This is a genomic window from Pseudomonas sp. C8002 (assembly GCF_013385765.1).
GTDB lineage: Bacteria > Pseudomonadota > Gammaproteobacteria > Pseudomonadales > Pseudomonadaceae > Aquipseudomonas.
Window position 1 is genome coordinate 1 of sequence record NZ_JACAPJ010000015.1, and the last position, 57,671, is coordinate 57,671.

The 57,671-nt window shown below is 61.6% G+C and carries 51 protein-coding genes (1 of these 51 running past the window's edge); 24 read left to right on the forward strand and 27 right to left on the reverse strand.

Annotation, left to right across the window (positions count from 1 at the left end; translation table 11 throughout):
* Nucleotides 1–212: 212 nt before the first annotated feature.
* On the reverse strand, nt 213–926 hold the full coding sequence (locus HX814_RS21200; RefSeq protein ID WP_177008139.1) for a tellurite resistance TerB family protein: 714 nt from the start codon (nt 924–926) through the stop codon (nt 213–215).
* A 168-nt stretch (nt 927–1,094) separates the two neighbouring features.
* Between HX814_RS21200 and HX814_RS21205 the strand changes: the two genes are divergently transcribed.
* The 9 genes from HX814_RS21205 (at nt 1,095) to HX814_RS21245 (ending at nt 13,389) form a co-directional block, all read left to right on the forward strand.
* Nucleotides 1,095–2,006 carry a LysR family transcriptional regulator gene (locus HX814_RS21205; RefSeq protein WP_003209548.1) on the forward strand — a complete coding sequence of 304 codons (912 nt, stop codon included), beginning with the start codon at nt 1,095–1,097 and terminating at the stop codon, nt 2,004–2,006.
* 133 nt (nt 2,007–2,139) lie between these two features.
* Nucleotides 2,140–3,597, forward strand: a complete 1,458-nt coding sequence (locus HX814_RS21210; RefSeq protein ID WP_003209549.1) for a gamma-aminobutyraldehyde dehydrogenase — start codon at nt 2,140–2,142, stop codon at nt 3,595–3,597.
* A 72-nt stretch (nt 3,598–3,669) separates the two neighbouring features.
* A complete protein-coding gene (ydcS, locus tag HX814_RS21215; RefSeq protein WP_177008140.1) occupies nt 3,670–4,821 on the forward strand; it encodes a putative ABC transporter substrate-binding protein YdcS in 1,152 nt (383 codons plus the stop codon).
* Nucleotides 4,822–5,001: 180 nt separating this feature from the next.
* The gene (locus HX814_RS21220) at nt 5,002–6,036 is read left to right on the forward strand and encodes an ABC transporter ATP-binding protein (RefSeq protein WP_003209551.1); all 1,035 of its coding nucleotides are present in this window, start codon (nt 5,002–5,004) and stop codon (nt 6,034–6,036) included.
* Between the two features lies 1 nt (nt 6,037).
* Nucleotides 6,038–6,967, forward strand: a complete 930-nt coding sequence (locus tag HX814_RS21225; RefSeq protein WP_003209552.1) for an ABC transporter permease — start codon at nt 6,038–6,040, stop codon at nt 6,965–6,967.
* On the forward strand, nt 6,957–7,766 hold the full coding sequence (locus HX814_RS21230; protein ID WP_003209553.1) for an ABC transporter permease: 810 nt from the start codon (nt 6,957–6,959) through the stop codon (nt 7,764–7,766). The genes HX814_RS21225 and HX814_RS21230 overlap by 11 nt, the downstream gene beginning before the upstream one ends.
* 178 nt (nt 7,767–7,944) lie before the next feature.
* Nucleotides 7,945–9,369 (forward strand): gamma-aminobutyraldehyde dehydrogenase, encoded by a 1,425-nt coding sequence (locus tag HX814_RS21235; RefSeq protein ID WP_008438218.1) that lies wholly within the window; start codon nt 7,945–7,947, stop codon nt 9,367–9,369.
* 174 nt (nt 9,370–9,543) lie between these two features.
* Nucleotides 9,544–11,406, forward strand: a complete 1,863-nt coding sequence (locus HX814_RS21240; protein WP_177008141.1) for an NAD(P)/FAD-dependent oxidoreductase — start codon at nt 9,544–9,546, stop codon at nt 11,404–11,406.
* 357 nt (nt 11,407–11,763) lie between these two features.
* Complete coding sequence (locus tag HX814_RS21245; RefSeq protein WP_102368202.1) at nt 11,764–13,389, forward strand: glucan biosynthesis protein D; 1,626 nt, start codon at nt 11,764–11,766, stop codon at nt 13,387–13,389.
* Nucleotides 13,390–13,434: 45 nt separating this feature from the next.
* Here the strand turns inward: HX814_RS21245 and HX814_RS21250 are convergent, their stop codons facing one another.
* From HX814_RS21250 to HX814_RS21275, 6 genes are all read right to left on the reverse strand, one after another.
* Nucleotides 13,435–13,620, reverse strand: a complete 186-nt coding sequence (locus HX814_RS21250) for a hypothetical protein (RefSeq protein ID WP_003209560.1) — start codon at nt 13,618–13,620, stop codon at nt 13,435–13,437.
* Between the two features lie 197 nt (nt 13,621–13,817).
* Entirely contained in the window at nt 13,818–14,354 is a 537-nt protein-coding gene (locus HX814_RS21255) for a GNAT family N-acetyltransferase (protein ID WP_102605530.1), read from the reverse strand.
* Nucleotides 14,338–14,838 (reverse strand): ATP-binding protein, encoded by a 501-nt coding sequence (locus HX814_RS21260; RefSeq protein WP_023659128.1) that lies wholly within the window; start codon nt 14,836–14,838, stop codon nt 14,338–14,340. Before HX814_RS21260 ends, HX814_RS21255 begins: the two co-directional genes overlap by 17 nt.
* Nucleotides 14,839–15,030: 192 nt before the next feature.
* Nucleotides 15,031–16,137 (reverse strand): NADH:flavin oxidoreductase/NADH oxidase, encoded by a 1,107-nt coding sequence (locus HX814_RS21265; RefSeq protein WP_003209564.1) that lies wholly within the window; start codon nt 16,135–16,137, stop codon nt 15,031–15,033.
* A 151-nt stretch (nt 16,138–16,288) separates the two neighbouring features.
* On the reverse strand, nt 16,289–17,998 hold the full coding sequence (gene recJ, locus HX814_RS21270; protein ID WP_008438230.1) for a single-stranded-DNA-specific exonuclease RecJ: 1,710 nt from the start codon (nt 17,996–17,998) through the stop codon (nt 16,289–16,291).
* Nucleotides 17,999–18,183: 185 nt separating this feature from the next.
* Nucleotides 18,184–18,726 carry a YaeQ family protein gene (locus HX814_RS21275; RefSeq protein ID WP_003209567.1) on the reverse strand — a complete coding sequence of 181 codons (543 nt, stop codon included), beginning with the start codon at nt 18,724–18,726 and terminating at the stop codon, nt 18,184–18,186.
* Between the two features lie 145 nt (nt 18,727–18,871).
* Between HX814_RS21275 and HX814_RS21280 the strand changes: the two genes are divergently transcribed.
* Complete coding sequence (locus HX814_RS21280; RefSeq protein WP_102605531.1) at nt 18,872–20,071, forward strand: CaiB/BaiF CoA-transferase family protein; 1,200 nt, start codon at nt 18,872–18,874, stop codon at nt 20,069–20,071.
* Nucleotides 20,071–20,949, forward strand: coding sequence for a TIGR02285 family protein (locus HX814_RS21285; protein WP_177008142.1), 879 nt, complete (start codon nt 20,071–20,073; stop codon nt 20,947–20,949). The genes HX814_RS21280 and HX814_RS21285 overlap by 1 nt, the downstream gene beginning before the upstream one ends.
* Before the next feature lie 171 nt (nt 20,950–21,120).
* Here HX814_RS21285 and HX814_RS21290 read toward each other — a convergent pair whose 3' ends face one another.
* Nucleotides 21,121–21,405: a DUF3509 domain-containing protein gene (locus tag HX814_RS21290; protein ID WP_003209570.1), complete on the reverse strand. Its 285-nt coding sequence runs from the start codon at nt 21,403–21,405 to the stop codon at nt 21,121–21,123.
* Between the two features lie 301 nt (nt 21,406–21,706).
* On the opposite strand from HX814_RS21290, the gene HX814_RS21295 reads away from it, so the two are divergent.
* Together HX814_RS21295 and HX814_RS21300 are read left to right on the forward strand one after the other, a co-directional pair.
* Entirely contained in the window at nt 21,707–21,907 is a 201-nt protein-coding gene (locus tag HX814_RS21295; RefSeq protein ID WP_003209572.1) for a hypothetical protein, read from the forward strand.
* A gap of 150 nt (nt 21,908–22,057) precedes the next feature.
* The gene (locus HX814_RS21300) at nt 22,058–22,711 is read left to right on the forward strand and encodes a response regulator transcription factor (protein ID WP_003209573.1); all 654 of its coding nucleotides are present in this window, start codon (nt 22,058–22,060) and stop codon (nt 22,709–22,711) included.
* Here HX814_RS21300 and HX814_RS21305 read toward each other — a convergent pair.
* From HX814_RS21305 to ffh, 12 genes are all read right to left on the reverse strand, one after another.
* The gene (locus HX814_RS21305) at nt 22,680–23,924 is read right to left on the reverse strand and encodes an EAL domain-containing protein (protein WP_177008143.1); all 1,245 of its coding nucleotides are present in this window, start codon (nt 23,922–23,924) and stop codon (nt 22,680–22,682) included. The genes HX814_RS21300 and HX814_RS21305 overlap by 32 nt on opposite strands.
* Before the next feature lie 73 nt (nt 23,925–23,997).
* Nucleotides 23,998–27,579 carry a transporter substrate-binding domain-containing protein gene (locus HX814_RS21310; protein ID WP_177008144.1) on the reverse strand — a complete coding sequence of 1,194 codons (3,582 nt, stop codon included), beginning with the start codon at nt 27,577–27,579 and terminating at the stop codon, nt 23,998–24,000.
* Nucleotides 27,580–27,688: 109 nt separating this feature from the next.
* Nucleotides 27,689–29,098 carry a threonine synthase gene (gene thrC, locus HX814_RS21315; RefSeq protein WP_003209579.1) on the reverse strand — a complete coding sequence of 470 codons (1,410 nt, stop codon included), beginning with the start codon at nt 29,096–29,098 and terminating at the stop codon, nt 27,689–27,691.
* A gap of 67 nt (nt 29,099–29,165) precedes the next feature.
* Complete coding sequence (locus HX814_RS21320; protein ID WP_003209580.1) at nt 29,166–30,470, reverse strand: homoserine dehydrogenase; 1,305 nt, start codon at nt 30,468–30,470, stop codon at nt 29,166–29,168.
* 126 nt (nt 30,471–30,596) lie between these two features.
* A complete protein-coding gene (gene dsbC / locus HX814_RS21325; RefSeq protein ID WP_003209582.1) occupies nt 30,597–31,328 on the reverse strand; it encodes a bifunctional protein-disulfide isomerase/oxidoreductase DsbC in 732 nt (243 codons plus the stop codon).
* 154 nt (nt 31,329–31,482) lie between these two features.
* Nucleotides 31,483–32,379: a site-specific tyrosine recombinase XerD gene (gene xerD / locus HX814_RS21330; protein ID WP_177008145.1), complete on the reverse strand. Its 897-nt coding sequence runs from the start codon at nt 32,377–32,379 to the stop codon at nt 31,483–31,485.
* A 237-nt stretch (nt 32,380–32,616) separates the two neighbouring features.
* On the reverse strand, nt 32,617–33,030 hold the full coding sequence (locus tag HX814_RS21335; RefSeq protein ID WP_016977715.1) for an acyl-CoA thioesterase: 414 nt from the start codon (nt 33,028–33,030) through the stop codon (nt 32,617–32,619).
* A gap of 84 nt (nt 33,031–33,114) precedes the next feature.
* Entirely contained in the window at nt 33,115–33,465 is a 351-nt protein-coding gene (gene rplS / locus HX814_RS21340) for a 50S ribosomal protein L19 (protein ID WP_003175895.1), read from the reverse strand.
* 45 nt (nt 33,466–33,510) lie between these two features.
* The gene (trmD, locus tag HX814_RS21345) at nt 33,511–34,221 is read right to left on the reverse strand and encodes a tRNA (guanosine(37)-N1)-methyltransferase TrmD (protein WP_236260845.1); all 711 of its coding nucleotides are present in this window, start codon (nt 34,219–34,221) and stop codon (nt 33,511–33,513) included.
* Nucleotides 34,222–34,264: 43 nt separating this feature from the next.
* Complete coding sequence (rimM, locus tag HX814_RS21350; protein ID WP_003175898.1) at nt 34,265–34,801, reverse strand: ribosome maturation factor RimM; 537 nt, start codon at nt 34,799–34,801, stop codon at nt 34,265–34,267.
* Between the two features lie 5 nt (nt 34,802–34,806).
* Nucleotides 34,807–35,058, reverse strand: coding sequence for a 30S ribosomal protein S16 (rpsP, locus tag HX814_RS21355; protein ID WP_003209587.1), 252 nt, complete (start codon nt 35,056–35,058; stop codon nt 34,807–34,809).
* A gap of 250 nt (nt 35,059–35,308) precedes the next feature.
* Entirely contained in the window at nt 35,309–36,685 is a 1,377-nt protein-coding gene (ffh, locus tag HX814_RS21360) for a signal recognition particle protein (protein ID WP_003209589.1), read from the reverse strand.
* A gap of 234 nt (nt 36,686–36,919) precedes the next feature.
* Here ffh and HX814_RS21365 point away from each other — a divergent pair, with 234 nt between their 5' ends.
* The 3 genes from HX814_RS21365 to HX814_RS21375 all read left to right on the forward strand — a co-directional run bounded on the left by HX814_RS21365 (nt 36,920) and on the right by HX814_RS21375 (nt 40,515).
* Nucleotides 36,920–37,732, forward strand: a complete 813-nt coding sequence (locus tag HX814_RS21365) for an inner membrane protein YpjD (RefSeq protein WP_371318532.1) — start codon at nt 36,920–36,922, stop codon at nt 37,730–37,732.
* A gap of 12 nt (nt 37,733–37,744) precedes the next feature.
* Complete coding sequence (locus tag HX814_RS21370; protein WP_003209592.1) at nt 37,745–38,983, forward strand: transporter associated domain-containing protein; 1,239 nt, start codon at nt 37,745–37,747, stop codon at nt 38,981–38,983.
* Nucleotides 38,984–39,204: 221 nt separating this feature from the next.
* Complete coding sequence (locus HX814_RS21375; RefSeq protein ID WP_177008147.1) at nt 39,205–40,515, forward strand: MFS transporter; 1,311 nt, start codon at nt 39,205–39,207, stop codon at nt 40,513–40,515.
* A 94-nt stretch (nt 40,516–40,609) separates the two neighbouring features.
* On the opposite strand, the gene purT is transcribed toward HX814_RS21375, so the two are convergent.
* The 5 genes from purT to HX814_RS21400 all read right to left on the reverse strand — a co-directional run bounded on the left by purT (nt 40,610) and on the right by HX814_RS21400 (nt 43,871).
* On the reverse strand, nt 40,610–41,791 hold the full coding sequence (gene purT / locus HX814_RS21380) for a formate-dependent phosphoribosylglycinamide formyltransferase (protein ID WP_023659130.1): 1,182 nt from the start codon (nt 41,789–41,791) through the stop codon (nt 40,610–40,612).
* Nucleotides 41,792–41,860: 69 nt separating this feature from the next.
* A complete protein-coding gene (locus HX814_RS21385) occupies nt 41,861–42,328 on the reverse strand; it encodes a hypothetical protein (protein ID WP_003209599.1) in 468 nt (155 codons plus the stop codon).
* A gap of 164 nt (nt 42,329–42,492) precedes the next feature.
* A complete protein-coding gene (locus HX814_RS21390; protein ID WP_177008148.1) occupies nt 42,493–42,708 on the reverse strand; it encodes a DUF1289 domain-containing protein in 216 nt (71 codons plus the stop codon).
* Nucleotides 42,705–43,229: a gamma carbonic anhydrase family protein gene (locus tag HX814_RS21395; RefSeq protein ID WP_003209603.1), complete on the reverse strand. Its 525-nt coding sequence runs from the start codon at nt 43,227–43,229 to the stop codon at nt 42,705–42,707. Before HX814_RS21395 ends, HX814_RS21390 begins: the two co-directional genes overlap by 4 nt.
* A gap of 39 nt (nt 43,230–43,268) precedes the next feature.
* A complete protein-coding gene (locus HX814_RS21400; protein ID WP_076017515.1) occupies nt 43,269–43,871 on the reverse strand; it encodes a CoA pyrophosphatase in 603 nt (200 codons plus the stop codon).
* Between the two features lie 146 nt (nt 43,872–44,017).
* Between HX814_RS21400 and HX814_RS21405 the strand changes: the two genes are divergently transcribed.
* The 7 genes from HX814_RS21405 to nagE all read left to right on the forward strand — a co-directional run bounded on the left by HX814_RS21405 (nt 44,018) and on the right by nagE (nt 52,531).
* Entirely contained in the window at nt 44,018–44,566 is a 549-nt protein-coding gene (locus HX814_RS21405; protein WP_177008149.1) for an NUDIX hydrolase, read from the forward strand.
* Nucleotides 44,567–44,608: 42 nt separating this feature from the next.
* Nucleotides 44,609–45,112: a murein L,D-transpeptidase family protein gene (locus HX814_RS21410; RefSeq protein WP_003209608.1), complete on the forward strand. Its 504-nt coding sequence runs from the start codon at nt 44,609–44,611 to the stop codon at nt 45,110–45,112.
* 263 nt (nt 45,113–45,375) lie between these two features.
* Nucleotides 45,376–46,134, forward strand: coding sequence for a GntR family transcriptional regulator (locus HX814_RS21415; protein WP_003209609.1), 759 nt, complete (start codon nt 45,376–45,378; stop codon nt 46,132–46,134).
* A 10-nt stretch (nt 46,135–46,144) separates the two neighbouring features.
* Nucleotides 46,145–47,251 carry an N-acetylglucosamine-6-phosphate deacetylase gene (nagA, locus tag HX814_RS21420; protein ID WP_177008150.1) on the forward strand — a complete coding sequence of 369 codons (1,107 nt, stop codon included), beginning with the start codon at nt 46,145–46,147 and terminating at the stop codon, nt 47,249–47,251.
* A complete protein-coding gene (locus HX814_RS21425) occupies nt 47,232–48,254 on the forward strand; it encodes an SIS domain-containing protein (protein WP_023659131.1) in 1,023 nt (340 codons plus the stop codon). Before nagA ends, HX814_RS21425 begins: the two co-directional genes overlap by 20 nt.
* A gap of 36 nt (nt 48,255–48,290) precedes the next feature.
* Nucleotides 48,291–50,798, forward strand: a complete 2,508-nt coding sequence (gene ptsP, locus HX814_RS21430; RefSeq protein ID WP_177008151.1) for a phosphoenolpyruvate--protein phosphotransferase — start codon at nt 48,291–48,293, stop codon at nt 50,796–50,798.
* Between the two features lie 74 nt (nt 50,799–50,872).
* Nucleotides 50,873–52,531 (forward strand): N-acetylglucosamine-specific PTS transporter subunit IIBC, encoded by a 1,659-nt coding sequence (gene nagE / locus HX814_RS21435; RefSeq protein ID WP_218175043.1) that lies wholly within the window; start codon nt 50,873–50,875, stop codon nt 52,529–52,531.
* 179 nt (nt 52,532–52,710) lie between these two features.
* On the opposite strand, the gene HX814_RS21440 is transcribed toward nagE, so the two are convergent.
* Nucleotides 52,711–53,022, reverse strand: coding sequence for an NGG1p interacting factor NIF3 (locus HX814_RS21440; protein ID WP_087695123.1), 312 nt, complete (start codon nt 53,020–53,022; stop codon nt 52,711–52,713).
* Nucleotides 53,023–53,026: 4 nt separating this feature from the next.
* The gene (gene purL, locus HX814_RS21445) at nt 53,027–56,923 is read right to left on the reverse strand and encodes a phosphoribosylformylglycinamidine synthase (protein WP_177008153.1); all 3,897 of its coding nucleotides are present in this window, start codon (nt 56,921–56,923) and stop codon (nt 53,027–53,029) included.
* A 288-nt stretch (nt 56,924–57,211) separates the two neighbouring features.
* Between purL and mltF the strand changes: the two genes are divergently transcribed.
* Nucleotides 57,212–57,671, forward strand: the 5' portion of a protein-coding gene (gene mltF, locus HX814_RS21450; RefSeq protein ID WP_177008154.1) for a membrane-bound lytic murein transglycosylase MltF. The gene runs 1,001 nt beyond the window's last position; the window shows 460 of its 1,461 coding nt (coding positions 1–460); its start codon is at nt 57,212–57,214; its stop codon lies beyond the right edge, outside the window.

Consider the following 57,671-nt stretch of genomic DNA (forward strand, 5'->3'; position numbering starts at 1 on the left):
AACCGGCAGGACGCCGGTTTAGCCGCGCCGGGCCATGGATGGCCCGTCGCGGCGGCCCGCGGAGCAATGCCGGAGTGAGGGAACGCCGAGCCTAAGCGAGGCGCCGACAGGCGGGGCAGAGCGCTTTGGTTACTTTGCCGCTTTTGCAAAGTGACTCGCTGTAAGAGCGAAACCATAAGTAGCCGTTACCGCAGAAACGGATATGTACACAATCAAACCACCACAGCCTGCCGCACCTGCTTCTCCAGTTCAGCCTTCAACCCAGGCTCCAACTTAAGCTGCCGCGCCAACTCATCGAGGTAAGCCTTCTCCATGAAGTTCTCCTCATCCACCAACATCACACTGGCGATATACATCTCGGCAGCCAATTCCGGAGTACTGGCAGCCCGAGCCACATCTGCCGGATCCAGCGGCTTGTTCAGCTCGGCATGTAACCACTGCTGCAACTCACGATCGTTATCCAGCTTCACAAACTCCCCTTCGATCAACGCCCGCTCACGCTCATCCACATGCCCGTCAGCCTTGGCCGCAGCCACCAGCGCCTTCAAAATCCCCTGGCTGTGCTGCTCGACCTGGGCCGGTGGCAACCGATCAATGGTCTGCGGCTCCCCTTGAGGCGCACTGGCCTGCTGCGCCTGCCAATTACCGTAGGCCTTGTAGGCAATCACCCCCAAAGCAGCCAACCCGCCATAGGTCAGCGCCTTGCCGCCAAACTTGCGGGCTTTTTTGTTGCCCAGCAACAGACCCATGGCGCCGGCCGCGAGGGCCCCACCACCGGCACCGCCAAGCAAGCTACCCAACCCGCCGCCACCCAGCAGTCCGCCAAGGGCACCCTTGTCATCTGACTTGCGCTGCCCGCCAGCCTTGTTCTGCAACATGTCCTGGCCGGATTTGAGCAGTTGATCGAGCAATCCACGGGTATTCATTCACAACCTCCAGAAACTCAAGTTCACAGGACCAATAGGCCCCCAGCGTAAAACTAAGTGCCAAAAACCCCCGATCTAGAGTGCTTCCAGATGTAACGCGCTTACCCCTCAATTAAAACGATATACACTCGAACAAATCTATAAAAACACCCCACTGGTAATTCCAGCATGATGACCTTGCGTCAGATCCGTCACTTCATCGCCGTGGCCGAGACCGGCTCGATCTCCGCCGCTGCCCAGACCGCCTTCATCTCCCAGTCCACCCTGACCCTGGCGATCCAGCAACTGGAACAGGAAATCGGCGTCAACCTGTTCAACCGCCACGCCAAGGGCATGACCCTGACCCACCAGGGCCACCAGTTCCTGCGCCAGGCGCACCTCATCCTCGCCACCGTCGACAACGCCAAGCGCAGCCTGCAACAGAGCACCGACCAGGTGGCCGGGCAGTTGATCATCGGCGTGACCAGCCTGGTCGCCGGCTACTACCTGGCGGACTTGCTTACCCGCTTCCAGCGCGCCTACCCCAATGTCGAAATCCGCGTGATGGAGGACGAACGCCCCTACATCGAACACCTGCTGGTCAGCGGTGAAATCGACGTCGGCGTGCTGATCCTCTCCAACCTCGAAGACCGCCACGCCCTGCAAACCGAAGTGCTCACCCACTCGCCCCACCGTTTATGGCTGCCGGCCCAGCACCCGCTGCTGGAACACGACAGCATCAACCTGGCGGATGTGGCGCGCGAGCCGCTGATTCAACTGAACGTCGATGAAATGGGCCACAACGCCCAGCGCATGTGGACCGGCGCCGGGCTGCAACCCCGCGTCACCTTGCGCACCGCCTCGACGGAAGCCGTGCGAAGCCTGGTCGCCGCCGGCCTGGGCGTGTCGATCCAGCCGGACATGACCTACCGCCCCTGGTCCCTGGAAGGCGACATCATCGAGGCCCGGCCGATTGCCGACCTCAGCCAGACCCTAGACGTGGGCCTGGCCTGGCGCCGGGGCACGGCGCGCCCAGCACTGGTGGACCCATTCCTGACGGTGGCCCGCGAACAGCCCCACCCACGCAAGCCATCTATTTAATCGAATGCTGCTTTCAGTATTTAGTATTTGTTGACCTCGCGCCTGACCTCTAGTCTCTGCTCATCCCATAAGAGAAGGTCAGGCGCCTCGCACGAGAACAGCCATGACCACACAAGAAAAGAGATCGCGAAAAATGTCTGGCGCGCCCACACCGCTGCTCACTGCGTTGCTGATCGACGGCGAACTGGTCCCGGGCCAGGGGTTTGTCGAGCCGATCATCAACCCGGCCACCGGTGAAATCCTCACCCATATCGCCGAAGCCAGTACCGAGCAGGTCGAAGCCGCAATCCTCGCCGCCCACCGGGCCTTTGCCGGTTGGTCGCGGACCACGCCCCAGCAGCGTTCGAACATCCTCCTGGGCATCGCCGAGACAATCGAAAAACAAGCCGACTACCTCGCCCGCCTGGAATCGCTGAATTGCGGCAAGCCGCTGCACCTGGCACGTCAGGACGATTTGAGCGCGACCGTCGATGTGTTCCGTTTCTTCGCCGGCGCCGTGCGCTGCCAGACCGGGCAACTGAGCGGTGAATACCTGCCGGGCTACACCAGCATGGTGCGTCGCGATCCGATTGGCGTGGTGGCCTCCATTGCGCCGTGGAATTACCCGCTGATGATGGCCGCCTGGAAAATCGCCCCGGCCCTGGCGGCCGGTAATACCCTGGTGTTCAAGCCGTCGGAACATACCCCGCTGTCGATCCTGGCCCTGGCGCCCGTACTGAGCCAGTTGTTGCCGCGCGGGGTGATCAACATCCTGTGTGGCGGCGGCGAAGGGGTCGGCAGCCATTTGGTCAGCCACCCGAAGGTGCGCATGGTCTCGTTGACCGGCGATATCGTCACCGGGCAGAAGATCCTCCAGGCCGCCTCCAAGACACTCAAGCGCACGCACCTGGAGCTGGGCGGCAAGGCCCCGGTGATCGTGTGCAACGACGCCGATCTGCAAGCCGTGGTCGAAGGCGTGCGCGCCTACGGTTACTACAACGCCGGCCAGGACTGCACCGCCGCGTGCCGCATCTACGCCCAGGCCGGCATCCACGACAAATTGGTGGCCGAGCTCGGCGCCGCCGTCAGCAGCCTGCGGTTTGCCGGCAAGCGCGATGCCGACAACGAACTCGGCCCGCTGATCAGCACCCGCCAGCGCGACCGCGTCGCCAGTTTTGTCGAACGCGCCCTCGGCCAGCCGCATATCGAACGCATCACCGGCGCCGCCGTGCATTCCGGTGCTGGCTTCTTCTACCAGCCAACCTTGCTGGCCGGTTGTAAACAGAATGATGAAATCGTGCAGCGCGAAGTGTTCGGCCCGGTGGTCACCGTGACCCGCTTCGACGAGCTGGAACAGGCGGTGGACTGGGCCAACGACTCGGAATACGGCCTGGCCTCCTCCGTGTGGACCCAGAACCTGGACAAGGCGATGCAAGTGGCGTCGCGCCTGCAATACGGCTGCACCTGGATCAACAGTCATTTCATGCTGGTCAGCGAAATGCCCCACGGCGGCTTGAAGCGCTCGGGGTATGGCAAAGATCTGTCCAGCGATTCGCTACAGGACTACAGCGTGGTGCGGCACATCATGGCGCGCCACGGCCAGCATCTTTAAAACAACAACTACGCTCACGCACCACCTGCTGCAAAAACTGCCCCGACCATAATTAAAGAAGAGGGAACCCCCATGTCTGCGCACAAGACCGCTCTGCTCAGTGCCCTGACCACCGCGCTGCTGGCCAGTGTCAGCATCCAGGCCGCCGAACCGCTGAAGGCGGTGGGTGCCGGTGAAGGCCAGTTGGATATTGTCGCCTGGCCCGGCTATATCGAACGTGGCGAAAGCGACAAGAACTACGACTGGGTCACCGGTTTCGAGAAAGAGACCGGCTGCAAGGTCAACGTCAAGACCGCCGCCACCTCCGACGAGATGGTGAGCTTGATGGCCAAGGGCGGCTACGACCTGGTCACCGCATCCGGCGATGCCTCGCTGCGGTTGATCGTCGGCAAGCGCGTACAGCCGATCAACACCTCGCTGATTCCCAACTGGAAGAACATCGACCCGCGCCTGAAAGATGCGCCGTGGTACGTGGTCGGCCAGCAAACGTACGGCACGCCGTACCAGTGGGGCCCGAACGTGTTGATGTACAACACCAACGTGTTCAAGACCGCGCCCACCAGCTGGAACGTAGTGTTCGATGCGCAGAACCTGCCGGACGGCAAGCCGAACAAAGGCCGCGTGCAGGCCTATGACGGCCCGATCTACATCGCCGATGCGGCGCTGTACCTCAAGGCCACCAAGCCGGAACTGGACATCCAGAGCCCGTACGAGCTGACCGAAACCCAGTACAAGGCCGTGCTCGACCTGTTGCGCGCCCAGCAGCCGTTGATCCACCGCTACTGGCATGACACCACCGTGCAAATGAGCGACTTCAAGAACGAAGGCGTGGTGGCCTCCAGCGCATGGCCCTATCAGGTCAACGGCCTGGTCAATGAGAAGCAGCCGATTGCCTCGACCATTCCGAAGGAAGGCGCCACCGGCTGGGCGGATACCACCATGCTGCACACCGATGCCAAGCACCCGAACTGCGCCTACAAGTGGATGGACTGGTCGCTGCAGCCGAAGGTCCAGGGTGATGTGGCCTCGTGGTTCGGTTCGTTGCCGGCGGTTCCCGCGGCGTGCAAGGAAAGCGAACTGCTGGGCGCCGAGGGTTGCAAGACCAACGGTTTCGACCAGTTCGAGAAGATCGCCTTCTGGAAAACCCCGCAGGCTGAAGGCGGCAAGTTCGTGCCGTACAGCCGCTGGACCCAGGATTACATCGCGATCATGGGCGGGCGCTAAGCACTCCCTAGTTGATCGTTCCCACGCTCCGCGTGGGAATGCCTCCTGTGACGCTCCGCGTCACGACTTTAAGGGCGGACGCGGAGCGTCCAGCGCTGCATTCCCACGCAGAGCGTGGGAACGATCACCTCTACCTCCGATTTAATTTTTACAAGACGCGCCTTTTTGGAGCACCGCACCATGACGCTTGCAGTCCAATTCACCCACGTTTCCCGTCAGTTCGGCGAAGTGAAAGCCGTTGACCGGGTTTCCATCGATATCCAGGACGGCGAGTTCTTTTCCATGCTCGGCCCTTCCGGCTCGGGCAAAACCACGTGCCTGCGCCTGATCGCCGGGTTCGAGCAACCCAGTGCCGGCTCCATCCGCATCCACGGTGAGGAAGCCGCCGGCTTGCCGCCGTATCAGCGCGACGTGAACACTGTGTTCCAGGATTACGCGCTGTTCCCCCACATGAACGTGCGGGACAACGTGGCCTACGGCCTGAAAGTCAAAGGCGTAGGCAAGACCGAACGCCTCAACCGCGCCGAAGAAGCGCTCGGCATGGTCGCCCTCGGCGGTTACGGCGACCGCAAGCCGGTGCAACTCTCCGGCGGCCAGCGTCAACGTGTGGCCCTGGCCCGCGCACTGGTCAATCGTCCGCGCGTATTGCTGCTGGATGAGCCCCTCGGCGCTCTCGACCTGAAGCTGCGCGAACAGATGCAAAGCGAGCTGAAGAAACTGCAACGCCAACTTGGCATCACCTTCATCTTCGTCACCCACGACCAGACCGAAGCACTGTCGATGTCCGACCGTGTGGCCGTATTCAACAAGGGCCGCATCGAACAGGTCGACACCCCGCGCAACCTGTACATGAAGCCCGCCACCACCTTCGTCGCGGAATTCGTCGGCACCTCCAACGTGATTCGCGGCGAATTGGCGCAACGCTTGAGCGGTAACCCGCAGCCGTTCTCGATCCGCCCGGAACACGTGCGTTTCGCCGAAGGCCCGCTGGGCAGCGGCGAGGTGGAAGTCAGCGGCCTGCTGCATGACATCCAGTACCAGGGCAGCGCCACCCGCTACGAACTGAAACTGGAAAACGGCCAGGCCCTGAACATCAGCCAGGCCAACAACCAATGGCTGGACACCACCGCCGGGCATCAAGTCGGCCAGTCCATCACCGCGCGCTGGGCGCGGGAAGCCATGACGCCGTTGACCGACATCGCAGGCGAGGTGTGACATGAGCCTGGCCCTGTCCCAACCCCCGATGCGCAGGTTTTCCAACCTGCTGTACAAGAAGCCCAACCTGTACCTGTCGCTGCTGCTGGTGCCGCCGCTGATCTGGTTCGGCGCGATCTATTTGGGTTCGCTGCTGACCTTGCTGTGGCAAGGCTTCTATACGTTCGATGACTTCACCATGGCGGTCACCCCGGACCTGACCCTGGCCAACTTCGCCGCGCTGTTCCAGCCGTCGAACTTCGACATCATCGTGCGCACCTTGAGCATGGCGGTGGTGGTGTCCATCGCCAGTGCCATCGTCGCGTTCCCGATCGCCTACTACATGGCGCGCTACACCACCGGCAAGACCAAGGCGTTTTTCTACATCGCGGTGATGATGCCGATGTGGGCCAGCTACATCGTCAAGGCCTACGCCTGGACCCTGCTGCTGGCCAAGGGCGGCGTGGCGCAGTGGTTCGTGCAGCACCTGGGCCTGGAGCCGGCGCTGCAATTCATCATGGGCATTCCCGGCGTGGGCGGCAGCACCTTGAGCACCTCGCACCTGGGGCGGTTCATGGTGTTTGTGTACATCTGGCTGCCGTTCATGATTCTGCCGATCCAGGCCTCGCTGGAGCGTTTGCCGCCGTCGTTGCTGCAGGCCTCGGCAGACCTCGGCGCCAAGCCGCGTCAGACCTTCATGCAGGTGATTCTGCCGCTGTCGGTGCCGGGGATTGCGGCGGGTTCGATCTTTACGTTCTCGCTGACCCTGGGCGACTTCATCGTGCCGCAACTGGTGGGCCCGCCGGGTTACTTCGTCGGCGGCATGGTGTACGCGCAACAAGGCGCTATCGGCAACATGCCCATGGCCGCGGCGTTCACCCTGGTGCCGATCGTGCTGATCGCGGTTTACCTGTCCATCGTCAAACGTCTGGGGGCCTTCGATGCACTCTGAAAAAGCCTCACTCAGTCTAAAAATCGCGGCCTGGGGCGGGTTGGTTTTCCTGCACTTCCCGATCCTGATCATCTTCCTCTACGCCTTCAACACCGAAGAGGCGGCGTTCAGCTTTCCACCCCAGGGCTTCACCCTAAAGTGGTTCAGCGTGGCCTTCTCGCGGCCGGACGTATTGGAAGCGATCAAGCTGTCGCTGCAAATCGCGGCCATCGCCACGCTGATTGCGATGGTGCTCGGCACCCTGGCCTCGGCGGCGTTGTATCGCCGGGAGTTCTTCGGCAAGCAAGGCATCTCGCTGATGCTGATCCTGCCGATTGCACTGCCGGGGATCATCACCGGTATCGCGTTGCTGGCGACCTTCAAGACCCTGGGGATTGAGCCGGGGATGTTCACCATCATCGTCGGCCACGCGACCTTCTGCGTGGTGATCGTCTACAACAACGTGATCGCCCGTTTGCGCCGCACTTCCCACAGCCTGATCGAAGCCTCGATGGACCTCGGCGCCGACGGCTGGCAGACCTTCCGCTACATCATCATGCCCAACCTCGGCTCGGCGTTGCTGGCCGGCGGCATGCTGGCGTTCGCGCTGTCGTTCGACGAAATCATCGTCACCACCTTCACCGCCGGCCACGAGCGCACCTTGCCGCTGTGGCTGCTCAACCAGTTGAGCCGGCCACGGGATGTGCCGGTGACTAACGTGGTGGCGATGCTGGTGATGATCGTGACGATGTTCCCGATCCTGGGTGCCTATTACCTGACCCGCGGCGGCGAAAGCGTGGCCGGTAGTGGCGGTAAATAACTGACAACACATTGCCACTGAAGGAATGAGATTCAAATGTGGGAGCGGGCTTGCTCGCGAAAGCGGTGTATCAGTCAGGTGATGTATCAACTGAAAGACCGTATTCGCGAGCAAGCCCGCTCCCATACTTGAACCGGTTTCGGCAGGGGAAACGATGCAGCTTTAAGAGGACTGAACCATGCAAACCAAACTGCTGATCAACGGCCATCTGGTCGAAGGCGAAGGCCCGGCGCAGCCGGTGTTCAACCCGGCGTTGGGTCGGGTACTGGTGGAAATCAAGGAAGCCAGCGAAGCCCAGGTCGACGCCGCGGTGCGTGCTGCCGACAGCGCTTTTGAAGGCTGGTCGCAAACGCCACCGAAGGATCGCTCGCTGCTGCTGCTCAAACTCGCCGACGCCATCGAAGCCCACGGCGCGGAGCTGGCCAAGCTTGAGTCGGACAACTGCGGCAAACCCTACAGCGCGGCGCTGAACGACGAGATCCCGGCGGTGGCCGATGTGTTCCGCTTCTTCGCCGGCGCCAGCCGCTGCATGAGCGGTTCGGCCGGCGGCGAGTACCTGCCGGGCCACACCTCGATGATCCGCCGTGACCCGGTGGGCGTAATTGCCTCCATCGCGCCGTGGAACTACCCGCTGATGATGGTCGCCTGGAAAATCGCCCCGGCCCTGGCCGCCGGTAATACCGTGGTGCTCAAGCCTTCGGAACAAACCCCGCTGACCGCGCTGCGCCTGGTGGAACTGGCCGCTGAAATTTTCCCGGCCGGTGTACTCAACCTGGTGTTTGGCCGTGGGCCAACCGTGGGCAGCCCGCTGGTGAATCACCCGAAAGTGCGCATGGTGTCGCTGACCGGTTCGATTGCCACCGGGGCCAATATCATTTCCAGCACTGCCGACAGCGTCAAACGCATGCACATGGAACTGGGCGGCAAGGCGCCGGTGATCATCTTCAACGACGCCGATATCGACGCGGCGGTGGAAGGCATTCGCACCTTCGGCTTCTACAACGCCGGGCAGGATTGCACCGCTGCGTGCCGGATTTATGCACAGGCCGATATCTACGACACGTTCGTCGAAAAGCTCGGCGCGGCGGTTGCCAGCATCAAATACGGTTTGCAGGATGACCCGGCCACCGAGCTGGGCCCGCTGATCACCGCACAGCACCGTGACCGTGTGGCCGGGTTTGTGGAGCGTGCCGTGGCGCAATCCCATATCCGCCTGATCACGGGTGGCAAGGCGGTGGAAGGCAACGGGTTCTTCTTCGAACCGACGGTGTTGGCCGACGCGCAGCAGGACGATGAAATCGTGCGCCGCGAAGTGTTCGGGCCAGTAGTGTCGGTAACCAAATTCAACGACGAGGCCCAGGTATTGGCCTGGGCCAACGATTCGGACTACGGCCTGGCCTCTTCCGTGTGGACCGCCGATGTCGGCCGCGCCCATCGCCTGGCTGCACGGTTGCAGTACGGCTGCACCTGGGTGAACACCCACTTCATGCTGGTCAGCGAAATGCCCCACGGCGGTCAGAAACTGTCCGGCTACGGCAAGGACATGTCCATGTACGGCCTGGAGGACTACACCACGGTTCGCCATGTGATGTTCAAGCACTGACCCTTTACCCCTGTCGAAGCGAGCTCACTGTGGCGAGGGAGCTTGCTCCCGCTGTAGTGCGAGGTGCTCCCAGATTTTTTGGGGCCGCTACGCAGCCCAGCGGGAGCAAGCTCCCTCGCCACAACAGCCGGCTCCTGCAGGGATCTCATAACAATAAATAATTCGCAGGTTCCCATGGACATCACCCGCCGCGACTTCCTCAACGGCGTCGCTATCACGATTGCCGCCGGTATGACCCCGCTGCAAATCCTCCAGGCCGCTCCCGATGGGCGCTACTACCCGCCCGCCCTCACCGGCTTGCGCGGCAGCCATGTCGGCTCATTCGAAGTTGCCCACCAGATGGGCTGGGAAAAGAAGGCCTTCGACACCGATAAACTGCCGATCACCGAAGACTACGACCTGGTGGTGGTCGGCGGTGGCTTGAGCGGTTTGTCGGCGGCGTGGTTCTACCGTGAGAAGCACCCGAAGGCGAAGATCCTGATCCTGGAGAACCACGACGACTTCGGCGGCCATGCCAAGCGCAATGAGTTCCAGGCCGGTGGCCGGCTGATCATCGGCTACGGCGGCAGCGAAGCGTTCCAGTCACCGAATCATCTTTACAGCAAGGAAGTAAACGGGCTGTTGAAAAAACTCGGGGTGAACATCAAGCGCTTCGAGACCGCCTTCGACCGCCAGTTCTACCCGGGCCTGGGTTTGTCCCGTGGGGTGTTCTTCGACAAGGAAAACTTTGGCGAAGACAAACTGGTGACCGGCGACCCGACGCCGATGGTCGCCGACGACATCGCCCCGGACCAGTTGCATGCGCGCTCCATCAGCGACTTCATCAATGATTTCCCGCTGCCGGAAACCGACCGTCAGGCGCTGATTGCCTTGCACGTCGCGCCCAAGGATTACCTGCCGGGCAAGACTGCCGAGGAAAAGGCCGAGTACCTCGCGGCCACCAGCTACCGCGATTTCCTGCTCAAGAACGTAGGACTCTCGGAAGGCGCGGTGAAGTACTTCCAAAGCCGCACCAACGACTTCATGGCCTTGAGTATCGACGCGGTGGCGTCGGCTGATGCCTACAGTGTGGGTTTCCCTGGCTTCGGCGGAATGAACCTGGCACCGATCAGCGAAGAAGCCGCCGCAGAAATGGAAGAACCCTACATCTACCACTTCCCCGACGGCAACGCCTCGCTGGCACGCTTGCTGGTGCGCAGCCTGATTCCGGCAGTGGCACCGGGGCACACCATGGATGACATCGTGCTGGCGCCGTTTGACTACGCCAGGCTTGATCAGCCCAGGACGCCGGTGCGGGTGCGTTTGAACAGCACTGCGGTCAGTGTGCGTAACGTCGGTGACGGTGTGCACATCGGCTACAGCCGTGGCGGCCAACTCGCACAGGTACGCGGCAAACGCTGCATCCTGGCCTGCTACAACATGATGATCCCGTACCTGCTGCGCGATCTGCCGGCAGAACAAGCCCAGGCCCTGAGCCTGAACGTGAAGTACCCGCTGGTCTACACCAAAGTGGTGGTGCGCAACTGGACCTCGTTCCAGAAGCTGGGGGTGCACGAGATTTATGCAGCGACCCAGCCTTACAGTCGGATCAAGCTGGATTACCCGGTGAGCATGGGCGGCTACGAGCACCCGCGCGACCCGACGCAGCCGATTGGTTTGCACATGGTGTACGTGCCCACCAGCCCCAACAGCGGCATGAACGGCCGCGACCAGGCCCGCGCCGGGCGGGGCAAGTTGTACGGGCAGACATTTGAACAACTGGAAGCGCAACTGCGCGACCAACTGCAGCGCATGCTCGGCCCGGGTGGCTTCAACCACCAGACCGACATTCTGGCGATCACTGTCAACCGTTGGTCACACGGCTATGCGACCTTCTCCAACAGCTTGTTTGACGATGCCGATGAAAGCGAAAAACTGAAGGACCTGGCGCGCCAGCCGGTGGGACATGTGAGCATCGCCAACTCGGATGCCGCGTGGAGCGCGTATGCCCATGCGGCGATTGATGAGGCATATCGAGCGGTAGGCGAAGTGGGCTGATCCCGGCGTTCCTGAAGAGGTTGTCGTGGCGAGGGAGCTTGCTCCCGCTGGGCTGCGCAGCAGCCCCAAACCAGGCGATCGAGATATCCCTGAAGGATCTCGATCGCCTGTGCTGGGGTCGCTTCGCGCGCCAACGGGAACAAGCTCCCTCACCACACGGTTTCCACAGAAACGTCTTGTTTCATATGCAGCGCCATCAACCCGCCATCAATCATTTTTCCTTGCGCACCGAACCGCTTAAGCTATTTGGTATCTGTTTAATGTCCGTTGCGTTTGGCCGAAGGCATGTCCGAACCGTTTTCCTTGATCCAGCACGTGCCAGGAACGGCGCGGGATTGTTCACGACAGGTTGTATTTATGCACCGCAGGAATTTGCTCAAAGCGTCCATGGCCATCGCGGCTTACACCGGTCTGTCGGCCAGTGGCCTGCTGGCCGCCCAGGCCTGGGCGGGCAACCGCGCCGCTGATGGCGAGGCCCAGGCCTTCGATTTCGAGGCCCTGAAGATCCAGGCCAAGCAGTTGGCAAGCAATCGCTACCAGGACACCAAGCAGGTATTGCCGCCGACCCTGGCGACCATGACCCCGCAGAATTTCAACGCCATCGGCTACGACGGCAAGCATTCGCTGTGGAAAGAATTGAACGGCCAGCTGGACGTGCAGTTCTTCCACGTCGGCATGGGCTTCAAGACGCCGGTGCGCATGTACAGCGTCGACCCGAAAACCCGCCAGGCCCGCGAGGTGCACTTCCGCCCTTCGCTGTTCAACTATGAAAAAACCACGGTAGACACCAAGCAGTTGACCGGCGACCTGGGTTTCTCCGGCTTCAAGCTGTTCAAGGCCCCGGAACTGGACCGCCACGACGTGCTGTCCTTCCTCGGCGCCAGCTACTTCCGTGCGGTGGATTCCACCGGCCAGTACGGCCTTTCTGCACGCGGCCTGGCCATCGACACCTACGCGAAAAAGCGCGAGGAATTCCCGGACTTCACCAAGTTCTGGTTCGAAACCCCGGACAAGGACAGCACCCGCTTCGTGGTCTACGCCCTGCTGGATTCGCCGAGCGCCACTGGTGCCTATCGCTTCGATATCGACTGCCAGGCCAACCAGGTGGTAATGGCCATCGACGCCCATATCAATGCGCGTACCGCCATCGAGCAACTGGGCATCGCACCGATGACCAGCATGTTCAGCTGCGGCACCGTTGAGCGGCGGATGTGCGACACCATTCACCCGCAAATCCACGACTCGGATCGCCTGGCCATGTGGCGCGGCAATGGCGAGTGGATCTGCCGCCCGCTGAACAACCCGGCTACCCTGCAATTCAACGCGTTTGCCGACACCGACCCGAAAGGCTTCGGCCTGGTGCAGACCGATCATGAGTTCGCCAGCTATCAGGACACGGTGGACTGGTACAGCAAACGCCCAAGCCTGTGGGTAGAACCTACAACCGCGTGGGGCGAAGGCTCTATCGATCTGCTGGAAATTCCTACAACCGGCGAGACCCTGGACAACATCGTGGCCTTCTGGACCCCGAAGAAGCCCGTCGCTGCCGGCGAATCCCTGAACTACGGCTACAAGCTCTACTGGAGCGCCCTGCCGCCGGTCAGCACGCCACTGGCGCAGGTCAATGCCACCCGTTCGGGCATGGGCGGTTTCACCGAAGGTTGGGCGCCGGGCGAGCACTACCCCGAAGTCTGGGCGCGGCGTTTTGCCGTGGACTTCAACGGCGGCGGGCTGGATCGTTTGCCTGAAGGCACCGGGATCGAGCCGGTGGTGACCTGCTCCCATGGTGAGGTCAAAGACTTCAGCGTGTTGGTACTGGATGCCATCAAGGGCTATCGAATTCTGTTTGACTGGTACCCGACCAGCGACAGCGTCGAGCCGGTTGAACTGCGGCTGTTCATCCGCACCCAGGACCGCACTTTGAGCGAAACCTGGCTGTACCAATACTTCCCACCTGCACCAGACAAGCGCAAGTACACCTGATACCGAACGTTCCCACGCTCGCGTGGGAACGCCCCTTCGGGATCTTCAGAACCGCGAAATACTCTTCATCGCCCCGATCAAGTACCGCATCGCCACCTGATCACTCTCGGTCAGGGCGCGGTACTGTTCCAGCAATTGCTCTTCGTCCGAACTCAGGCGCCGGCTGCGCAGCGACATCCTGCGGGCCAGAAAAGACGACAACACCCCCGCTACACCATAGGACTTGGCCATGGACTGTCTCCTCGTATCAATCAACTGCTCCTGGTTGCCCATAACCCCATCCCGCGATGCGACCTGCGAGGATCAACAAGCTGATTTCCTGGGCCAGAAATCATGCTTACCTTAAGCGTAGAAACTATCTTGCCGGGCGTGGGACTTTTTTAGAGTAATCACTTAAAAAAACGCTTGCAGGGCAATGACCTACAGCGTTATCCCACAAGCGGCCGGTACAGGTGGATGTCGTGCGGCTCCTGTTGAAACAGCTCGGGATCCGGCTGCTTGAGCAACCGGCAGCCGAGCCGCAGATAGAACTCCACCGTATTGCGCGATTCCGTGGCCGATACGTACAACGCCTCGGCCCCGGCTGCGCGGGCGTGTTCACAGGCCAGGGCAAACAGCTGGCCACCCAGGCCCAGGCCACGGGCCCCATGGCTCACATGCAGGAATTTGAGCTGGCGCATACGCAGGCCCTGGTTGAGGATAACCCGGTTGTCCACTACCACGGCCGCCAGCAGCTTTGCATCGTCAAACACACCGTGCAGCCACCCGCCGCGCTTCAGGCACGCCTGCAAGGCCACGGCATCCTGCTCGGCTTCGCCTTCGGGCCAGCCGCGCATGTCGTGGTGCTCGGGGTACAGCAGCAACTCCCCGTGCTCCACGCGATAGCACGCCTCGATCCGTTCGGTACGGTCAATCAGCGCCAGCAACGGCAGGTCCTTTTCGGTCAGGTCACGCTTGATCAACATGCTGTGCTTCCAAGGGTTGATGGTGAACAAGGTTGAAGCCTTCCGCAGGTGTCGGTGCTTCGAAATAGCCGGTGATCAAGTCAAACTGGGCGTCACTGGTTTCGAACGCGTGGGTACCCGCCGCGTTGCGCGCACGCAGGCGTGCCTTGCAGACCTCGTCCGGTACGTCCAGGTAATGCAATTGGTGGTCAGCGCCTGCGCCTTCGAACAGTGAGCGCATCCAGCGGCGACTGGCCAACGTGTTCGCCGGAAAATCCAGCACCACCGACAGGCCGGCCCCGAGCAACGCGATGATATGCGCCGTCAACGCATCACGCAGGTGGCCGGTGCAGCGCACGTAGTCGCCCAGGGCGTGAATTTGTCCGGGGTAGAGGCGTGACAGCCACTCATCCTCACTGATCAGGATCGCCTGGGAGCCCTGCGACAACTGTTGGGTCAGGGTCGATTTACCGGATGCGATTTTGCCGCAGATCAGGTGCAACATGAGCTTCTCCTTGTGTCGCAGAGTTTGGCCGGTGATCGGCGGGCAATAAAAAACCCGCCGGATCAAGGGCGGGTTTTTCATGCTTTTCCAGCACGCGTCAGCCCACCCTCTCCTGGAGGGTGGGAATAATCGAGGCGTTCAGTAATAGAGTCATAGTTTCGACATTAGCTTCAGGCGTTTTCCTACGCAAGGTTAATCCCGCAAGTCCGACTCATGAATCGGCTGGTCGCGATGCGTAGCCCGCTGATACTGCGCCGGCCAGGTGGCTTTGCGCCCGCCCAGGTCATCGTCGGCATGCAGTGGCCAGTACGGGTCACGCAACAGTTCACGTGCGAGGAAAATGATATCGGCCTGACAGGTACGCAAGATGTGCTCGGCCTGGGCGGGCTCGGTAATCATGCCCACGGTGCCGGTGGCGATTCCCGACTCTTTGCGCACACGCTCGGCAAAGCGGGTCTGGTAGCCGGGCCCGGTAGGAATTTCCGCATTGGCCGCGGTGCCACCCGAGGAGACGTCGATCAGGTCGACGCCCAGGTCTTTCAGGCGGCGCGCCAGTTCGACGGTTTCATCCGGGTTCCAGCCGTCCTCGACCCAATCGGTGGCCGAGACCCGCACAAACAGCGGCAGCTCTTGCGGCCAGGCCTCACGCACCGCCGTGGTCACTTGCAGCACCAGGCGGATGCGGTTTTCGAACGAGCCGCCGTACTGGTCCTGGCGCTGGTTGCTCAGGGGCGAAAGAAATTGATGCAACAGGTAGCCATGGGCGGCATGGATTTCCGCCACTTTGAAACCGGCGGTCAACGCGCGCTTGGCGGCAGCGACGAAGTCAGCGATCACTTGCTGGATCTGCCCTTCATCGAGTTGCTTGGGTGAAGTGTGCTGCGGATCGAAGGCAATCGGCGAAGGGCCCACCGGCACCCAGCCGCCATCTTCCGGCTTGACGCTGCCGTGCTTGCCGATCCATGGCCGGTGCGTGCTGGCTTTGCGCCCGGCGTGGGCCAGTTGAATGCCCGCCACCGCGCCCTGGGCATTGATAAAGCGCGTGATGCGTTGCAGCGGTTCGATCTGTTCGTCGTTCCACAGGCCCAGGTCCTGGGCGGTGATGCGGCCATCGGCAGTCACAGCGGTGGCTTCGGTAAAGATCAGCCCGGCGCCACCGACGGCACGGCTGCCGAGGTGCACCAGGTGCCAGTCATTGGCCAGGCCATCGACGCTGGAATACTGGCACATTGGTGACACGGCGATGCGGTTGAGCAGGGTCAGTTGGCGCAGGGTATAGGGTTCAAGCAGCAGACTCATGGGGCACCTCTTTTATGCAGTGGGCAGGCTCCAGGGTTCTGTTTGAAAGGTCGACGAAAAACCCGTCCCCGGCGGGCTGAAATAAGACAAGGTCACAAGACCGATCACACAGTGCTTAGAGACTAGTCGACAACAGAGGATTGCACAGGGTTCAGCGCGGCTCGATATGCGCGATCATCAGTTGCACGGTTTCCTGGCCACGGAACTCGTTCACGTCGAGCTTGTAGGCCAGTTCCACCCAGCGAATGGTGGGATTGGGCCAGATCTCGCGGTCGATGCCGAAAGCAATGCCATCGAGCTTCACCGATCCACACTCGCTCTTGAGCACCACCTTCAGATGGCGCTCGCCGACGACGCGCTGCTCCACCAGTTGGAACACCCCGTGAAACAACGGCTCTGGGAAATGCTGGCCCCACGGCCCGGCGTTGCGCAGGGCGCGGGCCAGTTCCAGGTGAAACTCTTCAACCGCCAGGGTGCCGTCGGACAGCAGCCGGCCCGTCAGGTCTTCTTCGCGCAGTTGCCGACGCACTTCGGCGTCAAAGGCCTCGGCGAACAGTGGGAAGTTGGCCTCGGGCAAGGTAAGACCCGCCGCCATGGCGTGGCCGCCGTACTTGGCGATCAGCGTTGGGTGCTGGCTGGCCACCACGGCCAGCGCGTCACGAATATGAAAACCCGGCACGGAGCGCCCGGAGCCCTTGAGCAGGCCGTCACCGGCGTCGGCAAAGGCGATGGTCGGGCGGAAGTAACGCTCTTTCATGCGCGAGGCAAGGATGCCGATCACGCCCTGGTGCCATTCCGGGTCGAACAGGCACAAGCCATACGGCATCGACTCCACCGGCAAGTCCTTGAGCTGGGCCAGGGCCTCGCGCTGCATGCCTTGTTCGATGGACTTGCGGTCCTGGTTCATGCCGTCCAGTTGCGCGGCCATTTCCCGGGCGGCGGCGAAATCCGAGGTGAGCAGGCACTCGATACCCAGGCTCATGTCATCCAGGCGCCCGGCGGCGTTCAGGCGCGGGCCCAAGATAAAACCAAGGTCGGTGGAGGTGATGCGGGCGTGATCGCGCTTGGCCACTTCGAGGATCGCCTTGATCCCCGGCCGGGCACGACCGGCGCGAATGCGTTCCAGGCCCTGGTAGACCAGGATGCGATTGTTGGCGTCCAGCGGGACCACGTCGGCCACGCTGCCCAGGGCCACCAGGTCCAGCAGTTCGCCGATATTCGGCTGCGGCTTGTTCTCGTACCAACCCAAACTGCGCAAGCGCGCACGCAGGGCCATCAGCACGTAGAAGATCACGCCCACACCGGCCAGGGCCTTGCTGGGGAATTCACAGCCCGGCTGGTTCGGGTTGACGATGGCGTCGGCTGCGGGCAGTTCGTCGCCCGGCAAGTGGTGGTCGGTAACCAGCACCTTGAGCCCCGCCGCTTTTGCGGCCGCCACGCCTTCGACGCTGGAGATACCGTTGTCCACGGTGATCAGCAGCTGTGGCTGGCGCTGCAGGGCCACGGCGACGATTTCCGGGGTCAGGCCGTAGCCGTATTCGAAACGGTTGGGCACCAGGTAGTCGACGTGGGCGGCGCCCAACAAGCGCAGGCCCAGGGTGCCCACGGTGCTGGCGGTGGCGCCGTCGGCGTCGAAGTCACCCACGATCAGGATCCGCTGGCGCTGCTCCAGGGCCGTCACCAGCAAGTCCACGGCAGCATCGATGCCCTTGAGCTGCTGATACGGGATCAGCCGCGCCAGGCTTTTATCCAGCTCGGCTTCCGATTGCACCCCGCGTGCGGCGTAGAGACGGGTCAACAACGGTGGCAATTCACCGAGGAATGGCAGGACGGCAGGCAACGGGCGAGGATCGATACGCATGGGGTGACGGAAGCTTCTCTTTAATGTTGAAATTAGCGGTGATCCCTTGTAGGAGCTGTCGAGCCCCAGCGAGGCTGCGATGGGATCACCTCGGTGTACCTGTCAGACCGCAGCGCCTGCATCGCAGCCTCGCTGAAGCTCGACAGCTCCCACACTCGACCAGCGTCCAATCAGTTATCGACGTTTCAGCCGCGCTCGCCAGCCAGCCATTCCAGCTGGACTTCGTGCTGCCCACGGTCATCGGTCACGAAGATCGTGCCTTCGCTGATCATCACGTCCCACTTGATCACCCGGGGCATGTCCTTGGCCAGCACTTCCAGGATTTCCTGGGGTACGGCGGCGATGCTCACGTTTTTCAGGTTCTTCGCCACCGGCACCACTTTGCCTTCCCAGACGCGCAAGCTGCCGTAGGCCAGCAAGGTCGTGCGTTCGGTACGGCGGGAACACCAGGTCAGGCGGTCCGCGTCCGGCTGGCCGACTTCGATCCAGTGCAGGACGCGATCATCCAGGCTTTTTTCCCACAGCGCCGGCTCGTCTACATCTGACAGGCCACGACCGAAAGACAGCTGCTCGTTGTAGAAAAGCGCGTAGGCCAGCAAACGCACGGTCATGCGCTCTTCGGTTTCCGAAGGGTGGCGGGCGATGGTCTGCTTGACACTCTCGTACACCGAACGGTCAAGGTCGGTGAGGTTGAGTTCAAACTTGTAGGTCGTGGACGGCTGGGCCATGAACGGACTTCTAGAGACAGGGAAAGGCGGCAAGTCTAACCGATGGCGAGGTGATTCAACGAATACTGCGCTGCATCATCCTTATCACTGCGCCACTCGCCTATGTTAAAAGGCTCACATCCCTGCCCTGCCCGAAAGGTTCCTCATGTCGTTTACCGCCAAACCACTTGCCGGCCTGAAAGTCATCGAACTCGGCACCTTGATCGCCGGCCCGTTTGCGTCGCGCATCTGCGCCGAGTTCGGCGCCGAGGTGATCAAGGTCGAATCCCCGGATGGCGGCGACCCGCTGCGCAAGTGGCGCAAGCTGTATGAAGGCACCTCGCTGTGGTGGTTTGTGCAGGCGCGCAACAAGAAATCCCTGACCCTGAACCTGAAACACCCGGACGGCCTGGCGATCCTCAAGCAACTGTTGGCGGATGCCGACATTTTGATTGAGAACTTTCGCCCTGGCGTGCTGGAAAAGCTCGGCCTGAGCTGGGAAACCTTGCACGCCCTGAACCCGAAACTGGTGATGGTGCGCCTCTCAGGCTTTGGCCAGACCGGGCCGATGAAGGACCAGCCTGGGTTTGGCGCGGTGGGCGAATCCATGGGGGGCCTGCGTTACATCACCGGTTTCGAGGACCGCCCGCCGGTGCGCACCGGGATTTCCATCGGGGACTCGATCGCGGCGTTGTGGGCCGTGATCGGGGCGCTGATGGCCCTGCGTCATCGTGAAGTGAATGGCGGGCTCGGCCAGGTGGTGGATGTGGCGCTGTATGAGGCGATCTTCGCGATGATGGAGAGCATGATCCCGGAGTTCGACGTGTTCGGCTTTATCCGCGAGCGCACCGGCAACATCATGCCCGGCATCACGCCCTCCTCGATCCACACCAGCAAAGATGGCAAGCATGTGCAGATCGGCGCCAATGGCGACGCGATCTTCAAGCGCTTCATGTCGGCCATTGGTCGCGACGACCTGGCCAACGACCCGGCACTGGCCAGCAACGATGGCCGCGACAGCCGGCGCGATGAGTTGTACGGGGTGATTGATCGCTGGGTCAACTCGCTGCCGCTTGAGCAAGTGGTGGAACAGCTGAACAAGGCCGAAGTGCCCGCCAGCCGTATCTACAGCGCGCAAGACATGCTGGGAGACCCGCAGTTTCTGGCCCGCGAGATGTTCCTCAAGGCGCAGCTCCCGGGCGGCAAGGACTTCAAGATGCCCGGCATCGTGCCCAAACTGTCGGACACACCGGGCAGCTGTGAGTGGGTCGGACCGCAGCTGGGCGAGCACAACAGCGTGGTGCTCGCTGAATTGGGCTACGATGCGGCCGCCGTTACTCGCCTGCGTGAGAACGGCGCGATCTGATGGGCCGGCGCTTCATCATTCGACTCTGCCTCCTGGGTTCACTGCTCGGGACTTGGCCACTGTCGAGCCAGGCCCAGGAAACCTTGATCTGGCTGTTGCGTGACCTGCCGCCAGTGACGATTTTCGAAGGCCCGCAAAAAGGCCAGGGCGCCCTCGACCAACTGCTGCCGATACTCGCCGAACACATGCCGGAGTATCGACATCAGATCCTCCACGTGAACCGCGCGCGTGGCATGCAGATGCTCCGCGACCCCGGCACGCTTACCTGCGACCCGTCCCTGCTGTGGACGGCGGAGCGCGCTAAAACCATCGTGTTTTCCGCCCAGGCCTTCGCGGCCGTGAGCAACGGGGTGACGATCCGCCAGGGTCAGCGGGCGCTGCTGGCGCCGTTTGTGGTGGATGGACTGTTCGACCTGGAGGCATTTTTGAATGCACGGGATGCGCGCCTTGGCATCATCGCCGAACGCAGCTACGGCCCCATCATCGATGAAGCGCTGAAGCACACCAGTGCTCACAAACTGGCGCCGCATTACGGCAATGACGCCCTCGGCAGCCTGCTGCAGATGCAACGAAAGGGGCGGCTGGAAGCGGTGCTGGGTTACTGGACAGAAGTGCGCTACCAGGCGCTGCAACAAGGCATTGATCCACAGGAGCTGATCTTCTACCCCATCAAAGGCACCCCGCCCTATCAACTGACCCGGATTGCCTGCACGGATAACGCCTTAGGCCGCACGGCTATCGAGCGGATCAATCAGGTGCTGCGCGAGATCCCGCAGGAGCAACTGCGACAGTCCTACGCCTCATGGCTCGACCCGGTCATGCGTGAGCAATACCTGCAAGACCACCCGACGTTTTTCCAGGATGCCCCGAGCCCATGACAAATCGCAGGCAAAAAGAAACCCCGAGCAGTGGGGAGACAACTCGGGGTTAATAAGGGCCTAAAAAGACCAGTAACAACGAGCCACAAGCACCGGAGCACAATGCTTGATCTCGCTGTTACAAAATCTGACTCACCTTGCCGTAGGAAGGTTCCCAACAAAAATAAATCTTCATGCGCAGGCGATCGGCCGAGTCAGGGCCGCATTGCGCAGGGCCGCCATGACCGAGGGTTCCAGGCGTCCTTCGGCAATCATCAAGTCGCGGTGCAAACAGTCCACCACATCCACCAATGCACGCTTGTCGGTCAATTGTGCCTGGTCGACTTCTCGTTCGACCACGATGGCACCGGCCGGATTCTTTACGGTCACCAGGCATTCGCCCTGCACACCCGAGGTGGTCAGCGTGACCTGATAAGGGCTCAATGCTTCACCGAGCAATAGGCTGATACTTTCCATCTCGATCACCACTCAATAGTTCGGAAACAATCGTGTAAACGGGAGCTGCATCTATCCTAAGTGACTATTTGCGTCGTAGGAAAGTTCGCTTTTTCGTCTTTCAAGGGTTGCCGGGGATGACGTGTTCAGCATGCGCTTGCAACATGACAAGCAAAAAACGGCAGCACATAACTGCTTACTCAATGAGTTGCCGTTTTGGCGCTGATGCCGAGGGTGAATCCTATACTCGGTGAGTGCTGATCATGCCGGCACATCGATAAACAGCGCATACCAAAAGGCCCCGTTGCGAAGGACGAAGACCATGCTGGAACACGAAAAAGAGCAGGCAATACTAGAGAAGATTCACGCCGACATATCCAGAATTTATGCCGAGCAACGCAAGCTAAACGCAGAATCCCACAAGATAACCCGAGAGAATTTCTGGTATCCCGTTGGTATCGCCATCGGCTTCTTCACGGCTGTCGGAACCGTAATGGCAGTGGCGCAAAAACTACTCGCCTAAACGATCGCTCCGGCCGGGCCTGCCAGAAACGAAAAACGCCGCTGCCCCACGGACGGGGACGCGGCGTTTTTTACACCTTTGTAAACCGCACCTTCAGACCCTCTCCTGCGTTAACAGGCTAGAATCCCCGAATTACCCCGGGAGCCTGTATTGAACGAAACGTCTGACAAGCCATTGCGCATCGTCCTCGCCGACGACCACCCGATTTTCCTCATCGGTCTGCGGGCGGTCCTGGAACGTGACGAGAGGCTAACCATCGTCGGTGAAGCCAACTCACCCCAGGCCCTTGGCGAACTGCTGCAACGTTGTGCCTGCGACATTCTGGTGACCGACTTCATGATGCCCGCCGAGCCCCAGGCCGACGGCTTGCGCCTGATCGAACAACTGCGCCGGCATCACCCGGGCCTGCCCATCGTGGTGGTGACCATGCTGAACAACGCCGGCCTGTTCCACGCCATCCTGGAGTTGGGTGTCATGGGCCTGCTGAGCAAGGCCAGTCTCGCAGACGAATTGCCTGAAGCAATCCGTCAGGTGCGCCAGCAGCGACGTTATGTGGCCCAGACCATCAGTCAGTCACTGAACCTGGCAGGCGTCGAGCGTGTGCACTCCCAGGATCAACTATCACCCCGTGAACTGGAAGTCATCCGCCTGCTGGCCGGCGGCCTGACGGTAGGCGAGATCGCCGCGAATCTTCATCGCAGCAAGCAAACCGTCAGTGCACAAAAGGTCAGCGCCATGCGCAAGCTGGGCCTGAGCAACGACGCCGCGCTGTTTATCTATGTGCAGGAACACGGGCTGGCCTAGCCTGAAACGCGATCCACTGCTTGAGCGCCTCGGCGTCCATGGGGCCGGCGATAAAGCAGCCTTGCAACCACGCAGCCCCCAGTTCACTCACCGCGTGATAGTCGGCGGCGCTTTCAACCCCGGTCACCACCACACCCACACCCAGTCGCCTCGCCATGCTCATGGCGCCGGCAACCACTGCCGCCTTGCGATCGTCCCTGGCCATGCCGCTGGCAAACGCCGGCGGGATCTTCAATTCGCTGAAGGGCAATTCCAGCAAGCGTTGCAGGCTGGTGCCGCCCACGCCGAAATCACCGATGGACAGTTTGCACCCCATCATCCGCAAACGCAGCAAGCCGGTGACGTGGGCGCTGTCGGTGTTCAGGCGCGAGGTTTCCACCAGTTCCAGGGTCAGGCCACGGGCGGGCACGCCGTGAAGTTGCAGCAAGCCTTGCAGCACTTGGGGAAAGTGCGGACGCTCCAGCATCCGCCCCGGGATATTCACCGCCACCGGCAGCACCTGCCCGGTTTCGCGCATGACGTGTGCCGCCTGGCCCAGCGCTTGTTCCAGCACGTGCCAGGTAAACGCCTCTTCCATTCCGGCAAACTCCAGCACCGGCAGAAACGCGTCAGGCAACAGCAACTCGCCGTCAGGAAGCTGCCAGCGGGCCAGCGCTTCGACACCTTGCAACACGCCCGCCTGGCTGACAATGGGCTGATACCAGACCGTGCCGCAGCGGGCGATAGCGGCCTGGCTCAGATCCGCCGAAGGCGGCAACTGCTCGGATTCGCTCAAGTCCAGCAACTGGCGCACCCGCTCCCAGGACACCACCGGCGGCCCGGGCCGCAAGCGTTCCCGGCACGCCTCGAGGACTTTCCCGATCAGCGTTGCCGACGCCGGCTTGGGCAGGCAGCCGAGCACGTTGAGCCCCAACTGTCGGGCCATGTGCGCCACGCCTTCCAGCACATCCGGCTCGGCGTTGCTCAGCAGGATCAACACCTGAGCCTGGCGGCGCTTGGCCATTTCCCGAATCAGCTCAAGGCCATCACCCTGCTCCAGGTACAGATCGCAAATCGCGATGTCCACCGCGCCCTTGCTCTCCAGTGACTGGCGAGCGGCGTCGACCGTTTCGGCCGTGCGTACATTGAAAACGCCGTTGGCGTTGAGCATCTGATGCAGGGCCATCAGTTGGAACGGGTTATCTTCGAGGATCAGGACGTTGAGGGAGCGCATGAAAAACGTTACCGGGGAGAAGCGAGGGTGCACAGACTAATAAAAACCCCGCGCCTTCCCCATAGGACATGTCTTATTCGGACGGGTCCAGATAAGCCTCAAGCTCGACCTGGAATTCGATCAATGCTTCGCGCAGCGCTAACCAATGCATTTCAATCTCAGCGTTGCGCTGCTCCCGAATACACCCTTCCAGCGCCACACAGGCCTTGGCCAGCGGCAACGCATCCACCAGGCAGCATATGCCCTTCAGGCGGTGCAGCGAGGCGGCCAGCCGGACCTGGTCGTGGTCCGCCATGGCGGAGGCCATCAGGTTATGCTCCTGCTCAAGGCTCCTCGCCAACTCCTGCAGCATCCGCTGCAAAACCGGTCCGTCGGCCTGGGTCATGGTGCGCAGGGTCTGGATGCTGAAAGAGCGTGCAGGCACGACGCGGGCGAACACACGCGTCCAGTGCTCAAGGGTCACGGGCTTGACCAGCAGTTCATCCATTCCCGCCTCCCGGCAGCGCTGCTGTTCATCATCCAGGGCATTCGCCGTGCAACCCACCAGCGCCAGGCGTGGCCGTCGCTCCTGGGCTTCCAGCCGGCGGATGGCCTCACTCAAGGCATAGCCGGACATGCCCGGCATATTGCAATCGGTGACCAGGACGTCAAACACCTCATGATGCCAACGCTGCAAGGCCGCTTCGGCCGAGTCGACGGCCACTACTTGATGACCCAGGAACTGCAACTGCTGAACCAGCACCAGCCGATTGGCCGGCAGGTCATCCACCACCAACACCGACAGGTTGCGGCCGGCCACCAGCAGCGGTACACCCGCAGATGCTGGCACGTCGTCACTGCTGACCCGATCCAGGTACAGGTCGATGCACACCACCGTGCCCTCTCCCACCACGCTGCTCAGGGTGATGCTGCCTCCCATCAATTCCACCAGTTGCTGGCAGATGCTCAAGCCCAGTCCCGTGCCGCCGTGCTCGGCAGCCGTCCGCGCGCTGACCTGGATAAACGGCTTGAACACTCGCGCCTGCTGCTCGACGCCAATGCCCGGCCCGCTGTCCTCCACACACAGCTGCAAATATTCGGCCCCCGCCGGGTCAAGCTTGCGCGCAACACTGACCCGAACCTCGCCGCGCGAGGTGAACTTGAGCGCGTTGCCCAACAGGTTATGGATAACCTGACGCAGGCGCAGCGGGTCGAACCAGTAATACCCTTGCGCGCTCGGGTCGAATGCCAGGGTCAGGTGAAGGCCCTTTTTCTGCGCCATGGGTTCGAACAAGCGCTGTATGCCCTCGAAGAAACCTTTCAAGTCAGTGGCCTGCGGCGCCAGTTGCAGATGACCGGCTTCAATCTTGGCCAGGTCCAGGCTGTCACCCATCAGGGCAATCAACTCACGCGCCGAGCGATGGGCCACTCGCAGGGCTTCAGACACTGGCTTGCCTTCAGCCAGGGCACGCTCCTGCTCCAGCTCGAGCAGACCGATAATGGCGGTCATCGGCGTGCGAATCTCGTGGCTCAGGGTCGAGAGAAACGCGCTTTTTGCGTAGTTCGCTTCGTCAGCGGCCTGCCGCGCATCCATCAGCTGGAGCTCCAGGACCTTGCGCTCGTTGATATCGACCCAGCCACCGAGCAAACCCTGGAGCTGGCCCTTGGCGTCGAAGAACGGCACCGTCCACTGATACACATGAAACGCCCCGCCATTGAACTCCAGCTGCCGGTCGACGAACAGCGACTGCTGGCTCGCCAATTGCTCCATGTGGCCGGCATGCAGGCGCGCGGCCGTAGCGTCAGGCATCAGCCCGCTTTCCATCAGCGTCAGGCCCTGGATCTGCTCGCGCCGGGTGTTCAACTGTTGTTCATAGCTGGTGTTGCAGGTCACCAGGCGTCCTTCCAGATCACGCACAAATACCGGGTTGGGCATGCCGTCCAGCAGCGCGCGCTTGAACGCCAACTGGTCGTTGAGCCGCTGCTCGGCCTGGAGGCGCTGGCGAATCTGGCGCTTGAGCCGGCTGTTCCAGGCCAGGGACACCAGCACAAACAGCAGCGCCATGGCGACCGTCCAGTAGGCCCATGGCGGCACCCGCTGCCAGGCCGGCACCGGGACGGGTACGCTACCCAGCCAACGCAAACGCAGGGCGCTCAATTCCGCGACCGGCAGCGCTTCCAGCGCCTTGTTCAAAATGCTCAGCAGTTCCGGTTGATCCTTGCGCACCGACAGGCTGTTGGCCGACCACTTGCCCTCGACACTGCGGCCGATGCGCAACTCATCGGCCGGGTAACTCTGCACCTCCACTTCACTCTGGATAGTCGCCGCCGCGCGACCCTGCGTTACCAGCTCACGGGCCTGGACGTAGTTATCCACCGATTGCAGCTTGATCCCGGGGTGCTCGCGACGAATATATCCCTCCAGGACATGGCGTGCCGGCAGCGCCAGCACCTTGCCTGAAAGCTCGCTCAAACTGGCCACTGGCGGTGCGTCAGCGCGCTGGATAAACACCCAGCCTGAGCCCCCGAACCCATGGCTGAAATCGAGAAAGGCCTTGCGCTCCTGATTTTCGGCCAGGGTGGTGTTCATGTCCGCCCTGCCCGTTTCCAGCAACCCCAGGGTCTGTGCCGTGGAGGACACTTCCTCCATCACGAACTGCAGGCCGGTCATGCGTGAAATGCGGTTGAGCAAGTCCACATTCAGCCCCACCCACTGGCCGTCCTTGTCCTTGAATACATAGGGAGACAGTTGCTGGGACGCCACCACCACATGCGGATGCTGAAGTACCCAGGCCCGCTCCGGGGCCGACAAGGCGATGCGCTCGGCGGCAATGCCCACCCCCAGTCCGGTGGTCCAGCGCGCAAGGATCTCCCGCCGCACAGACTCATCAATACTCGCCAGCGCCCGGTCCATCAGCGTCCCCAACAGCGGGTCGGCCTCCCGCGTGGCAAAGGCAAAGCCGATGGGCGCCAGCCGGCTTTCCACCTTGATCTGCAAGCCCAGGTAGGGCCGTAGCGATTTATAGGCGCGCACGATCACTTCGTTGCCGATAAACGCATCGGCATCACCTTGCTTCAGCGCTTCGAGGCCACTGTAGAGATTCGGTGCCAGCATGATGTGGCTGCCGGGATACGCCTGATGGACGTTCTTGACGTTGGCGTAACCGTCCAGCAACACCAGCTTCTTGTCCTTGAGGTCCTTGTTCTGGGTGCTGTCATCCCGGCGCACGACCACCACCGAGCGGTCCGGCATGTAGTCTTCGGTAAAGCGCAACCCCGACACATCACGCTCGTAACCGTTGGCACTGGTGAGAATATCGATGGCGCCGCTCCGCAGGGCCTCCACCGCCTGCGCCCGCTCGGCAAAACCCAGGACCTGCATCGGTGCATGCAGACGCGCGCCGACCAGGCTCAGGTAATCGGCGCTGATGCCCTGGTAGCGATTGCGGTCGCGGGTGATATCGATCGGCTGATAGTCATCAATCGAGATACCCACCCTCAACGGCCGATGCGCCGCCAGCCATTGCTGCTCGCTGGCCGTCAGGGGCATGGGCTCCAGGGCAATGAACGCCGGCACCAGCTTGAACGGCAGGCTGACAGCCGCGAGGCTTGCCGAACCATGGCCAAGCAGCAGCACACATGCCAGCCACGCGTGTGCTCGGGTCGATAAATACACCGGTTGGGTTTCCTTGATTATTCTTGTTGGTCGCCGCGCAAGTATGGCTCGCCAGAATGAAAAAGCCCGTCACGAAGACGGGCTTGATCCACCACGCAAAGCCGTTGGATCAGAGTGGCTTGCCGCGATTGCCATGCTGGCTGACAAACGCCTGCACCGCTTTCAGGTCATTGGCCAATACCGTGCAACGCTCTTCACGCTCAAACAGGTCGGTGAGGTGCGGCGGCAATTCCAACGCCTTGCCAACCCCGGCCTTCTCTACCGCTTCCGGGAATTTGACCGGGTGCGCGGTGCCGAGAATCACCATCGGGATGTCCAGGCTGCGGCGGCATTCGCGCGCGGCCTTGACGCCAATGGCGGTGTGCGGGTCCAGCAGCTCGCCGGTCTGGGCGTAGACTTCAGCGATGGTCTCGCAGGTTTCTGCGTCGTCCACCGCCAGGGAGTCGAACAGCTTGCGGGTTTCGGTCCAGCGCTCCTGCTCGACGCTGAAACCGCCACCTTGCTTGAAGCTGTCCATCAGGCCGGCCAGGGCAGCACCGTTGCGACCGTGCATGTCGAACAGCAGGCGTTCGAAGTTCGACGAGACCATGATGTCCATCGACGGCGACAGTGTGGCGTGCAGGGTTTCCTTGACGTACTGGTTGCCGCTCATGAAGCGGTGCAGGATGTCGTTGCGGTTGGTGGCGACGATCAGCTGGTTGATCGGCAGGCCCATGTTGCGTGCCAGGTAACCGGCGAAGATATCGCCGAAGTTGCCGGTTGGCACCGAGAACGACACCGAACGCGCCGGGCCGCCCAACTGCAGGGAAGCATGGAAGTAGTAGACGATCTGGGCCATGATCCGCGCCCAGTTGATCGAGTTCACCGCCACCAGGCGCGTGCCCTTGAGGAAGCTCTGGTCGGCGAAGCTGGCCTTGACCATTTCCTGGCAGTCATCGAAGTTGCCTTCGATGGCGATGTTGTGGATGTTCTCGCCGAAGATCGTGGTCATCTGCCGACGCTGCACTTCCGACACGCGGTTGTGCGGGTGCAGGATGAAGATGTCGACGTTTTCGCAGTGCTTGCAGCCTTCAATCGCCGCCGAGCCGGTATCACCGGAAGTAGCGCCGATGATCACCACGCGCTCACCGCGTTTTTCCAGCACGTAGTCCAGCAGGCGACCCAGCAGTTGCAGGGCGAAATCCTTGAACGCCAGGGTTGGGCCGTGGAACAGCTCCAGGACCCATTCGTTGCCGTTCAGTTGACGCAACGGGGCGATGGCGCTGTGGGAAAACACGCCGTAGGTTTCTTCTAGGATCTTCTTGAAATCCGCATCCGGGATGCTGCCGGTGACGAACGGGCGCATGACCCGGAACGCCAGCTCGTGGTACGGCAGGCCGGCCCACGAAGCGATTTCTTCCTGGGTGAAGCGTGGCAGGTTTTCGGGCACGTACAGGCCGCCGTCAGTGGCCAGACCGGCCAGCAGAACGTCTTCGAAATTCAGGGCCGGTGCCTGGCCGCGGGTGCTGATATAACGCATGACTGGCTCCTCTAGAGCATGCTTGAACAAGGGCCGCCGAACGCGTGGGGCCCTTGCCGCAAAACGATTAGTTCAGGTGTTCGACGCGAATCCGCACCACCGGCCCAACCACGCCCTGCAACGCTTCAAGCGCGGCGATGGCGTCGTTGATGTGCTGCTCCAGCACACGGTGAGTCAGCAGGATCATGGGCACCAGGCCGTCTTGTTCTTCGACTTCCTTCTGCATGATCGATTCAATGTTGATGCCGCGCTCCGACAGGATGCTGGCCACCTGAGCGAGCACGCCCGGATGATCCTTGGCCTGGATGCGCAGGTAGTAGGCACTTTCGCAGGCTTCGATCGGCAGGATCGGGTGGGCCGACAGCGAATCCGGCTGGAAGGCCAGGTGCGGTACGCGGTTTTCCGGGTCGCTGGTCATGGCACGCACCACGTCCACCAGGTCGGCGATCACAGACGAAGCGGTCGGCTCCATGCCGGCGCCGGCGCCGTAGAACAGGGTGGAACCGGCAGCGTCACCGTTGACCATCACGGCGTTCATCACGCCATTGACGTTGGCGATCAGGCGGTCGGCCGGGATCAGTGTCGGGTGCACACGCAGCTCGATACCGGCCGGGGTGCTGCGCGCCACACCGAGGTGCTTGATGCGGTAGCCCAGGGCTTCGGCGTAGTTCACGTCGGCGGTGGTCAGCTTGGTGATGCCTTCGGTGTAGGCCTTGTCGAACTGCAGCGGGATACCAAAGGCGATGGACGCCAGGATGGTCAGCTTGTGGGCAGCGTCGATGCCTTCCACGTCGAAGGTCGGATCGGCTTCGGCGTAACCCAGGGCCTGGGCTTCGGCCAGCACGTCTTCGAAGGTACGGCCCTTCTCGCGCATTTCGGTGAGGATGAAGTTACCGGTGCCGTTGATGATGCCGGCCACCCAGTTGATACGGTTGGCGGACAGGCCTTCACGGATCGCCTTGATCACCGGGATGCCACCGGCCACGGCGGCTTCGAACGCCACGATCACGCCCTTCTCGCGGGCCTTGGCGAAGATTTCGTTACCGTGCACGGCAATCAGCGCCTTGTTGGCAGTGACCACATGCTTGCCGTTTTCGATGGCCTTGAGCACCAGCTCGCGGGCCACGGTGTAGCCGCCTACCAGCTCGATGACGATATCGATTTCAGGGTTGGTGGCGACTTCGAAGACATCGTTGGTAATCGCAATACCGGTCGTTTGGAACTGAGGCTTTGGCGTACGCGTGGCAATTTGTGCCACTTCAATCCCACGCCCTGCACGGCGGGAAATTTCTTCAGCGTTACGCTGAAGTACGTTGAAGGTGCCGCCACCGACGGTCCCTAACCCACAGATGCCTACTTTGACCGGTTTCACTGAAGAACTCCCCATGAAACGGCCGACTCAAGGTCGGCCGTGAAAACAGCCGCACAACTGCGGCTCTCTATTAATGACCCGCCGAACTGTCGGCGGATCATGATCGTCAAGGCTCGACGATAATGCTTACTTTGCGTTCAGTGCCAGTTTGGCAACTTGCGGCGCAGGCTGGTAGCCCGGAATCACCTGGCCGTCAGCCAAAACGATGGCCGGCGTACCGTTCACACCAATCGACTGGCCGAGGGCGAACTGCTTGGAAACCGGGTTGGCGCACTTGGCGGCCTTGATTTCCTTGCCATCGACCATCTTGTCCATGGCCGCTTTCTTGTCGGCCGAACACCAGACGGCTTGCAACTGCTCGTCACCCGGCGAACCCAGGCCCTGGCGCGGGAACGCCACGTAGCGCACTTCAACGCCGAGCTTGTTCAGCTCAGGCACTTCGGCATGCAGCTTGTGGCAGTACGGGCAGGTGGTGTCGGTGAACACGGTGATGTGGGTCTTGGTTTCGCCGATGGCCGGGTAAACCACGGTTTCAGCCACCGGAATACCGTTGATCAGCTTGGACACGCCCAGGCGCTCGGCTTTCTCGGTGAGGTTCACCGGCTTGCCGTCTTTGAGCTGGAACAGGTAGCCCTGGACGATGTACTGGCCATCGGCACTGGCGTACAGCACGCGGCTGCCCTTGAGCTTGACTTCGTACAGGCCGGCCATCGGGCTGGCGTTGATGCTTTCAATCGGGGTGTCGAGCTGGAGGGCTTCCAGGCTCTTGCGGATTGTCTTCTCTGCGGCGTCGTCGGCGACGGCAAAGGTTGAGACCAACGCAATGGCTGCGATGGCAAAAATCTGGGTCAAGCGCATGGGAACTCCTGAAGGCAGATGCAGGGACGGGAGCAGGAACACCGATCTTCAAACACGGGTTTGGGCCGTCCCCTTTGCGAACCGGCAAAGCCTACCACAGTTGGGCCGCAGGGCAGCCAGTCGCGGGGAAATTGGGCTTTTTCCGAAGTATTTTTCATCCACGGGGATGGTGCTTGGCGTGCATCTCCTGCAAACGTGCCCGCGCCACGTGAGTGTAGATCTGGGTGGTGGATAAGTCGCTGTGGCCCAGGAGCATTTGAACCACGCGCAAATCCGCGCCGTGGTTGAGCAAATGCGTGGCGAACGCGTGGCGCAGGGTGTGGGGCGACAGCGACTTGCCGATGCCGGCAACCTTGGCCTGGTGCTTGATGCGATGCCAGAAGGTCTGGCGGGTCATCTGTTCGCCGCGCTGGCTGGGAAACAGTACATCGCTGGGCCGACCGTTGAGCAACTCGGCTCGGGCGTCGCGCATGTAGCGTTCGATCCACACGATCGCCTCTTCGCCCATGGGCACCAGGCGCTCCTTGCTGCCCTTGCCCATTACGCGCAATACGCCCTGGCGCAGGTTGACCTGTTCCAGGGTCAGGCTGATCAGCTCGGTGACGCGCAGGCCGCAGGCATACAGCACTTCCAGCATGGCACGGTCGCGCTGGCCGATGGCTTCGCTCAGGTCGGGGGCTGCGAGCAGGGCTTCGACGTCGGCTTCCGACAGGGATTTGGGCAGTGGCCGGCCCAACTGTGGCATGTCGATTTGCAGGGTTGGGTCGATGGCGATCAGCTTTTCCCGCAGCAGGTAGCGATAGAAGCCACGCACGCCTGAGAGAAAACGCGCAGTAGAGCGAGGCTTGTAGTTTTGCTCCAGGCGCCAGGCCAGGTGGTCGAGAATCAGCTCACGACCGGCGTCGAGCAGCTCGAGGTTTTTCTCCTGCAGCCAGCCATTGAACAACGCGAGGTCGCTGCGGTAAGCCTGGCGGGTGTTGTCCGACAGGCCTTTTTCCAGCCAGAGGGCGTCGAGGAAGCGATCTATCTGCGGGTGGTCGATGGCGGGCATGAGGGCTCAAGCAGGGAAAATGGCGATGTCGGGTAGATCCTATCGCAGCACAGGCCGCTACACATCAATGAAAGCGGGCAAATAATCTGTGGCGAGGGAGCTTGCTCCCGCTGGGGCGCGAAGCGGCCCTGATTGACCATTGAGGTCCAACAGAAATATTTCTATTGCAGGTTTCAGGGCCGCTGCGCAGCCCAACGGGAGCAAGCTCCCTCGCCACAAAAGCGACTCGATTCAGGATCAGTCGGCAAACCCTGGCAGCACGGGCACCGGTCGTTTGTCAGCATCAATCGCGACAAAACTGAACACACCCTGGATGGCCTTTTCTCGTCCGTCAGCGCTCATGCTTTCGACAAACACTTCCACCTCGACCTTGAGGCTGGTGTTGCCCACCTTGATCACCCGTCCGATCAATTCAACGATGGAGCCCGCCGGTATCGCGTGATTGAAATCGATACGGTCGGTGGAGACCGTTACAAGCGGCAAGCGGCAGAAACGCGTCGCCGTAATGAACGACACTTCGTCCATCCATGCCAGTGCGGTGCCGCCGAACAGCGTGTTGTGATGGTTGGTAGTCGGTGGAAAAACGGCTTTGGTCACATGGGTAACGGAAAGGTCAGTACGACGCTGAATTTCTTCGAGGCGAGTAGTCATGAATAAGTACCGGGGAAATGGACAAATTTCAGGCAACAAAAAAGCAGCCCGTAGGCTGCTTTTTTCTGCATCGGGAAGCTGGACTTAAGCCAGTTTTTCCTTGATGCGAGCTGCTTTACCGGACAGGTCACGCAGGTAGTACAGCTTGGCTTTACGTACGTCACCGCGACGTTTAACGGCCATGCTGTCGATTTGCGGGCTGTAGGTCTGGAAAGTACGCTCTACGCCAACACCGTTGGAGATTTTACGAACAGTGAAAGCACTGTTCACACCACGGTTACGCTTGGCAATTACCACGCCTTCGAACGCTTGCAGACGCGAACGGTCGCCTTCCTTCACTTTCACCTGAACGACAATGGTGTCGCCCGGGGCAAAGGTAGGGATCTCTTTGGTCATCTGCTCTGCTTCGAGTGCAAGGATGATTTTGTTAGTCATGCTGTGCTCCTAAGGTAAGTCGTCGGACCTACCATCGATACGTTGTTAACTATCGTCCCGCCCGAGGATGTATTCCTCGAGCAGCTTCTTCTCTTCTCCAGAAAGCGAGCGGCTTTCCAGAAGATCGGCGCGTCGTTCATAGGTCCGCCCGAGGGACTGCTGTAAACGCCAACGCCGGATGTGTGCGTGATTGCCACTTAGCAATACGTCGGGAACACGCTGATCCGCATACACCTCCGGTCGGGTGTAGTGCGGGCAATCCAGCAAACCATCCGTGAAGGAATCTTCCTCCGCGGAGTCCGCATGCCCTAAAGCTCCAGGCAGCAGTCGTGTAACCGCATCTATCAGGACCATCGCCGGCAGCTCGCCGCCAGACAGGACATAGTCCCCAATCGACCACTCTTCATCGACATGAGCATCAATAAACCGCTCGTCAATGCCTTCATAGCGACCGGCAATCAGGATTAATGCTTCCAGATTCGCCAACTCGCGTACCGCCGACTGATTCAGCTGACGGCCTTGAGGGGACAGGTAAATTACCTTCGCCTTCTCCCCGGCGGCTGCCTTGGCCTGAACCAACGCATCTTCCAGGGGCTTGATCTTCATCACCATGCCCGGACCACCGCCAAATGGGCGATCGTCCACAGTGTGATGTCGATCCGTCGTGTAGTCTCGCGGGTTCCAACAGGTGAGCTGCAAGAGCCCCTGTTTCACCGCCCGACTGGTGATGCCGTACTCGCTGATGGCGGAAAACATCTCGGGAAACAAACTGATCACTTCAACGCGCAGGTTAGCCACGTTAGAAGTCCGCGTCCCATTCCACCTTCATCTCGCCCGCTGCCAGGTCGACGGCCAACACGCATTGCTCGGTATAGGGCAACAGGCGTTCGCGATCATCCAGGCTGCCAGCGCAAGGCTTGACCACCATTACATCATTGGCGCCGGTTTCCAGAAGATGATCGATTTTCCCGAGCAATTGCCCAAGTTGATCAATGACCTTCAGACCTTCCAGCTGGTACCAGTAGTACTCGCCGTCGGTCAATTCAGGGAACAGGTTGCGCGGCACGCAGATCTCATAACCGGCCAGAAGACGAGCTTCTTCACGATCATCAAGACCCTTGAGCTTTGCGACCAGGAACTTGTCGCTCCCGCGTCCACTGACCAGCTCTACCTGTTTCACACTACCTTCGCGCTTGAGCGTCCAGGTCTTGTACTGCAACAGGTTTTCAGTCGGATCAGTAAAGGAATACACCTTCACTTCGCCGCGAACGCCATGAACAGAATAAATCTTGCCGATAACGATCAAATCATCAGCAACCGCTGGCGTCGCGTTCATATTGCTCAGGCCGCAGCCTTAGATGCATCCTTCAACAACTGAGCAACGCGCTCAGAAGGTTGTGCACCAACGCTCAGCCAGTAGGCTACGCGCTCTTGGTTCACGGACAGACGGACTTCTTGACCACGAGCGATCGGGTTGAAGAAGCCAACTTGTTCCTTGTGAGAGCCGTCACGTGGGTTGCGGCTGTCAGTTACGGTCAAGTGGTAAAACGGGCGCTTTTTGGAGCCGCCAAGGGCAAGACGGATTGTTAGCATGTGAACATCGTTCCTGTAGTCGGTGCTGCAAATCTAAATGCACAGCGGGCATAGGTGCCCGAAAGGCCGCATATTCTAAGGAATATCCGGACTTTTGCAAATGTCTTTTTCTGGCGCCTATCAGCGTGCCATTCAGATCTGCTATAGAGCCGTCGGTTAAAACGGCAAGTCAGCTCCCGCCAATGGCGGGTTTGCTGGAGATCCCGCATCCCTGCGGGTCGGAGCAGAAGCGAACTTCTGCTCGAATTCTTTACATTTTCGGCATGCCGCCGCCGGGCAACATACCGCCCATGCCGCGCATCATCTTGGCCATCCCGCCTTTTGCGGAGAATTTCTTCATCATCTTCTGCATCTGCTTGTGCTGCTTGATCAAGCGACCGATGTCCTGCACCTGGGTGCCGGAACCCATGGCGATCCGACGTTTGCGCGAACCGCTGATCAGCTCAGGGTCGCGGCGCTCGGCCGGGGTCATGGAATTGATGATGGCTTCCATCTGCTTGAATTGCTTCTCTGCCGCGCCCTGGGCATTGCCCATTTGCGCCAGGTTCACGCCGCCGATGTTCGGCAGCTTGTCCATCAGGCCGCCGAGGCCGCCCATGTTCTTCATCTGTTGCAGCTGGTCGCGGAAGTCTTCGAGGTCGAAGCCCTTGCCCTTCTTCAGCTTTTTAGCCAGCTTGTCGGCCTTGTCCTTGTCGAGGGTCGCTTCCGCTTGCTCGATCAGGCTGAGCACGTCGCCCATGCCGAGGATACGCGAGGCGATCCGCTCAGGGTGGAACGGCTCGAGCGCTTCGCTCTTCTCGCCCATACCGATGAACTTGATCGGCTTGCCGGTAATGGCGCGTACCGACAAGGCGGCACCGCCACGGGCATCGCCGTCGACCTTGGTCAGGATCACACCGGTCAGCGGCAGTGCATCACCAAAGGCCTTGGCGGTATTGGCCGCATCCTGGCCGGTCATGGCATCGACCACGAACAGGGTTTCTACCGGGTTGATCGCGGCATGCAGCGCCTTGATCTCGCCCATCATCTCTTCGTCGATGTGCAGGCGACCGGCGGTATCGACGATGACCACGTCGATGAATTTCAGCTTGGCTTCTTTAATAGCCGCCTGGGCAATATCGACCGGCTTCTGGCTCAGGTCGGACGGGAAGAAGGTCACGCCCACTTCGCCCGCGAGCATTTCCAGCTGTTTAATAGCCGCCGGGCGGTAAACGTCGGCAGACACCACCATCACCGACTTCTTCTTGCGCTCTTTAAGGAAGCGCGCCAGTTTGCCGGCGGTGGTGGTCTTGCCCGCACCTTGCAGACCGGCCATCAGCACAACGGCTGGCGGCACGGCGCTGAGGTTCAAATCTTCGTTGGCCGCGCCCATCAGGCTTTCGAGTTCGGCCTGGACGATCTTCACAAAGGCCTGGCCCGGCGTCAGGCTGCGGGACACTTCGGTGCCGACCGCGCGCTCTTTGACCGAGTTGACGAAGTCCTTCACCACCGGCAAGGCGACGTCGGCTTCCAGCAACGCCATGCGCACTTCACGCAGGGTGTCTTTAATATTGTCCTCGGTCAGCTTGGCCTTGCCGGTGACATGGCGCAGCGTCTGCGAGAGACGGTCAGTCAGATTTTCAAACATGCGCGATCCTTTCAGGCCCTATTCATCGAAATGCATTGTTAGACCGAGGTAATGGCGGCCCAGGCTGTGGTAAATCGCTATTAAAAACAGCGCTCGGCGAGCCTGCGGCGTGGGCAGGTCGCGGATTATAGCGAAGACTGTCGCCATGCACACCCGCTGTCTGGCCTGAGAGTCTTTCGTGTTACGCAGGTGTATGCCAAACTCAGCGCCTTTCGGGCCTGCTTAACAGGATTTATGCTCCCTTTGTCACCCAGTTTGCTACCCAGCCTCGCCGCCGCCATCTTGTATGCCGCTGCGACCCTCTATCAGGGCACTCGTCTGGCCCAAGGCGCCAAGGCCGACAAACGCCTGCTGGTAGGCCTTGGCGTCCTCGCCCTGCTGGCTCACGCCGCCAGCCTGTTCACGCACTTGATGACGCCGGTCGGCCTGGGCCTGGATTTCTTCAGCGCTGCCAGCCTGATTGCCGCCGCGGTGATCGTGCTGACCCTGATGGCCTGCTACCGGATCCCGGTGGAGAACCTGCTGGTGCTGTTGTTCCCGCTCGGGATGCTGACGGTGCTGCTGGCGCAATTCACACCGACCGGCACCGTGCAGGTCATTGATGAAGAGCCGGGCATCCTCGCCCACATCCTGCTGTCGATCCTCGCCTACGGCATGTTCACCATCGCGGTGTTCCAGGCCTTGCTGCTGCTGTTGCAAGACCACCAGCTCAAGCACAAGCACCCGTCGGGGCTGATCAAGAACTTCCCACCGCTGCAAACCATGGAAAGCCTGCTGTTCGGCTTCCTCTGGGCCGGCTGGACGCTGCTGTCGCTGTCACTGATCTCCGGCTGGCTGTTCGTCGAGAACCTGTTTGCCCAGCACCTTGTGCATAAAACCCTGCTGGCCTGCCTGGCCTGGGTGGTGTTCAGCGTGCTGCTGTGGGGCCGCAACCGTCTCGGCTGGCGCGGGCACAAGGCGATCCGCTGGACCCTGGCCGGTTTCTGCCTGCTGATGCTGGCCTATTTCGGCAGCAAGCTGGTTCGCGAATACATCCTGCATATCTGACGGGCAGCCGACATGGACAACTTGCCCTTGGGGCCGATGCTTGCGGTAGTAGCCTTGCTGGTTTTATGGTCGGCGCTGTTTACCGCCATCGAAGCCGCCCAGCAACATTTGCTGGCCCTGCGCCCCGGCACCCGCCAGGGTGACAAAGCCGCCGCCCGCCTGAACTTCCCGCGCAACAGCCTGATCCTCTGCAACACCCTGTGCCGCGCCGTGGTGGTGATTCTCTGCACCCTGCTGGCGATCTACGCCTGGGCGCAAAACGGCCCGTGGCTCGGCTGGGTGATCTCCAGCGCAGTGCTGCTGGTGCTGGCCGACTATCTGCCGCGTGCCCTGGCCACTCGCCACCCGCAAACCATCCTTGGCTTCGGCAATACCTTGCTGAGCGTGCCGCTGAAAATCCTTTATCCGCTGGCCTGGCTGCTCAACGGTGTCAGCCTGTTGCTGCTGCGCCCGTTCACCCGCAAGCCCGGGCTGGTCAAGAAGAGCGACGAGCCGCAGCCGGACCAGGACGACGAGCCGGAAGCCGAAATCCCCAACACCCGCGCGCCGGGCATGCCGGGCATCCACGCCCTGGACAACATCACCGTCAACGACATCCTGGTGCCCCGCAGCGAAGTGGACGGCATCAACCTGGATGACCCGGTAGAGGAAATCATCGAGCAACTGCGGGTTTCCACCCGAACCCGGCTGCCGGTGTTCCACAGCGACATCAACCAGGTCGAGGCGGTGCTCAACACCCGGCAGATCCGCCACCTGCTGCCGGACGCCAGCCTGACCAAGGAAGCCCTGCTGGCCGCCTGCCACGAGCCCTACTTCGTCCCGGAAAGTACACCGCTGCAACTGCAATTGCTGAACTTCCACAAGCAACAGCGCCGCCTGGGCATGGTGGTGGATGAATACGGCGAAGTGCTGGGCATCGTGACCCTGGAAGATATTCTTGAAGAAATCGTCGGTGAGTTCGAAAGCGAGCAGCACCTCGACAACCCGCACATCCAGCCGCAACTGGATGGCCGCTACGTGATCGACGGCGCCGCCTCGATCCGTGACTTGAACAAAACCCTCGGCTGGCACCTGCCCAGCGACGGCCCCAAGACCCTCAACGGCCTGGTGACCGAAGCACTGGAGACCATTCCGGATTGCGCCGTGTGCCTGAAAATCGGCCGCTATCGCCTGGAAATCCTCGAGACCGAGGACAACCGCGTCGCCAAGGTGCTGATCTGGCACACCAGCACGGTGCCGGTCGCCGCTTAAGCCCCTTGTTGGATCCGCAAACCCCTTCCTATAATCGGGCGGCTTACCCAAGCCCCGCCCGACCGCGTGCTACCCGCACTGAGCGCGTCCAGGCAGCGTTTTACCGTGTCTGACCGGTGTTTGCTCCCATCCCGAGCCGCCCCGCGCACAACCCTGATCCATGGGTGTTCGACCAATAATAATCCGCGTCCAAACGCGCAATGACCGTCAGGGATACCTCAATGAGCACCACCTATAACGAGACGGCGACCGCCGCCCCGACCAACTCGACGGCCCGGGTCGCCACCGCGAGCATCATCGGCACCGCCATCGAGTTCTACGACTTCTATATCTACGCAACTGCCGCCGCGCTGGTGATCGGCCCGGTGTTCTTCCCGCAAACCTCCGGCACGGCGCAGATGCTCGCCTCGTTCCTGACCTTCGGTATCGCGTTTATCGCGCGGCCACTGGGCTCGGCGCTGTTCGGCCACTTTGGTGACCGGATTGGCCGCAAGTCGACACTGGTGGCTTCCCTGCTGCTGATGGGCGTGTGCACCACGCTGATCGGCTTGCTGCCCGGTTATGACAGCATCGGGGCCTGGGCACCGATCCTGCTCTGCGTACTGCGCTTCGGCCAGGGCCTCGGGCTTGGCGGCGAATGGGGCGGCGCGGCGTTGCTGGCCACCGAGAACGCCCCGAAGGGCAAACGCGCCTGGTTCGGCATGTTCCCGCAGTTGGGCCCGTCGATTGGTTTTCTGGCGGCCAACGGGCTGTTCCTGATCCTGGCCATGAGCCTGAGCGACGAGCAGTTCCGCAGCTGGGGCTGGCGCATTCCGTTCATTCTCAGCGCGGCGCTGGTGATGGTGGGCCTGTACGCGCGGCTCAAACTGCACGAAACTCCAGTATTCGCGAACGCCGTGGCCAAGGAAGCGCCGGTGAAGGTGCCGCTGGTGGAACTGTTCAGCCAGCATTGGCTGCCGGTCCTGCTGGGTGCAGCCTCGATGGTGGTGTGTTATGCGCTGTTCTATATCACCACCGCGTTTTCCCTGAGCTACGGCGTGTCTACGCTGGGTTACAGCCGTGAAACCTTCCTCGGGCTGTTGTGCTTCGCGGTGCTGTTCATGGGCGCGGCGACGCCGCTGGCGGCGTGGGCCAGCGACCGTTACGGGCGTAAGCCGGTGCTGATTGTCGGTGCGATCCTGACCATCCTTTCCGGCTTCACCATGGAGCCGTTGCTGACCCACGGTTCAACCTGGGCCGTGGCACTGTTCCTGGCGCTGGAGCTGTTCCTGATGGGCGTGACGTTTGCCCCGATGGGCGCGATGTTGCCGGAACTGTTCCCGACCCGCGTGCGTTATACCGGTGCTTCGGCGGCGTATAACCTGGGTGGGATCGTGGGTGCGTCGGCGGCACCGTTCTTCGCGACCAAGCTGGTGGCGATGGGCGGTTTGAGTTATGTCGGCGGGTATGTGTCGGCGGCAGCGGTGATCAGCTTGATTGCTGTGTTGTGCCTGAAAGAGACGCGCCATAACGATTTGAACAAGGTCGCCTGATAAACCGTCTTCGGGAGCAAGCCCCCTCCCACATTTTGATTTGCGAATACATTCAAATGTGGGAGCGGGCTTGCTCGCGATGGGCGCGACTCGGTTACAGCTCTACAACAACAGCCTTCGAAGCACGAGTGGCTTTAGCCCGCGCTGCCTCAATCGACTCATCCCGCGCCAGCGCCACGCCCATACGGCGCTGGCCATTCACTTCCGGCTTGCCGAACAGACGCAACGCCGTATCCGGCTCGCTCAAGGCTGCACCCAGGTTGGAAAACGCCGTCTGGGTCGACTTGCCTTCCACCAGGATCACCGCCGAAGCCGAAGGCCCGAACTGACGGATCAACGGGATCGGCAGGCCGAGAATTGCCCGCGCATGCAGGGCGAACTGCGACAAGTCCTGGGAAATCAGGGTCACCAGGCCAGTGTCATGGGGGCGCGGCGACACTTCGCTGAACCACACCTGATCGCCTTTGATAAACAGCTCGACGCCAAACAGACCACGACCACCCAACGCTTCGGTTACCGCCTTGGCAACGCGCTCGGATTCCGCCAGTGCAATCGGGCTCATGGCCTGTGGCTGCCAGGATTCCTGATAGTCGCCCTTCTCCTGACGGTGACCGACAGGCGCACAGAAGGTAGTGCCGCCAATGTGGCGCACGGTCAGCAGGGTGATTTCGTAGTCGAAGTCGATAAAGCCTTCGATGATCACGCGGCCCTTGCCGGCACGCCCGCCTTCCTGGGCGTAATCCCAGGCCTTTTGCACGTCATCGGCGCTGCGCAGCAGGCTCTGGCCCTTGCCCGACGAACTCATCACCGGCTTGACCACACACGGGAAGCCCAGGTCGGTGACGGCCTTGCTGTAGTCCTCGAAGGTGTCGGCGAAGTGGTACGGCGAGGTCGGCAGGTCCAGCTCTTCGGCGGCCAGGCGACGGATGCCTTCGCGGTTCATGGTCAGCAACGTCGCGCGGGCGGTCGGGATCACGGTGAAGCCTTCGGCTTCCAGCTCAACGAGGGTGGCGGTGGCGATCGCTTCGATTTCCGGCACGATGAAGTGCGGCTTTTCGGCTTCGATCACGGCACGCAGCGCGGCACCGTCGAGCATGTTGATCACGTGGCTGCGGTGGGCAACCTGCATGGCCGGCGCGTTGGCGTAGCGATCCACGGCAATCACTTCAACGCCCAGGCGTTGCAGTTCGATTACCACTTCCTTGCCCAGCTCACCGCAGCCACACAGCATTACGCGGGTCGCGGTTGGCGACAATGGAGTTCCGATTCGGGTCATCTCAGGTCCTCAGGGGAGCGGATCGTGGGGAGAAAGGCCGGCATTTTACATGAACTGTAAAGATTGGCTTCAGTTGGCGACGCGCTGCCGGCGCAAACGCCAGGCCATGGCCAGCCACACCACGGTAACGCCGGCGAATTTCGACACCAGGGCAGTGCCGGCGACCGCGGGCGTCAAGGCGCCGATCAGGCCGAAAAAGATGAAGGTATCGAGGGGGATACTCAGCGCCGAACTTATCCACAGGCGGTCGTGGAGTGGGCGCTTGGTGATGCTGAACACCAGCCAGTCAATGCATTCGGACACCGCGAACGCCGTGGCGCTGGCCAGGGCGATGGACGGATCGGAGGTGATATAGGACAGCACCAGCGCCGCCAGCATGGCGATGATCGCGCCATGGCCGAAACGGGTTTGCACCATGTCCCGCAGGACAAATACCAGGCCGCCCCAGGCAGACCAGATCACATCCAGGTGCGGAGCGGTAGAAAAGGCGAAGTTGATCAGCACGACGCTGCTGATGTAGGCAATCAGGAAGAACATGGGGCGAGGGACCTGTGAACAAGGGGCACAGGGTACTTCACATTTGGAAATATGTCGTCTGGGCGGGCCCTTTCGCGAGCAAGCCCGCTCCCACATTTTGAACGCATTCCTCCAAGATAAACGCAATCAAATGTGGGAGCGGGCTTGCTCGCGAAAGCGGTCTATCAGGCGCCGGACTTCCCCGGAATCATCCACACCAGCCCACTCGCCTTCGCCCGCTCATGGCACAACCCCAGCACTACCCGGCGCTCGGTATTGTCCATGCGACTCCAGCGGGTAATCTCTTCCACCGTGCGCTGGCATCCCGTGCAGATATCATCGTCATCCAGCGCACAAATGCTCACGCACGGCGAGGCGACGGGTCGTTCTACCGGGATCATTCTTCCTGCTCAACCAGATCACGGGCATACCGCTGGGAGTTATGCACATAGTGCGCAGCGCTGGCCTCGAGCATTTTCTTCTGCACGTCGGTCAGTTCCCGCACCACCTTGCCCGGCGAGCCCATCACCAACGAACCATCGGGAATTTCCTTGCCCTCGCCGATCAGCGAATTGGCGCCGATGATGCAGTGCTTGCCGATCTTCGCCCCGTTAAGAATCACCGCATTGATGCCAATCAGGCTGTAATCGTCGACGGTGCAGCCATGCAACATGGCGTTATGGCCGATGGTCACGCCGGTGCCAAGGGTCAGCGGGTAACCCATGTCGGTGTGCATCACGCTGCCGTCCTGCACGTTGCTGTTCTTGCCGATCAGGATCAGCTCGTTGTCGCCGCGCAACACCGCGTTGAACCAGACGTTGGCGCCCTCCTCCAGCTTGACCTTGCCCACCAGCGTGGCATTGGGGGCCACCCAGCTGTTGGGATGGGTTTCGACTCGGGCGTCGCCCAGGCGGTATTTCATAGGTGGATCCTCACGGCAGGAACGATGGCCATCTGGCTCTTAGGTATTGATGAAGCTTTTCGGCGGTCGATGCAGGCTGATGTCGGCATCGTCATAGAGCAGATTGATCAGCTCGACGATCATGATCGCCGTCAGGCCCCAGATCTTGTATTCGCCAAACCGGTAACTGGGCACATACCAACTGCGGCCCTGGTAATCGATACGGTGGGTATGTTCGCGCGGGTCCTGGCGAAAAAACTCCAGGGGCACGCTGAAAACCGCGGCGATCTCGGCGTCATTGGCCAGGTATTCGACGTAATCGGGGATAACGCCTACATAAGGCGTGACACGGATACCGTGCAGGGAAATCAGCGGGCTCAACGGGCCGATGACTTCCACCAGGCCCGGCGGCAGGCCGATCTCTTCTTCGGCTTCGCGCAGCGCGGTGAAGATCAGGTCCGGGTCTTCCGGGTCGCGGCGCCCGCCAGGGAATGCCACTTCGCCGCCATGGGTGGATAACCCGCTGGCGCGCAAGGTCAGGATCAGCTCGGGTTCGTCACTGCGGGTGATCGGCACCAGTACCGCCGCTTCCGGGAAACGACCGTCGGTCTCCAGCGTGCGTGGCGTATGATTGCTTACCCGGCGAAGTAGCTCGTCCAGCATGAGTCATCTCGGTCTGTTGGCTACCTTGCATCATGCACCAAACCGTGCGCACGCCCAACCCCAAAACCCTGGCCATGTCGCTAAACGACAACTTGCAGCCCATACCCGGTCACGCCAAGATAGGCGCACTCTCCAGGAACCCCAGCATGAACTTCTGCAGCCAGTGCGGTAAACCGGTCACCCAGCGCATTCCCGAAGGCGACGCACGCTTGCGTTATGTCTGTGATCACTGTCAGACCATTCACTACCAGAACCCCAATATCGTCGCGGGCACCGTACCGGTGTGGGGCGAGCAGGTGCTGCTGTGCCGCCGCGCCATCGAGCCGCGCCTGGGTTTCTGGACCTTGCCTGCCGGCTTCATGGAGAACGGCGAGACCGTCGAACAGGCCGCCATGCGCGAAACCCTGGAAGAAGCCTGCGCCCGGGTGCGCAACCTGAGCATCTACACCCTGATCGACGTGCCGCACATCAGCCAGGTGCACATCTTCTACCGGGCCGAACTGATCGACCTGGATTTTGCCGCCGGCCCCGAAAGCCTTGAAGTGCGCCTATTCGATGAAGCCGACATCCCTTGGTCCGAGCTGGCTTTCCGCACGGTCGGGCGTACCTTAGAATGCTTTTTTGCTGACCGTCGGCAACAGTCGTATCCGGTGCGCAGCGAATCGGTGCCGCCGCTGACCCAGTTGGCCAAATAACAATCCAGGCGGCACGTAGTCTTTTCAGGGGATACCGTTTCAATGCGTTGGTTGCTTGCTCTGATCTGCCTGTCGTTTGCCACGCTGTCGCCAGCCTCCACCCAAGTGATCCTGGGGGGCAAACCCGTCGAGAAAATCCTGGTGCTCAAGTCTGCCCATCAGTTGCAACTGATCAATGACGGCAAGCCCCTCAGGACCTACCGCATTTCCCTGGGCAAGAACCCCAAGGGCACCAAGCTGATGGAAGGCGACCGCCGCACCCCGGAAGGTTTCTACTGGATCGACTGGCGCAAGACCAGCGACCGCTTCAACCTGGCCATGCACATCTCCTACCCCAATATCAGCGATTCCGCGCGCGCCCGCCGCGAAGGGGTCAAGCCCGGCAGCATGATCATGATCCACGGCACCCCCGACGCCGAGGACTACCCCGAAGAGCTGTTCCACACCCTGGACTGGACCGACGGCTGCATCGGCATGCGCAATGTCGACATGCGCGAAGTCTGGAACCTGGTGAAAGACGGCACGATGATCGAGATTCGTCCGTAATTTCCTGCCCCTCGTAAAATAATTCAAAAAAAATTCCCGCCCCATGGGTGGCCTGCCGATGAATACCAGTTCACCTCGGCAAGCTGCGCGCTTCTGCCTGAAATAAAGACCTCTCTAATACCACTTGAACTGGCGCACTATTAAGGCGCCCGCAAACGCTCGCCTGCACTGTTTTCGCTGCATTGACATGGTATTTAAGTGGTATTAGCTTGCGATCACTACCGGGCGACAACACTCCAATAACCGCATCGGAAACCGACACGATGAACCCCATCCTGGCCCTGCGCCCCGACGATAAACAATCGACGCCGCTGTACCTGCAACTGGCCCGCAACCTCGAAGCCGCGATTCATGCCGGCCAGTGGAAATCCGAGCAGGCTTTGCCGTCGGAACGTGCCCTCAGCGAGCAACTGAGCATTTCCCGGGTGACCGCCCGCAAGGCGCTGGAAGTGCTGTTCGAACAAGGTCTGATCCGTCGCAGCCAAGGCTCCGGAACCTTCATCACGCCACGCCTGGAACAACCGCTGTCGCGCCTCTCGGGCTTCAGCGAAATGCTCCGGCTCAAGGGCTTTGTGCCGACGTCCCAATGGCTCGAGCGCGACATCACCCCGCCGACCCATGAAGAATTGATTCGCCTGGGCCTGTCACCCAGCGACAAAGTCGCGCGGCTCAAGCGATTGCGTAAGGCCGACGACACGGTGATGGCGATTGAAATGACCGCCATGCCCGCCTCCGTCCTCCCCCACCCGCAGGCCATCGGCAATTCGCTGTACGAATACCTGGAAAGCATCGGCAAACCCATCGTGCGCGCCCTGCAACACATCCAGGCGATCAACGCCTCGGACGAGTTCGCAGCCCTGGTGGGCATCGCCCCTGGCACCGCCATGCTGCTGATGACCCGGGTGGGCTACACCGCCGACAACACCCCGATTGAAATCACCGACACCTACTGCCGCAACGACTACTACGACTTCGTCGCAGAACTGCGCCGCCACGACTATTCCGCTGAACTGCGAATTTAGAGAACTGCCCATGTCCGAAGACAATATCCTCACGCCACACGGCTGGATTCGCGGCCGCCTGGTGCACCAGCACGGCAAGGTCACTGCCGTAGAAGGCAGCCCGTGCAACCCGGCTGACAACGACCTGCCGTACCTGCTGCCAGGCTTTATCGACCTGCACGTGCACGGCGGTGGCGGCAAAGACATCATGGAAGGCACCGACGCCTTCCACACCATCACCCGCACCCACGTGCGGTTTGGCACCACCTCGCTGCTGGCCACCACCATGACCGCGCCGGTGGACGAAATCACCCGCGTGCTCGGCGAAATCGGCACCTATTGCGAAAGCCGCCCGACCGGCACCGCTCGTGTCCTGGGCGTGCACCTGGAAGGCCCCTACATCAATCCGGGAAAACTCGGCGCACAACCGAACTTCGCCCACACCGCCTTGATGGCCGAAGTCGAAGAATACCTGCGCCTGGCGCCGATCCGGGTGATCACCATTGCTCCGGAAATCGCCGGCCATGACGGCCTGATCCGCGCCCTCAGCGAACGTGGCGTGCGCATGCAGATCGGCCACACCCTGGGCAGCTATGAAGAAGGTGTCGCCGCCCTCGCCGCCGGGGCCACCAGCTTTACCCACTTGTACAACGCCATGAGCCCGCTGCATCACCGCGAGCCCGGCATCGTCGGCGCGGCCCTGGCCCACGCCAAATACGCCGAGTTGATTCCCGACCTGCTGCACGTGCACCCCGGTGCCATGCGCGTGGCGCTGCGCTCGATCCCGTGCCTGTACTGCGTCACCGATTCCACCGCCGCCGCCGGCATGCCCGACGGCGAATACAAGCTGGGCAGCCACACCGTGACCAAGTGCCTGGGCGGCGTCCGCCTGGCCGATGGAACGCTGGCCGGCAGCACCCTGACCATGGACCAGGCGTTGCGCAACCTGGTGAAGATCGGCCTGCCGATCAGCGAAGCCTCACAACGCCTGTCGCAATTTCCTGCGGACTACCTGGGCCTCGAAGAACGCGGTCGCCTGCAACCCGGCAGCTTTGCCGACTGCGTGCGCCTGGACCGCTCCCTGCACCTCACCGACGTAATGGTCGAAGGAGAAACCATTGACTTCAAAAATGCTTGAAGAGGCCCTGGCCTCCTGTGAGGCCGTCGAGGCTCAACTGCAACGCCTGGACCCGCTGCTGGTGGAAGTCGCCGGCCGCCTGCGTCGCCAGCCACCGCAAGTGGCGATGACCATCGCCCGTGGCAGCTCGGACCACGCCGCCAGTTACTTCGCCTACCTGACCATGCAACATCTGGGGATTCCGGTGGCGTCGCTGCCGATGTCGGTGGTGACCATGCTGCAATCGCCGCTCAAGGTCAGCGGGCAAGTGGCGTTCGGTTTCTCCCAGTCGGGACAGAGCCCGGACCTGGTCAACAGCCTGCGCCTGTTGCGCAAGCGCGGCGCCTTGAGCATCTCGATGGTCAACGCCGAAGACTCGCCACTGGAAGCCGCCTGCGAATTCCATGTGCCGCTGTGCGCCGGGCCGGAACGCAGCGTCGCCGCCACCAAAAGCTTTATCGCGACCCTGAGCGCCAGCGCCCAGCTGATCGGCCACTGGAATCAGGAAGACGAGTTGCTGCAAGCCTGTAAGGCACTGCCCGAAGGTTTGCGTGAAGCCGCCAGGCAAGACTGGAGCCTGGCCATCGACGCCCTGCGCGACTGCCAGCAACTGATGGTGATCGGCCGTGGCGCCGGTTTTGCCATTGCCCAGGAAGCCGCGCTCAAGCTCAAGGAAACCTCGGCGATCCAGGCCGAAGCCTTCAGCAGCGCCGAAGTGCGCCATGGCCCGATGGCTCTGATCGATGACAACTACCCGCTGCTGGTCTTCGCCCCACGCGGCGCCGAACAAGCCGGCCTGCTGAGCCTGGCCGCAGATATGCGCCAGCGCGGTGCCCGCGTGCTGCTGGCCGCTCCCGATGACATCGCCGAGCGCGACCTGACTCTGAGCCGCGCCGAACACCCGGCCCTGGACCCGATCCTGGCGATCCAGAGTTTCTACGTGATGGCCGCCGGTTTGGCAGAGGCCCGGGGCATGGACCCGGACCAACCGCGTCACTTGAGCAAAGTGACCCGCACCCACTGAGTTGATTGCAGCGTTTTCCTGATGAGTACCGTGCCCATGTCCCACAATAATAAAGACCTCACCCTCAGCGCTCCCCTCAGTGGGCCGGTGCTGACCCTGGGCGACGTTCCCGACGAAGTGTTCGCCAGTGGCGCCATGGGCGACGGCATTGCCATCGACCCGCTCAACGATTGCCTGCACGCGCCGTGTGATGGCGTGATCATCCACGTCGCCCGCACCGGGCATGCGCTGACCATTCGCGCCGATAATGGCGCTGAATTGCTGATGCACGTGGGCATCGACACGGTGGAATTGAATGGCGAAGGCTTTGCGCTGCGGGTCAAGCAAGGTGCGCGCGTCAGCAAGGGCCAGGCACTGGTGCAGTTTGACCTGGACCTGATTGCGCGCCAGTGCAAAAGCCTGGTCAGCCTGATCATCCTGACGAACAGCGAGCTGTTTGAGCTACGGCCGATCACCTTGAAAACAGTGAAGGTCGGCGAGCCGCTGCTGCATGTGGTTGCACGGTTGGCCGGTGCAGCGAAAGTGATTGATGAGTCGGTCACCGAAGCCAGCGCGACTATTCGCATCACCCATCGTGGCGGCCTGCATGCGCGCCCCGCTGCCTTGATCCGCAAGACTGCACAGGCATTCAGCAGCCAGTCGCAGCTGCATTTCGCTGGCAAGTCGGCTTCGTGCGACAGCCTGATCGGCTTGATGGGCCTGGGGATTGGTGAGCAGGACGAGGTGCAGGTCACCTGTCGTGGCAAGGATTGTGAAGCGGCGCTGCAAGCACTGATCGCTGCGCTGTCGGTGGAAGCTGGCGAAGCGCATCACGCTCCAGTGGCCGTCGCCCCACGCCGCGCGAATACCGAAGCCGGAGTACTGCAAGGCGTGTGTGCCGCGCCGGGGTTGGTCTGCGGCCCGTTGTTCCGCCTGAACGGAATCGAGCTGCCGGTGGACCCGGGCAACAACGTGCCGGATGAACAATTGCAGCACCTGGACAGCGCCCTGGAACAGGTGCGTAGCGAAATCCGCCACACCCTGGACCAGGCCCGTCAGCGCAAGGATGTGGAGGAAGAAGAGATCTTCGCCGCCCACCTGGCCCTGCTGGAAGACCCTACGTTGCTGGAGGCCGCCACCGCCGCCATCGAACAGGGCAGCGCCGCCACTCACGCCTGGCGTGATGCGATCCAGGCCCAATGCGCGGTGCTGCTGGCACTGGGTAAACCGTTGTTCGCCGAACGCGCCAACGACCTGCGCGACTTGCAGCAACGCGTGCTGCGGGCGTTGCTGGGCGAGGCCTGGAATTTTGATTTGCCGGCCGGCGCTATCGTCTCGGCCCATGAGCTGACCCCATCGGATCTGCTGCAACTGAGCAATCAACACGCCGCCGGTATCTGCATGGCCGAAGGCGGCGCGACGTCTCATGTGGCGATTCTGGCGCGGGGTAAAGGCTTGCCGTGCGTGGTTGCACTGGGCACTGAATTGCTTGATGTGCCCCAAGGCCAGCGCGTGGTGCTGGATGCCGCCAACGGCCGCCTGGAGCTGACGCCGGATGATGCGCGCCACGCCCAGGTTCACCAGTTGCGCGATGCACAGAAACTGCGGCGCCAACAGCAGCACGCGGAGGCTCAAGGCACCGCCAGCACTCAGGATGGCGTGCGTATTGAAGTGGCCGCGAATGTCGCCTCCAGCGTCGAAGCCCAACTGGCCTTCGAGAATGGCGCCGATGGCGTCGGCCTGCTGCGCACAGAATTTCTCTTCGTCGACCGCCGCACCGCGCCCGACGAGCAAGAGCAGCGCCAGGCCTACCAAGCCGTACTGGATGCCATGGGCGACAAATCAGTGATCATCCGCACCATCGACGTCGGCGGCGACAAGCAACTCGACTACCTGCCGCTGCCGTTCGAGACCAACCCGGTGCTGGGCCTGCGGGGCATTCGCATGGCCCAGGTACGCCCGGAACTGCTGGACCAGCAACTGCGTGCCCTTCTCCAGGTCAGCCCGCTGGAACGTTGCCGCATCCTGCTGCCAATGGTCAGCGAAGTCGACGAACTGCTGCACATTCGCCAGCGCCTCGATGAACTGTGCGCCGAGCTGGAACTGACCCAACGCCCGGAACTGGGGGTGATGATCGAAGTGCCCGCGGCGGCGCTGATGGCCGAACAACTGGCCGAGCACGCGGACTTTCTGTCCATCGGCACCAATGACCTATCGCAGTACACCCTCGCCATGGACCGCGACCACGCCGGCCTCGCCGCCCGGGTCGATGCCATGCACCCGGCGCTGTTGCGGCTGATCGCCCAGACGTGCATCGGCGCAGCCAAGCATGGGCGCTGGGTCGGTGTGTGCGGGGCGCTGGCGTCCGACCCGCTGGCCACGCCGGTGCTGATCGGTCTGGGCATCAGCGAGCTGTCCGTCAGCCCGCCGCAGATCGGAGAAATCAAGGACCGTGTCCGTCACCTGGACGCAGCCCAATGCCGGCAACTGAGCCAAAGCCTGCTTAACCTGAGCAGCGCCAAAGCCGTTCGCCAAGCCTGTCAACACCACTGGCCGCTGAGCTGAAAACAACAAGAATAGGGAGACACGCCGTGTACCAATATTTTATCGAAGGGCTGCAACGCCTGGGCCGTGCGCTGATGCTGCCGATCGCGATTCTGCCGATCGCCGGCCTCCTGCTGCGACTGGGCGACACTGACCTGCTGAACATCGCGGTGATGCACGACGCCGGGCAGGCGATCTTCGCCAACCTGGCGCTGATCTTCGCCATCGGCATTGCCGTGGGTTTTGCCCGCGACAACAACGGCACGGCGGGCCTGGCAGGCGCCATCGGTTACCTGGTGATGGTCTCCACCCTCAAGGTGATGGACGCCAGCATCAACATGGGCATGCTCGCGGGCATCGCCAGCGGCTTGATGGCCGGTGCGCTGTATAACCGCTTCAAGGACATCAAGCTGCCGGAGTACCTCGCATTCTTTGGTGGGCGACGGTTTGTGCCGATCGTCACCGGGTTCTCCGCAGTGGCGCTGGGGGTGATCTTTGGTTTGATCTGGCCACCCGTGCAGCAAGGCATCAACAGCTTCGGCGTGCTGCTGATGGAAAGCGGCAGCTTTGGCGCGTTCGTGTTTGGCGTGTTCAACCGCCTGCTGATCGTCACCGGCTTGCACCATATCCTCAACAACATGGCGTGGTTTGTGTTCGGCACCTTCACCGACCCGACGACCGGCGCGGTAGTGACCGGCGACCTGACTCGCTACTTTGCCGGCGACCCGAAAGGTGGGCAGTTCATGACCGGCATGTTCCCGGTAATGCTGTTCGGACTGCCGGCGGCGTGCCTGGCGATGTACCGCAATGCACTGCCGGAGCGGCGCAAGATCATGGGCGGGATTTTCCTGTCGATGGCGCTGACCTCGTTCCTGACCGGGGTCACCGAGCCGATCGAATTCGCCTTCATGTTCCTCGCGCCGTTCCTGTACCTGGTGCATGCGCTGCTGACCGGGTTGTCGATGGCGATCACCAACATGCTCAACATTCACCTGGGCTTTACCTTCTCCGGTGGGTTTATCGACATGGTGCTGGGTTGGGGTAAATCCACCAACGGCTGGTTGGTATTCCCGGTTGGGCTGGCGTATGCGGTGATCTACTACAGCGTGTTCAATTACTGCATCCGTCGCTTCAATTTGAAGACGCCGGGGCGCGAGGATATTCAAGTCGCGCAGGCTGAGGCCATGACCGATAACCAGCGGGCCGGCGCTTACATTCGCGCGCTGGGTGGTGCAGAGAATCTGCTGAGTGTGGGTGCTTGCACGACGCGTCTGCGGCTGGACATGGTGGATCGCAACAAGGCGGTGGATGCCGAGCTGAAAGCACTGGGTGCCATGGCGGTGGTTCGGCCGGGCAATGGCGGGAGTTTGCAGGTAGTGGTCGGGCCGATGGCGGACAGCATTGCCGATGAGATTCGGTTGGCGATGCCTTCGTATGTTGCGGCGCCTGCGGTGGTGGTAGCGCCTGTTGAGAAGAGCACACCGGTGAATGTGCATGAGGCCGAGAAATGGCTGAGTGCGCTGGGCGGTCGGGCCAATGTTTTGCAACTGGATGCGGTGGCGATGACGCGGCTGCGGGTGGAGTTGGGGGATGGTTCGGTGTTGTCGGAATCTCAACTGACGGCGCTGGGTTGCCAGGGTGTGAGCCAGCTTGAGAGTGGGATTTGGCACTTGCTGATTGGTGACAAGGCTTCGGGGTTGGGTGAGGCGTTGGAGCGGTTGGTCAGTGGCCGTGAGGTTGGGGTAAAAGCCTGAATCTTTGCTGAGCATCAGGGCCTCTTCGCGAGCAAGCCCGCTCCCACATTTTGATCGGTGCCCGTCATGGCAACGCGGTCAAATGTGGGAGCGGGCTTGCTCGCGAATGGCCGTGACAGGCAACAAAAAACCCGCTGACCAAACTGGCCCAGCGGGTTTCTTGTTTTTCAACCAGCGAATCAAAAATCCGCCAACTGCCACACCTCATACGCCGGTGTCTCGTACGGATGGCTCAGTTTCAACGCAGCCACTACAGCCACGATCAACTCATCCGCCACCACCAACTCAACCTTCCATTCTTCAACCACTTCAACCTGCCCCACCTGCCCGATAAACGGCTGGCTGCCGTCCATCGCGCGGAATTGGCCCTGGCCCAGGACCTGCCAGGCGCAGCTGTCGTAGTTGCCGATGCGCCCGCCGCCAGCTGCGAAGACGGCGGTTTTCACCGTCTCCACGTGGCTGTCGGGCACAAAGAAGCTGAGCTTGTACACCGCCTTAGTTCACCCAGACGCGAGCGTTACGGAACATGCGCATCCACGCGCCGTCTTCGTTCCACTCTTCCGGGCGCCACGAGTTCTGCACGGCACGGAACACACGCTCCGGGTGCGGCATCATGATGGTGACGCGACCGTCGCGGCTGGTCAGGCCGGTGATCCCGCGCGGCGAGCCGTTCGGGTTGGCCGGGTAGCCTTCGGTGACCTTGCCGTGGTTGTCGACAAAACGCAGGGCCACAGTACCGGACAGGTCGGCTTCCAGCAGTGCTTCTTCGCTGGCGAATTCCGCATGGCCTTCACCGTGGGCGATGGCGATTGGCATGCGCGAACCGGCCATGCCTTGCAGGAAGATCGAGTTGGATTCCTGTACCTGGACCATCGCAACACGGGCTTCGAACTGCTCGGAGCGGTTACGCACAAAGTGCGGCCAGAACTCGCTGCCCGGGATCAGTTCGCTGAGGTTGGACATCATCTGGCAACCGTTGCACACACCCAGGGTGAAGCTGTCGTTACGCTCGAAGAAACCCTGGAACGCGTCGCGGGCACGGCTGTTGAACAGGGCCGATTTGGCCCAGCCTTCACCGGCACCCAGTACGTCGCCGTAGGAGAAACCACCGCAGGCAACCAGGCCTTTGAACTCGTTGAGGTCGACGCGACCGGCGAGGATGTCGCTCATGTGCACGTCGATCGCATTGAAGCCGGCACGGTCGAACGCCGCCGCCATTTCCACCTGGCCGTTGACGCCCTGCTCACGCAGTACGGCCACTTGTGGGCGGATGCCTTTCTTGATGTAAGGCGCGGCGATGTCCTGGTTGACGTCGAAGCTGAGCTTGGTGCTCAGGCCCGGGTTGTCTTCTTCCAGGATCACGTCGAATTCCTGCTCGGCGCAGTCGGCGTTGTCGCGCAGGCGCTGGATCTGGTAGCTGGTCTCGGCCCACTGGCGTTGCAGCAGGCGGCGCTGGCCTTCAAACACGGTTTCGCCGTTGAAGACGATGTTGATTTCACCGTTGTTGATCGGCTGGCCAATCACGGCCACGCAGTCGCCCAGGCCAGCGGCGCTGAACTGTGCGAGTACGTCCGGGGTTGCGTCCTGGCGAACCTGGATCACGGCGCCCAGCTCTTCGTTGAACAGGATTGCTGCGATGTCGGCGGAAGTTTCTGCCAGGCCATCGAGGTTCAGGCTCAGGCCGCAGTGACCGGCGAAGGCCATTTCCACCGCGCTGGTCAGCAAACCACCGTCGGAACGGTCGTGGTAAGCCAGCAGGTGGCCGTCGGCGTTCAGGCCCTGGATCACGGCGAAGAAAGCTTTCAGGTCTTCGGCGTCATCGACGTCCGGGGCCTGCTTGCCGAGCTTGCCGTGCACCTGGGCAAGGATCGAGGCGCCCATGCGGTTCTGGCCGCGACCGAGGTCGATCAGGATCAGGTCGGTGGTGCCCTTGTCCATGCGCAGTTGCGGGGTCAGGGTCTGGCGAATGTCGGTGACTGGCGCAAAGCCGGTAACGATCAGCGACAGCGGAGAAGTGACGCTCTTGTCCACGCCTTCATCGTTCCAGCGGGTGGCCATGGACATGGAGTCCTTGCCCACCGGAATGGTGATGCCCAGCTCAGGGCACAGCTCCATGCCGACCGCTTTCACGGTGTCGTACAGGCGCGCATCTTCACCCGGGTGACCGGCAGCGGACATCCAGTTGGCCGACAGCTTGATGTCGGAGATCTTGGCGATACGCGAAGCCGCGATGTTGGTCAGGGTTTCGCCGATGGCCATGCGGCCCGACGCCGGGGCGTCCAGCAGCGCCAGCGGAGTCCGCTCGCCCATGGCCATGGCTTCACCGGTGTACACGTCGAAGCTGGTAGCGGTGACGGCAACGTCAGCCACCGGGACCTGCCACGGGCCGACCATTTGATCACGGGCAACCAGACCGGTGATGGTGCGGTCGCCGATGGTGATCAGGAAGCTTTTGCTGGCAACGGCCGGGTGGTGCAGGACGCGCTCCACGCAGTCGGCGATGGCCAGGGTCGACGGGTCGAAATCGTCGCCCAGTTCGTTTTCACGCACGGCCGAACGGTGCATGCGCGGGGCTTTGCCCAGCAGCACTTCCAGCGGCATGTCCACCGGGCTGTTGCCGAAGTGGCTGTCGGTGACCGTCAGTTGCGGCTCGGCAGTGGCTTCGCCGACCACGGCAAACGGGCAGCGCTCGCGCTCGCAAATCGCCTGGAAGCGTTCGAAGTCTGCAGGACCTACCGCCAACACGTAGCGTTCCTGGGATTCGTTGCTCCAGATTTCGTGCGGAGCCATGCCCGGCTCGTCGTTTGGAATGTTGCGCAGTTCGAAACGGCCGCCACGGTCGCCATCGTTGACCAGTTCCGGGAAGGCGTTGGACAAGCCACCTGCGCCGACGTCGTGGATGAAGCTGATGGGGTTTTTGTCACCCAGTTGCCAGCAACGGTCGATGACTTCCTGGCAACGGCGTTCCATCTCAGGGTTTTCACGCTGTACGGAAGCGAAGTCCAGGTCGGCCGAGCTGGTGCCGGTGGCCATGGAGGAAGCGGCGCCGCCACCCAGGCCGATCAGCATCGCCGGGCCACCGAGGACGATCAGCTTGGAGCCGACCAGAATCTCGCCTTTCTGTACGTGTTCGGCGCGGATGTTGCCCATGCCGCCGGCCAACATGATCGGCTTGTGGTAACCGCGCACTTCATCGCCACGGGGGGTGGTGATGGACTGCTCGAAAGTACGGAAGTAACCGGTCAGGGCCGGACGCCCGAATTCGTTGTTGAACGCGGCGCCGCCCAGCGGGCCTTCGATCATGATGTCCAGCGCGGTGACGATGCGCTCAGGCTTGCCGTACGGCACTTCCCACGGCTGTTCGAAGCCCGGGATCTGCAGGTTGGACACGGTGAAGCCGGTGAGGCCGGCCTTTGGCTTGGCGCCACGACCGGTTGCACCTTCGTCGCGAATCTCGCCGCCGGAACCGGTGGCTGCGCCCGGGAACGGGGCAATCGCGGTCGGGTGGTTGTGGGTCTCGACTTTCATCAGGATATGCACCGGCTCCTGCACCGCGCCGTACTGGCGGGTTTCAGGGTCCGGGAAGAAACGGCCGGCGACAGAGCCGACGATGACCGAGGCATTGTCCTTATAAGCCGACAGAACGCCTTCGCTGTGCATCACGTAGGTGTTCTTGATCATGCCGAACAGGCTTTTTTCCTGGCTCTGGCCGTCGATGTCCCAACTGGCGTTGAAGATCTTGTGGCGGCAGTGCTCGGAGTTCGCCTGGGCGAACATCATCAGTTCGATGTCGTGGGGGTTGCGCTTCAGGCCGATGAAGGCGTTGACCAGGTAGTCAATTTCGTCTTCGGCCAGGGCCAGGCCCAGCTCGGTGTTGGCGGTTTCCAAGGCGGCACGGCCACCACCGAGCACGTCAATCGCGGTCAGCGGCTTGGGCTCGGCGTGGCTGAACAGACCGGCGGCCTGTTCCAACTGGCCCACGATGATCTGGGTCATGCGGTCGTGCAGGCTGCTGGCGATCAGCTCGGCCTCGGCCTCGCTGAACTGGCCTGCTACATAGAAGGCAATCCCGCGTTCCAGGCGCTGGATTTTGTCCAGGCCGCAGTTGCGGGCGATGTCGCTGGCCTTGCTCGACCAGGGCGAGATGGTGCCGAACCGTGGCAGGACCAGGAACAAGCGGCCGTTAGGCTCTTGAACAGGAACGCTGGGACCGTACTTCAGAAGGCGCGCCAGCACTTGCTGTTCGTCGGCGGTCAAAACGCCAGTAACGTCGGCGAAGTGAGCAAATTCAGCATACAAGCCACTGACAGAAGGTACCTTCTGGCTCAGTTGCTCAAGGAGTTTGCTGTGGCGAAAGGCAGAAAGGGCAGGAGCGCCGCGCAGGATCAACATCTTCGGGACAGCCTCGGGAAGGGGGGTGTGCTTTGAGGCCGTGCATTCTAGCGTAAACCGTCGCCAACGGCACCCGAAACGGCACCAGTGGCCGCAGCCGGACGTCAGTTGGCATAAATCGCACGATATCATATGGCCATATAGGCTATTCCGGGCAGTTATTTTAACCGTCACAATCGGCTGCCAAGCCCCGTTTCTGCGGGCTGCAGCCAAGGTTTACGGGCGCTAGCAGACAAGTGCCCCGCTGTCGAGATATGGCGCCGAGGGTCCTTTGCGTATACTGCGCAGATGTTCTCCCCTACTGCTTTACGCCCGCGATGCGCCAAATGGCTCTTCGTTACCGGACTCTTCCTGCTGCTCAGTGCGTGTGTGGATAAACCCAACACGCTCGAGCGAATCAAGGAGGATGGCGTATTGCGGGTGGTCACCCGAAACAGTCCGGCCACTTATTTCCAGGACCGTAACGGCGAAACCGGCTTCGAATACGAACTGGTGAAACGTTTTGCCGACGAGTTGGGGGTAAAGCTCGAGATCGAGGCGGCCGACAACCTGGATGACCTGTTCTCACAGATCGGCAAACCCAACGGCCCGGTACTGGCCGCCGCCGGCCTGGTCAGCAGTGAACAGCGTCGCCAGCAAGTGCGTTTCTCCCACCCTTATCTGGAAGTCACCCCGCAGATCATCTACCGCAACGGCCAGTCCCGGCCGACCACCGCGGCAGACCTGGTGGGCAAGAAGATCATGGTGC

Excerpts from the sequence above, each read along its gene's own strand:
- HX814_RS21200 (WP_177008139.1), bottom strand. The coding sequence starts at position 926 with ATGAATACCCGTGGATTGCTCGATCAACTGCTCAAATCCGGCCAGGAC.
- HX814_RS21205 (WP_003209548.1), top strand. The coding sequence starts at position 1,095 with ATGATGACCTTGCGTCAGATCCGTCACTTCATCGCCGTGGCCGAGACC.
- HX814_RS21210 (WP_003209549.1), top strand. The coding sequence starts at position 2,140 with ATGTCTGGCGCGCCCACACCGCTGCTCACTGCGTTGCTGATCGACGGC.
- ydcS (WP_177008140.1), top strand. The coding sequence starts at position 3,670 with ATGTCTGCGCACAAGACCGCTCTGCTCAGTGCCCTGACCACCGCGCTG.
- HX814_RS21220 (WP_003209551.1), top strand. The coding sequence starts at position 5,002 with ATGACGCTTGCAGTCCAATTCACCCACGTTTCCCGTCAGTTCGGCGAA.
- HX814_RS21225 (WP_003209552.1), top strand. The coding sequence starts at position 6,038 with ATGAGCCTGGCCCTGTCCCAACCCCCGATGCGCAGGTTTTCCAACCTG.
- HX814_RS21230 (WP_003209553.1), top strand. The coding sequence starts at position 6,957 with ATGCACTCTGAAAAAGCCTCACTCAGTCTAAAAATCGCGGCCTGGGGC.
- HX814_RS21235 (WP_008438218.1), top strand. The coding sequence starts at position 7,945 with ATGCAAACCAAACTGCTGATCAACGGCCATCTGGTCGAAGGCGAAGGC.
- HX814_RS21240 (WP_177008141.1), top strand. The coding sequence starts at position 9,544 with ATGGACATCACCCGCCGCGACTTCCTCAACGGCGTCGCTATCACGATT.
- HX814_RS21245 (WP_102368202.1), top strand. The coding sequence starts at position 11,764 with ATGCACCGCAGGAATTTGCTCAAAGCGTCCATGGCCATCGCGGCTTAC.
- HX814_RS21250 (WP_003209560.1), bottom strand. The coding sequence starts at position 13,620 with ATGGCCAAGTCCTATGGTGTAGCGGGGGTGTTGTCGTCTTTTCTGGCC.
- HX814_RS21255 (WP_102605530.1), bottom strand. The coding sequence starts at position 14,354 with ATGTTGATCAAGCGTGACCTGACCGAAAAGGACCTGCCGTTGCTGGCG.
- HX814_RS21260 (WP_023659128.1), bottom strand. The coding sequence starts at position 14,838 with ATGTTGCACCTGATCTGCGGCAAAATCGCATCCGGTAAATCGACCCTG.
- HX814_RS21265 (WP_003209564.1), bottom strand. The coding sequence starts at position 16,137 with ATGAGTCTGCTGCTTGAACCCTATACCCTGCGCCAACTGACCCTGCTC.
- recJ (WP_008438230.1), bottom strand. The coding sequence starts at position 17,998 with ATGCGTATCGATCCTCGCCCGTTGCCTGCCGTCCTGCCATTCCTCGGT.
- HX814_RS21275 (WP_003209567.1), bottom strand. The coding sequence starts at position 18,726 with ATGGCCCAGCCGTCCACGACCTACAAGTTTGAACTCAACCTCACCGAC.
- HX814_RS21280 (WP_102605531.1), top strand. The coding sequence starts at position 18,872 with ATGTCGTTTACCGCCAAACCACTTGCCGGCCTGAAAGTCATCGAACTC.
- HX814_RS21285 (WP_177008142.1), top strand. The coding sequence starts at position 20,071 with ATGGGCCGGCGCTTCATCATTCGACTCTGCCTCCTGGGTTCACTGCTC.
- HX814_RS21290 (WP_003209570.1), bottom strand. The coding sequence starts at position 21,405 with ATGGAAAGTATCAGCCTATTGCTCGGTGAAGCATTGAGCCCTTATCAG.
- HX814_RS21295 (WP_003209572.1), top strand. The coding sequence starts at position 21,707 with ATGCTGGAACACGAAAAAGAGCAGGCAATACTAGAGAAGATTCACGCC.
- HX814_RS21305 (WP_177008143.1), bottom strand. The coding sequence starts at position 23,924 with ATGCGCTCCCTCAACGTCCTGATCCTCGAAGATAACCCGTTCCAACTG.
- thrC (WP_003209579.1), bottom strand. The coding sequence starts at position 29,098 with ATGCGTTATATCAGCACCCGCGGCCAGGCACCGGCCCTGAATTTCGAA.
- dsbC (WP_003209582.1), bottom strand. The coding sequence starts at position 31,328 with ATGCGCTTGACCCAGATTTTTGCCATCGCAGCCATTGCGTTGGTCTCA.
- xerD (WP_177008145.1), bottom strand. The coding sequence starts at position 32,379 with ATGCCCGCCATCGACCACCCGCAGATAGATCGCTTCCTCGACGCCCTC.
- HX814_RS21335 (WP_016977715.1), bottom strand. The coding sequence starts at position 33,030 with ATGACTACTCGCCTCGAAGAAATTCAGCGTCGTACTGACCTTTCCGTT.
- rplS (WP_003175895.1), bottom strand. The coding sequence starts at position 33,465 with ATGACTAACAAAATCATCCTTGCACTCGAAGCAGAGCAGATGACCAAA.
- trmD (WP_236260845.1), bottom strand. The coding sequence starts at position 34,221 with ATGTTTTCCGCCATCAGCGAGTACGGCATCACCAGTCGGGCGGTGAAA.
- rimM (WP_003175898.1), bottom strand. The coding sequence starts at position 34,801 with ATGAACGCGACGCCAGCGGTTGCTGATGATTTGATCGTTATCGGCAAG.
- rpsP (WP_003209587.1), bottom strand. The coding sequence starts at position 35,058 with ATGCTAACAATCCGTCTTGCCCTTGGCGGCTCCAAAAAGCGCCCGTTT.
- ffh (WP_003209589.1), bottom strand. The coding sequence starts at position 36,685 with ATGTTTGAAAATCTGACTGACCGTCTCTCGCAGACGCTGCGCCATGTC.
- HX814_RS21365 (WP_371318532.1), top strand. The coding sequence starts at position 36,920 with ATGCTCCCTTTGTCACCCAGTTTGCTACCCAGCCTCGCCGCCGCCATC.
- HX814_RS21370 (WP_003209592.1), top strand. The coding sequence starts at position 37,745 with ATGGACAACTTGCCCTTGGGGCCGATGCTTGCGGTAGTAGCCTTGCTG.
- HX814_RS21375 (WP_177008147.1), top strand. The coding sequence starts at position 39,205 with ATGAGCACCACCTATAACGAGACGGCGACCGCCGCCCCGACCAACTCG.
- purT (WP_023659130.1), bottom strand. The coding sequence starts at position 41,791 with ATGACCCGAATCGGAACTCCATTGTCGCCAACCGCGACCCGCGTAATG.
- HX814_RS21385 (WP_003209599.1), bottom strand. The coding sequence starts at position 42,328 with ATGTTCTTCCTGATTGCCTACATCAGCAGCGTCGTGCTGATCAACTTC.
- HX814_RS21390 (WP_177008148.1), bottom strand. The coding sequence starts at position 42,708 with ATGATCCCGGTAGAACGACCCGTCGCCTCGCCGTGCGTGAGCATTTGT.
- HX814_RS21395 (WP_003209603.1), bottom strand. The coding sequence starts at position 43,229 with ATGAAATACCGCCTGGGCGACGCCCGAGTCGAAACCCATCCCAACAGC.
- HX814_RS21400 (WP_076017515.1), bottom strand. The coding sequence starts at position 43,871 with ATGCTGGACGAGCTACTTCGCCGGGTAAGCAATCATACGCCACGCACG.
- HX814_RS21405 (WP_177008149.1), top strand. The coding sequence starts at position 44,018 with ATGAACTTCTGCAGCCAGTGCGGTAAACCGGTCACCCAGCGCATTCCC.
- HX814_RS21410 (WP_003209608.1), top strand. The coding sequence starts at position 44,609 with ATGCGTTGGTTGCTTGCTCTGATCTGCCTGTCGTTTGCCACGCTGTCG.
- HX814_RS21415 (WP_003209609.1), top strand. The coding sequence starts at position 45,376 with ATGAACCCCATCCTGGCCCTGCGCCCCGACGATAAACAATCGACGCCG.
- nagA (WP_177008150.1), top strand. The coding sequence starts at position 46,145 with ATGTCCGAAGACAATATCCTCACGCCACACGGCTGGATTCGCGGCCGC.
- ptsP (WP_177008151.1), top strand. The coding sequence starts at position 48,291 with ATGTCCCACAATAATAAAGACCTCACCCTCAGCGCTCCCCTCAGTGGG.
- nagE (WP_218175043.1), top strand. The coding sequence starts at position 50,873 with ATGCTGCCGATCGCGATTCTGCCGATCGCCGGCCTCCTGCTGCGACTG.
- purL (WP_177008153.1), bottom strand. The coding sequence starts at position 56,923 with ATGTTGATCCTGCGCGGCGCTCCTGCCCTTTCTGCCTTTCGCCACAGC.